This window comes from Acidovorax sp. Root70, assembly GCF_001428225.1.
GTDB lineage: Bacteria > Pseudomonadota > Gammaproteobacteria > Burkholderiales > Burkholderiaceae_C > Acidovorax.
In genome coordinates this window covers 1-57419 of record NZ_LMHQ01000013.1, presented here as the reverse complement: position 1 = coordinate 57419, position 57419 = coordinate 1, and the positions used below count along the sequence as shown (strand labels likewise).

Genomic DNA, 57419 nt, shown 5'->3' with positions numbered 1-57419 from the left:
TGTTGACGGCTGCCCCCGAGTTGCCCGCGCCATACACGCCCATGGCCGTGCCCTGGCGGTGCTTGGGGAACCAGCGCGCCACATAGGGCGTACCCACCGAGAACGAGCCCCCCGCCAGACCCACGAACAGGCCGATGGTGAGGAAGTGCCAGTATTCCGTGGCGTAGCTCATGAGCCAGATGGCGGGCACGGTGGTGGCCATGACGGCAGCCATCACGATGCGGCCGCCGAACTTATCGGTCCAGATGCCCAACGGCACCCGCACCAGCGAGCCCGTGAGCACGGGCATGGACATGAGCAACCCGAACTGCGTGGAGTTCAGGTTGAGCATTTTCTTGATGGGGATCCCGATGACGCCGAACATCATCCAGACCATGAAGCAGACGGTGAAGGCGAAGGTGCTCACGATGAGCACTGACCATGCCTGACGCGTGCGTTGCGGACTGTCGCCCGGGGGCAGAGTTGCGTTTGCCATTGCACGATTCCTCTCTTTTTGCATGACAGGAATAGTCCCTCTTTTCGGAGACCTTGCCCATCCTTCGCTAGGACATGCGCAACGCGGCAGAAGGAGTAGTCACTGGGAGATAGCCATCGTTCGAAAGAACTATGGCCTTGCAAAAAGCAGCCGCAGAGCACACCGGGGACCAGAGCCGGTTTTATATCGAATAGAAATGACAACTTCAATGCATTTCTTACCGAAGGCCGGTCTCTGGATTTCGTTCAAGGCACTGCAGACGGACCGACCTGCGCGCGCCCGAGCCATGGGAACAAGAGATCCCGCCGCAGGCACCGTGCGGGCTGCTAGCTGCGCTACTCCACGCGCTGGCGGTCCGATGCGTACACCGCCGCCTGCACGCGCGAACTCAGACCCAGCTTGCGCAGGATGTGCTGCACGTGAATCTTCACTGTGGTCTCGGCGATGTCGAGCGTGCGCGCGATCTCCTTGTTGCTCGCGCCGCGTGCAATCTCGCGCAGCACGTCTTCTTCGCGCGGCGACAGGGGGGTGAATCCGTTGGCGGCCACCCCTGGGGCGTCGGCTGGCGGGGGCGATGGAGGCGTCACCTCGGGGGCGCCCTGTGACTGGAATGCCGCCACCAGCTTGCCCATCAGCTCAGGGCTGACCACGGGCTCGCCGCGGGCAGCGCGGCGTATGGCCTGAGCCAAAAGGTCGCCATCAATGGTCTTGAGCAGGTAGCCCTGCGCGCCGTTGCGCAGGGCGGTTGCCAGGTCTTGCGCGTCCTCGCTCACCGTCAGCATGAGCACACGTGATGCGGGCGACACTTCGCGCAGACCCTGGATGGCATCCACACCCATCACGCCGGGCAGGTGGTTGTCGAGCAGGATCACCTGGGGCTGCAGTTGGGGTGCCAGCCGCAGGGCCTGCGCCGCGTCACCTGCCTCGCCCACGACAGAAAGGCCCTCGTACTGCTCGAGCAGCGCGGTCAGCCCGCGCCGGAACAGCGTGTGGTCGTCCACCACCAGCAGCGTGACTGGCGTGGCGGCCGGCGCCGACGTGGAGGTAAGGGGCGGTGAGTGGGTCGTCATGGTGTGGGGGCAGATTGTGGAGCGGCTGCGGCCTCCGGCGCTGTGGTCTTGGCAAAAGCGACTGCCTGGGCAGGCGCCACGGAGGGCAACTCAATGCACACGCGGGTACCCTGCCCCGGTGTGGACTCCACCTGCACGACGGCGCCAATGCGCTGGGCCCGCTCGCGCATGATGCCCAGGCCCACATGCAGCGAATCGGGCGGCACGGAGGTGACGTCAAAGCCGGTGCCGTTGTCCTGCACCTCGAAGCGCCAGCGCGGGTGGCGGTGCACCAGCAAATCGACCCGCGTGGAGCCCGAATGCTTGCGCACGTTCGACAGCGCCTCCTGCACCATGTGCAACACCTGGATCTGCACGTCCTGCGCCAGCGGCAAGCCGTGGCCCACCATGCCCAGCGTGGTCGCCATGCCGGTCTGGTGCTCGAACTTGGACAGCGTGGCGCGCAGCGCGGACTCGATGTCCTCGTCGCTGGTACGCGTGCGAAAGTGCACCAGCAGCTCGCGCACGTCGGAGTAGCACTCGCGAACGCCCATGTCGAGCTCTCCGATGCTGCGGTCGCGCTTGGCATCATCACCCCGGGCCACAGCGTCGCGCAGCAGCTGGGTCTGGATCTTCAGGAAGGCCAGCGACTGGGCAATCGAGTCGTGCAGCTCGCGCGCGAGCAGGCTTCGCTCTTCGGCCACAGCGGCCTCTCGCTCCAGCGCGGTGGCGCGCAGGCCCTCCATGGCGCTGGCCAGATGGCGCGTCATGGCTTCGAGCAGGTCGCGCAGTTCGTCGGTCATCTCGACCGGTGAGCGGAAGAACAGATTGACCTCGCCCAGCATGCGCAACTGCATCTTGACGGGGATAGTGACCATGGTTTCAAACCCGGCATCCCGGCAGTGCGGCAGGGCCACGTCCGTGGACGGTGTGATGGGGATCACCCGGGTGCGCGCCTGGGCTTGCGGCTGACCACACAGGCAGCTGCCCGTGTGCAGGCAATGCTCGCCCTCGGCCATGGTCGCCGGCAGGCCGTCACCCGCCAGCAGCACATAGCGCTCGTTGGCCTCATTGGACCAGCGCACGGCCACAGCGTCAGCGCCCGCCACCCGGCGGATCTGCTGGACAAAGCCCTGCGCCAGCAGCTCCAGGCTGCTGGCGGTCGAGGCCAGCGCGCTCACCTCGTACAGCGCAGCCAGGCGCTGGTTCTGCACGGCGATGCTGGCGGTCTTCTCCCGCACCTTGTGTTCCAGCTCATCGTGCGATGCCTGCATCGCGTGCGCCATGAGATTGAAGCCCGCCGAGAGCTGGCCGAACTCGTCATCGGTGTCGACGGGCAGGCGCGTACCCAGCTCGCCCTGGCGCAGGCGCACCTGGGCCTGCTGCAGGCGCGCCACGGGGTTGATGACCAGCAGATAGCTCATCACCATGAAGGTCACGGCGGCCACAATGGCCAGTGCCATCATGAACAGCTGGAACAGGTGCAGCGCGGCGGTCCAGCCTGCAATCTGGACCTCGATGGCGTCCACAAAGCCATCAACCTGTTGCACAAAGGCATCGGCCTCCACCAGGATCTGTGCACGGTCCGGGGGCAACGCGCTGACCCAACCTGCGCGAGCCTCGGTCCACCGGGCACGGATGCCGTCGAACCGCATGCGCGTCTCGTCGCTCCACGGCACGGCCAGTGGGCGCGACGGATCGCCCGTGCGCAGCAGCTCCAGGCTGGCGTCGAACTGGCGCGCCCGGTCCCGCACCGCCTCAGGTGGCTCGGTCTGCAACACCAGCACCATGCGCAGCATGTTCATGCGCAGGCGGCCCGCCTCGTTCACCGCAGCAGCGCCCCCCTCGAGTTTCCAGGTCACCCACAGCGTCAACCCAATGGACGCCAGGGCCACCAGCAGGAAGCCAGCGCCCATGGCGAGGAGCTTGGCGGAAAGCGAGGGCTTGGAGCGCATGGCGCAGTGTAGGCAAGGGGGATGGGGCAACTCTTGACTTAAGTCAAGTTTGCACCCGCTAGCATGGCCGGATGCACACGCAGAACCCCCTTCTCTCATTCGCCACCCTTGCAACGGCCTGGCGCCCCTGGGCCGCTGCCTGGGCGCTGACCAGCCTGGGGGCCCTGTCAGCCTGCGCGGGCCATCCCGCCAAGGCATCCCCGCCTCCACCCCTGACCAACCCAGCCAGTCCCGGGTCGTCCGCAGCGTCCTGGACCGAACGCCTGCAGCACCTCCTGCCCGCCGATGTGCTGTTGCTGGGCGAGCAGCACGATGCGCCCGGCCACCAGCGTTTGCAGCGCGAGGCGGTGGTCTGGCTGGCCGGGCGCGGTCAGCTTGCAGCCCTGGTGATGGAAATGGCCGAGCGGGGCCACAGCACCCGGGGCCTGCCGCGCGATGCCAGCGAGGCGCAGGCCCAAGCCGCCCTGCAGTGGGACGACGCTGCCTGGCCCTGGAAGGCCTACGGCCCGGTGGTGATGGCCGCCGTGGGCGCCGGGGTGCCCGTGCTGGGTGGCAACCTGCCCCGCGCCCGCATGCGCGCCGCCATGACCAATACCGCCTGGGACCAGCACCTGCCCGCCCCAGAGCTGGCGCAGCAGCAACAGGCCGTGCGGGACGGCCATTGCGGCCTGTTGCCCGCATCGCAAATAGCGCCCATGACACGCATCCAGATCGCCCGCGACGCCAGCATGGCCCAGACGGCCCAGGAGGCGTTGCGCTCCGGCCAGACGGTGCTGCTGGTGGCTGGCGGCGGCCACGTGCTGCGCCACCTGGGTGTGCCAACGCATTGGCCGGCAACTTTGGTGTCAAAAGTGGTGATAGCGCAGGTAGAACATGCTTCAGCCGCTATCAAATCAGGTGCAGAAGCAGATGCCGTGGTCCTGACCCCGCCGCTGCCCCCGCGCGATGCATGCACAGAGCTGCGCGAGCAATGGCGCCCTGCGCCGCCCGGTCAAAAGGTCTGAGCGCGCCTTTTCAACCCTGAGCCGCAGCGGCAGGCACCGCCTGTGCGCGCAGCAGCGCCCCAAAATCATCGGCAGGCACGGGGCGGCTGCACAGGTAGCCCTGGTAGGCGTCGCAGCCCCGGGCGCGCAGAAAGGCCAGCTGGCCCTCGGTCTCCACGCCCTCGGCCAGCACCGACAGGCCCATGCTGTGCCCCATGGCGATGATGGCGGCGCTGATGGCCATGTCGTCCTCGCTTTGCGGAATGTCGCGAATGAAACCCTGGTCGATCTTGAGCACGTCGATGGGAAACCGCTTGAGCTGTGCCAGCGACGAGTAGCCCGTGCCAAAGTCATCCACCGCGATGCGCACCCCCAGCTCCCGCAGGCGCACCAGTACCTGGCGGGCCTCTTCGGTGCGCTCGGCCAGCGCGCTTTCGGTGATCTCCAGCTCCAGCAGCGCGGCCGGGAAGCCGCTGGCCTGCAGCGCGGCCGCCGTGCAGCCGGCCAGATCGGTCAGGTGGAACTGGCGCGGCGACACGTTCAGCGCCAGCGTCAACTCGGGCAGCCCCGCATCGCGCCATTGCTGGCCCTGGCGGCAGACCTCGCGCACCACCCATTCACCCAGCGGACCGATCACGCCCGAGGTCTCGGCCACCGGGATGAAGCGAGCGGGCGAGATCAGCCCCTCTTGCGGGTCGTTCCAGCGCACCAGGGCTTCGGCGCCCTGGATGCGGCCCGTGGCAATGTCGATCTGGGGCTGGTAGTACATCTGCAGATGGCCCTGGGCCAGCGCCAGGCGCAGGCGCGACTCCAGCTCCAGCCGCTCGCGAGCCGCCTGGGTCATGGCCTCATGGAAGAAGCACCAGGCGCCCCGCCCCCGCGCCTTGGCTCCGTAGACCGCCGCGTGGGCGCCCTGCAACAGCAGCTCGGTGGTGCCTGCGTGCTCGGGGAACATGCAGATGCCCACGCTGACGCCGGCCACCACCTCCAGCCCGTCGGGTGAGCGCCAGGGCTCGGCCACGGCGCGGATCAGGTGCCGCGCCACGGCGGCGGCGCCGTCGGCATGGCGCAGGTGGCGCGCCACCACGGCCAGCTCGTCGCCCGCCATGCGCCCCAGCACATCCCCGGGCCGCAGGGCCGACTGCACCTGCCGCGCAATGTGCTTGAGCACTTCGTCGCCCGTGGCATGGCCATAGCTGTCGTTCACGTCCTTGAAACGGTCCAGGTTGAGCAGCAGCACCGCAATGTGCTCACCGCTCACCTGCGCCTCCTGCACTGCCAGCTCCAGCTGGTGCCCGAACCAGGTGCGGTTGGACAGGCCGGTGAGTGGGTCGTTGTGCGCCAGATATTCCAGTTGCCGCTGCTGGGCCTTTTCTTCGGAGATGTCGGTAAACATGCACACGTAGTGCGTAATCTCGCCCGCCGGGTCGCGCACCGCCGACAGCGACATGTGCTCCGGGAAGATCTCTCCGTTCTTGCGGCGGTTCCAGATCTCGCCCTGCCAGTACCCGGTCTCGGTCAGCGCCGCCCACATGGCTTCATAAAAGGCCTTGTCGTGGCGGCCCGACTTGAACACGCGGGGCGTCTTGCCCAGCAACTCCTCCTCGGTGTAGCCCAGCAGGCGGGTGAACGCGGCGTTGACCGACAGGATGCGGCTGTCGGCGTCGGTCACGACCACGCCTTCCATGGTGTTGTCCACCACCGTGGCTGCCAGGCGCTGGCGGGCCTCGCTGCGCTGCAGCGCAGCGCGGGCCGCCTTGATCTCGTCGAGGTCCTGCACCACACACACCAGGTGCGCAGGCTCGTCCCCCACGGCAGGCGCCAGCGTCACGGTGCACAGCACGGGGACCCGGCGGTTGTTGTCCAGGCGCAGGCAATGGCGTTCGCCCACATAGTGGTCGATCTCGCCGGCCAGCAGGCGCTCCAACTGGGACGCGGCCCAGTCGCGGTCCTGGGCAATCATCACATCGCGGAAATTGAGGCCCAGCGTCTGCGCCGGAGTGGCGCCCAGCAGGTCGCACAGGCGGGTGTTGGCCCACAGAAAGCGGCCGTCCAGCGCCACCCGCACAAACCCGGCCGGCGCATGGCGCACGATCTGCGTCAGCTCCTGCGCCATGGCCATGCGTACCTTTTCGGCCCGGCGCATGCGCCGCAGCAGCCACCAGGCCAGGCCGCTGGTCAGCGCCACATAGCCCCAGCCCTTCCAGGTCTGAAAACGGGTCAGCAGGACTGGGTCGGACACCCAGTGGGCCAGCAACGCATCACCCGCAAACACCCAGGCCACCCCCAGCACCAGGTACAGCAGCATGCCCCGCCAGGGGACCAGTGATGAGGCATAGCCCTCGTTGCCCATTGCGCTCCTTGTTGGATTCACGGTTCCACGGTTTCGCGGTCCATGGCCCTTGCTGCGACAATTGCACAGCTATGACCAACGCCTACATCCTTACCCTGTCCTGCCCCGACCGCCTGGGGCTGGTGCACGCCGTCTCGGGCTTTTTGCTGGAGCACGGCGGCAACATCGAAGAAGCAGCACAGTACAACGACCACGATACCGGCCTCTTCTTCATGCGTGTGCAGTTTGCCTGCGATCAGCATGACCATGCAACGCTCAAGACCCGCCTGGCCGCGTTTGCCGAGCCCTACAAGATGCATTGGCGCCTGCACGCCACAGCAGCGCCGATGAAAACCGTGCTCCTGGTCAGCAAGGAAGGCCATTGCCTGAACGACCTGCTGTTCCGCTGCAAGAGTGGCCTGCTGCCCATCGACATCCGCGCCATCATCAGCAACCACCGCGACTTTTACCAGCTCGCGGCCAGCTACAACGTTCCGTTCCACCACATCCCGGTGACTGCCGCCACCAAACCCCAGGCCGAAGCCAGGCAGCTGGAGATTATCGAGGCCGAAGGGGCCGAACTGGTGGTGCTGGCCCGTTACATGCAGGTCCTTTCTCTTGATCTGTGTCAAAAATTGGCCGGTCGGGCGATCAACATCCACCACAGCTTCCTGCCCAGCTTCAAGGGCGCCAAGCCTTACTACCAGGCGCATGACCGGGGCGTGAAGCTGATCGGCGCCACGGCCCACTACGTGACGGCCGACCTGGACGAAGGCCCGATCATCGAGCAGGACGTGGCCCGTGCCGACCACACCGACACGGTGGAAGACCTCACCGCCCGGGGCCGCGACACCGAAAGCCAGGTGCTGGCCCGCGCCGTGAAGTGGCACAGCGAGCACCGTGTGATCCTGAACGGCCACAAGACCGTGATCTTCAGATAAAGCCTGCCATGGCCACGGCAGCCCCGTCGTCCTTCCTCAGCAGCGCGGCGCGGCGCATCCCGCCCATCCAGTGCCTGCTGACCTTCGAGGCCTTGGCGCGCCTGCGCAGCGTGACGCAGACCGCCGACGAGCTGTGCGTGACGCCCAGCGCCGTGAGCCACCGGGTCAAGCAGCTCGAACAGATCCTGGGCGTACAGCTGTTCGGTCGGGCCGATTTTTCGCTGACCACCGAGGGCAGCGCCTATCTCGCCCATGTGCGCGAAGGCCTGGGCGCGCTGCAGCGGTTTCCGGGCGCCGTGGCAGCCCCCGGGCGGCGCAGGCTCAAGCTGGCCGTCACGCCCACGTTTGCGCGCGCCATCCTGATCCCGCGCCTGCGCCAGTTCACCGAGGCCTACCCCGAAATCGACCTGGCGCTGCAGGTGTCCATTCCGCTGCTGGACGTGGTGGCCGAGGACGCCGACCTGATGGTGCGCTTTGGCGCCGGCCACTATGCCGATGTCGAGCACGCGGAGATAGCGCGGGACGTGGTCACGCCCCTGGCCTCACCCGCCTTCGTGCGCGAGCACGGCCCGTTCGACCACCCCGAAGACCTTGAAGGCGTGCCCCTGCTGCGCAGCCCGCTGGAGCCCTGGCGCACCTGGTTTGCCGCCACCGGCCTCGACTGGGCCGAACCCAGCGAGGGCTCGCAGTTCAACGACATCGGCCTGATGTGCGACGGCGCCGCCGCCGGCATGGGCGTGGCGCTGGTGCGCCTCAAGCTCGGGGCCCCCTGGCTGGAGAACGGCACGCTGGTGCGCCTGTTTGCCACCGACACCGCCAGCCCCCACGCGCACTACCTGTGCTGGCGCACGGGCACCATGGACCGGTGGGAGTGCGCAGCGTTTGCCGAATGGCTGCGCAAAACCATGGCGTAGTAGAGGCATCCCCCTGAGTCGCCTTTGGCGCCTTCCCCCTTCTCTCGGCTGCGCCGGGAAGGGTGACGCAGCCCTCGCTGCGGGGCGGCCCTTGCTCGGCTGCCCTCGCCCGAGCCGCGCCCTCCTCCACCAAGTTCGGGCAAAAATTTGCCTCTAGTGCTTGTCCCACAAACGCTGGCAGCTATCAATTGGTGAGCAATCCGGTGTTTTTCACAATCCCCTGCAGAAAAGCTCAAGCCCGGGCACCCAGCCATCCCCTACAGTGACAGCCATGAACACTGCCGCCGCCCCCACCGCAGCCCTGTCCGAACGCGCCGCACGCCAGGCCGAAGTGGTCCAGGCCTTGAGCCGCGTGGTGCCCGAGCACGCCCTGCTCTGGCACAGCGAAGACACCACGCCGTATGAATGCGACGGCCTCACCGCCTACCGACAGCGCCCCCTGGTGGTGTGCCTGCCCGAAACCTACGACGAGGTGCAGGCCGTGCTGCAGGTGTGCCACCGGCTGCAGGTGCCGGTGGTAGCGCGCGGTGCGGGCACAGGGCTGTCGGGCGGGGCCATGCCCCATGCGCTGGGCGTGACGATGTCACTGGCCAAGTTCAACCGCATCCTCGACATCAACCTCGAAAGCCGCACGGCCGTGGTGCAGTGCGGCGTGCGCAACCTGGCCATCAGCGAGGCAGCGGCGCCCTACGGCCTGTATTACGCGCCCGACCCCAGCAGCCAGATCGCCTGCACCATCGGCGGCAACGTGGCCGAGAACTCGGGTGGCGTGCACTGCCTGAAATACGGCCTCACGGTGCACAACGTGCTCAAGGTGAAGGGCTTCACGGTGGAAGGCGATCCCGTGGAATTTGGCAGCGAGGCACTGGACGCTCCCGGCTACGACCTGCTGGCCGCCGTCATCGGCAGCGAGGGCATGCTGGCCGTGACCACCGAGGTCACCGTCAAGCTCATCCCCAAGCCCCTGCTGGCGCGCTGCATCATGGCCAGCTTTGACGACGTACGCAAGGCAGGCGATGCGGTGGCCGCCGTGATCGCCGCCGGCATCATCCCCGCCGGGCTGGAGATGATGGACAAGCCCATGACCGCCGCCGTCGAAGACTTTGTGCATGCAGGCTACGACCTGAGCGCCGAGGCCATCCTGCTGTGCGAGAGCGACGGCACCCCCGAAGAAGTGGAAGAAGAAATCGGCCGCATGAGCGAGGTGCTGCGCACTGCGGGCGCCACCGCCATCAGCGTGAGCCGCGACGAGGCCGAGCGCCTGCGCTTCTGGAGCGGCCGCAAGAACGCCTTCCCCGCCAGCGGCCGCATCAGCCCCGACTACATGTGCATGGACTCGACCATCCCGCGCAAGCGCCTGGCCGACATCCTGCTCGCCATCCAGGAGATGGAAAAGAAATACCAGCTGCGCTGCGCCAACGTGTTCCACGCGGGCGACGGCAACCTGCACCCGCTGATCCTGTTCGATGCGAACGACGCCGACCAGCTGCACCGCTGCGAGCTGTTTGGCGCCGACATCCTGGAGACCAGCGTGACCATGGGCGGCACGGTGACGGGCGAGCATGGCGTGGGCGTGGAGAAGCTCAACAGCATGTGCGTGCAGTTTTCTGCGGCAGAGAACGCGCAGATGTTCGGGCTCAAGCACGCGTTTGATCCCGCGGGGTTGCTGAACCCCGGCAAGGTGATCCCCACGCTGAACCGTTGTGCAGAGTACGGGAAGATGCTGGTGCGTGGGGGGCAGATCAAGCACCCCGACCTGCCGCGCTTCTGACCGCCATGAAGTCGCTGCAAGGACTGGCCTTTCTTCTGCTCATGCAGTCGGGGGGCGAGGCACTGTCCCACTTTTTGAAGCTCCCGGTCCCGGGGCCGGTCGTCGGCATGGTGCTGCTCTTGCTCGCGCTGCGCTGGCAGCCTGTGCAGGATGCCGTGGCACCAGCGGCGGGCTTCTTGCTCCAGCACCTGTCGCTGCTGTTTGTTCCGGTGGGCGTGGGGGTGATGACCCACCTCGCGTTGCTGAGCACCTATGGCCTGCAGCTGGTGGCGGTGATCGTGCTGTCCACCTGGATTGGCATGGCGGTGACGGCGCAGGTGTTGCGTCTTCTGCAGCCCAAGGAGGACCATGGCGAACTTCGTTGAGCTGTGGGTGTACCTGGCTTCGGCCCCGCTGTTCGGGCTGACGGCCACGCTGGCGGTGTATGTGCTGGCGCAGGCGCTGTCGGTGCGCTCCGGGCACGCACCCTGGGCCAATCCAGTGATGGTGTCGGTGGCCATTCTGGCCAGTGTGATGCTGGCCACGGGCACGGCCTACCCCACGTACTTTGCGGGCGCGCAGTTCATCCACTTCTTGCTGGGCCCTGCGGTGGTGGCGCTGGGTTGGCCCCTGTGGCAGCGCCGCGCGGCCCTGCGCTCGCGGTGGGGCCGGCTGGTGCTGGCCTCGCTGGCGGGTGGCAGCGCGGCGGCTGCCAGCGCCGTCGGCCTGGGCTGGGCACTGGGCCTGCCCGGTGATGTGCTGATGTCGCTGGCCCCCAAATCCGTCACCGCCCCGGTCGCGATGGGCATTGCCGCGCAGATTGGCGGTGTGCCCGCCCTGGCCGCCGTGTTCGCGGCACTGACGGGCATGGTGGGAGCGCTGTCTGCACGTTGGTTGTTTGGGTTGATGCGCCTGCCCACCGACGCGCAAGGCATGGCACTGCGGGGCTTTGCGCTGGGCACGGCGTCACACGGCATCGGTGCGGCGCATGCGCTGCAGGTGCATGCCGAGGCCGGGGCGTATGCAGGGTTGGCGCTGGGGCTGCAGGTGGTGCTGGCGGCGGTGCTGATGCCGCTGGTGTTCCGGTTGTTGTGAGGGGTGTGGCGGGGGCATCACCTACCGTCCCGCGCTGCGCGGCGTTCCGTGGCCCTCACCCGCCCCACAAAGCCCGCCCCATGGCCCCCACGTGCGACACGCCGAACAGCAACAGCCCGATGAGCCCGCCCACCACGGTGCCATTGATGCGGATGTACTGCAGATCCTTGCCGATGTTCAGCTCGATCAGCTGCGTCATCTCCTCAGCATCCCACCGCCGCACCGTATCCTCAATGTGCTGCGCAATGAACGCCGACACATCCGGCGCCAGCCCCTCCACCCACCGCTCCAGCCGGTCATTGAATGACTGCCTGAGCGCTGCGTCCCCCGCCAGCGACTCGCCCAGCCACAACCCCAGCTTGCCCACCTGCCGCGCCAGCACGGAGTCAGCGTCGGCCAAATCGCGCTGCAACGCACTGCGCAGGTCCAGCCACAAGGTCTGCACATAGCCGCCCACCGTGGCATCGGTCTGCAGCCAGGTGCGGATCTCCTCGCCCTTGCTCGCCCATTCCGGGTCGCTGCGCAGGCGCTCGATGAAACGCTGCACAGCGGTATCAAACTGAGCGCGCAAGGCGTGCTGCGGGTTGGCAGCCACATCGGCCATCAGGCTCTCCAGCGCGCGGGCCAGCAGGGCCGAGCCCTTGTCGCCCAGCCAGTCGCTGGGCAGCAACTTCTCGGTGCGCGGGTGGTCCTTCTTGAGCCAGGCCACGATGGACTGCGCGACCCAGGTGCGGGTCTGCTCGTTCTGCAGCAGTTCGATGAGCTTGGCCAGCACGTCGTCCAGCAGCGCCTGGTGGCGGCCGTCGTGAGTCAGGGTGTCGAGCACCGCCGCCAGCGCGCGCGACATGTCCACCTGTCCGATCAGAGCACGCGCGGCCTTCTGGATGAAGCGCTCCACCTGCGCGTCCTGCACCGTGTCCAGCGCAGCCGATGCCAGGCGCGTAGCCTGGTGCCCCAGCAGCGCGGCGTTGCCGGGCGCGGTGAGCCACTGCGCCAGCCGCTCGGCCGGGTCGTGCCTGCGGATCAGCGACACCAGCGAGGGCACGTCCAGAAACTTGTCGCGCACAAAGGTGGCGAGATTGCGGCCGATGCGCGCCTGATTGCGCGCGATGACCGCTGTGTGCGGAATGGGCAGGCCGAGCGGCCTGCGGAACAGCGCCACCACCGCAAACCAGTCGGCCAGCGCGCCCACCATGGCGGCCTCGGCCATGGCTTTCACGGCGTTGAGCCACAGGCCGCGCTCGACCACGCTGGTGGCAACGAACACGGCCGTCACCAGCAACAGCAGGCCCAGCGCTTGCCGTTTGGCACAGCGCAGGGCGAGGGTCGCGCTGTCAGCCTCTGGCTTCATCCGGGCCAGCCCACTGCCCTGGCTTGCAACCCGTCAGGCAGTCGCTGCAATCTGGTCCAGCGCCTTCGACAGATGTCCCACCGTGCGGTCCACGTTGTGCCACTTCTCCAGGCCGAACAGGCCGATGCGGAAGGTCTTGAAGTCCGGACCTTCGTCGCATTGCAGCGGCACACCGGCGGCGGTCTGCAGGCCCACTTCCATGAACTTCTTGCCGTTCTGGATGCCAGGGTCGGTGGTGTAGCTCACGACCACGCCGGGCGCCTTGAAGCCCTCGGCCGCCACGCTGGGGAAGCCGCGCGATTCGAGCAGCGCGCGCACCTTGGCGCCCAGTTCGATCTGCTCGTCGCGCACCTTGGCAAATCCATATTCACGCGTCTCGGCCATCACTTCGCGCAGGCGCACCAGCGCATCCGTGGGCATGGTGGTGTGGTACGCGTGCTGGCCCTTTTCGTAGCCCTCGGCGATCTGCATCCACTTCTTGAGGTCGCACGAAAAGCTGCTGCTCGTCGTGCCTTCGATGGCCTGGCGCGCGCGTTCGCTCAGCATCACCATGGCGCAGCAGGGCGAGCCGCTCCAGCCCTTTTGCGGGGCGCTGATGAGCACATCCACGCCCGTGGCCTGCATGTCCACCCACATGGCGCCCGACGCTACGCAGTCCAGCACAAACAGCGCACCCACCTCGTGGGCAGCGGCCGTCAGCGTGCGAAGGTAGTCATCAGACAGGATGATGCCGCTGGCCGTCTCCACATGCGGGGCGAACACCACCTTGGGCTTTTCGGCGCGGATGGTGGCTGCGACTTCGTCCGCCGGGCAGGGCGCCCAGGGGGCCTGCGGGCCGCTGCCCTGCTGGCGCGCCTTGCAGACGACCGAGCCGCCGCCCAGGCCCTTGTCGGCGTCAAAAATCTGGGTCCAGCGGTAGCTGAACCAGCCGTTGCGCACGATGAGCACTTTTTCCTTGTTGGCAAACTGGCGCGCTACGGCTTCCATGCCGAAGGTGCCGCTGCCGGGCACCAGCACGGCGGTATGGGCGTGGTAGACCTCTTTGAGCGTGCCCAGAATGTCCTGCATCACGCCGGTAAAGCGCTTGGACATGTGGTTGAGCGCGCGGTCGGTGTAGACCACCGAGAATTCGAGCAGGCCATCAGGGTCGATATCGGGCAGCAGTCCGGGCATGGTGCAAAGTCTCCATCAAACAGGGGCGCCACCCCGGTGCGGGGTGGGCTAGGCGGGCCAGCTTAGCATGCACCGCGCGGCCTGCGCATGCACTCGGAGCGGCTCACAAAACTCAGCGAAGCGGTTCTGGCTAGGCGCTGCGTCGCAGGCAGTACGAACGGTACGACCAGACGCGGCAACGAAGCCAGAAGAGTTTTGTGAGCCGCTCTTACCAGGTGTCGACGAACCGGTGCCCCAGCGGCGCCACCTGCGCCGACGCCAGCCCCCGCGCCAGCCACGCGCGCGTGTCGGCCGGGTCGATCACCGCGTCGATCTCCAGCGTAGCCGCCATGTGCATGGCCTCACCGTTGGCGTAGGACTTGGCGAGCAGCTTGGCAAACAGCGCGTCGCGCTCGGTGCCCTCGGGCAGCGCCTCCAGCTCCTTGCGAAAACCCAGCCGCACAGCGCCTTCGAGCCCCATGGCGCCGAACTCACCGGTGGGCCAGGCGACAGTGAAAACGGGCGCGTGAAAGCCCCCGGCCGTCATGCCCATGGCGCCCAAGCCGTAGCCCTTGCGCAGCACCACGCTGAAGGTGGGTACGCGCAGGCTGGCGGCGGTGACGAACAGACGGCTCACGTGGCGCACCTGGGCTGTGGCTTCCACCTCGGGGCCGACCATGAAGCCGGGCGTGTCCACCAGGCTCACGATGGGCAGGCCATGCGCGTTGCACAGTTGCATGAAGCGCGCGCCCTTGTCGGCTGCATCGGCATCGATGGCGCCGCCCAGGTGTTGCGGGTTGTTGGCCAGCAGGCCCACGGGGCGGCCTTCGATGCGCGCCAGCGCCGTGTGAATGCCTGCACCGAAGCCGGTGCGCAGCAGCAGCAAGCTGCCCTCGTCCACCAGGCCGGCCATGGCCGCGCGGGTGTCGTACACGCGCAGGCGGTTCTTGGGCACCACGGCGCGCAGCAGGCGCTGGTCGGGTGCAGACCACTGCGATGTGCGGCCCTGGAAAAACGACAGGTAGTGGCGCGCGGCCTGCACCGCCTCGGCTTCGTCATCGACCAGCACGTCGATCACGCCATTGGCGTGCTGCACGCTGCTCGGGCCGATCTGCTCGGGCTTGAACACGCCCAGGCCACCGCCTTCGATCATGGCCGGGCCGCCCATGCCGATGTTGCTGGCGCGCGTGGCGATGATCACGTCGCTGCAGCCCAGCAGGGCGGCGTTGCCCGCAAAGCAGCGCCCGGCTGCGATGCCGATGACCGGCACCTGGCCCGACAGCGCGGCGTAGCTGGCGAAGGTGTGCACATGCAGCCCCGCCACGATGGGCATGTCGGTATCGCCCGGGCGGCCGCCGCCGCCTTCGGCAAACAGCACCACGGGCAGCTTCTGCGCCAGCGCGATGCCGAGCATGCGGTCGGTCTTGGCGTGGTTGCGGGCGCCCTGGGTGCCCGCGAGCACGGTGGCGTCGTAGGACATGACCACAGCGCGGGACTTCTCGTCGCCAAACAGTGCGCCGTTGATGCCGCCAATGCCTGTGACCATGCCGTCGGCGGGCGTGTTGGCAATCAGGTCTTCCTTGCTGCGGCGGCGGGCCTGCGCGGCGATGGCCAGGGCGCCGTATTCGATAAAGCTACCGTCGTCGCACAGGTCGGCAATGTTCTCGCGCGCGGTGCGGCCGCCTTGCGCGTGGCGCTTGGCGATGGCTTCGGGGCGCGCCGCGTCGAGTGTGAAGGCGTGGCGGTCGATGACACGTTGCAGGTCGGCGCGGATGTGGTCGGGGTCGTGTGCAGCGTTGCCCTGCACTCCCACATCGGCCGCATCGTCCACGGCGTCCAGCACCAGCAGTGGCTGGCCCTGAACCACGTAGCCGCCAGCCACAGCCAGCAGTGCGCCCACGCGGCCCGCGTGTGGGGCAAGCAGCACATGCTCCATCTTCATGGCTTCGAGCACGGCCAGCTCGGCGCCTGCGGCGACCACATCACCCTCGGCCACGCTCAGCTGCACCAGGCGGGCGGGCATGGGGGCCAGCACGGCGCCTTCGGGTGCGTCAGAGGCGATCTGCGGGTCTTTTTGCCCTGTAGCGCTAGTCGGATATGCCTTAGCAGCTATGTCTTTGGTAGCAACCAGAAGCTCTGGCAGCACAGACTCCAGCCAGCGCGTGTGCACCTGTTGGCTCTCCATTTCTTGCCGCGCAGCCAGCGCCTGCAGCAGCGCCAGGTTGGTGCCCACGCCGTCGATGCGGCACTCGGCCAGTGCGCGCTGCGAGCGGCGCAGTGCATCGGCAAAACGCGGGCTGCGCGTATGCACGATGAGCTTGGCCAGCAGCGTGTCGTAGTGCGGCGATGGCGTGGCGCCTGCTGCGCCGTGCGTGTCCACGCGCACGCCAGGGCCTGCGGGCAGGTCGAAACGGCGCAGCGTGCCGCTGCCAGGGGTGGCGTTGCCCTGCGCGTCCAGCGTTTCGGCATTGATGCGCCACTGAATCGCAAAGCCCAATACGGAGGGCGGTGCAGCTGGGTCGAGACCGATGTCCTGCAGCCTGCGGCCCGCCGCCAGCGCAATCTGCGCCTGCACCAGGTCCACGCCAGTGACTTCTTCGGTGATGGTGTGTTCCACCTGCAGGCGCGGATTGCATTCGATGAACACAAACGGCAGGTCGGCGCTGGCCAGGTCCACCAAAAACTCGAAGGTGCCCAGGCCCTGGTAGTCCACGGCGTGCGCCATGGACAGCGCGGCCGTGGTGATGCGCTCGCGCAATGCGCCCGGCAGCGAGGGGCTGGGCGCTATCTCCACCACTTTCTGAAAGCGCCGCTGCAGCGTGCATTCGCGCTCGCCCAGGGCGATCACCTCGCGCCCGTCGCCCAGCACCTGCACTTCGATGTGGCGGGCGTTGCCCATCAGGCCCTCCACGTACACGCCGTCCACACCAAACGCGGCCTGCGCCTCGCTGCGGCAGCGCGCGTAGGCAGCGGGCAAGTCATCGGCCGACACCACCGCGCGCATGCCGCGCCCGCCGCCGCCGCCGATGGCCTTGATCACGATGCCGGCATGGGCGTGTTGCGCGAAGAAGGCCTGCGCCTCCTGCAGCGTCACCGCCGCCTGCGTGCCGGGCATGAGCGGCACGCCTTGCTGCTGCGCCAGTGCGCGGGCCTGCGCCTTGTCGCCGAACAGCGCCAGTTGCGCAGGCGTGGGGCCGATGAAGCGCAGCCCCGCTTCGTCGCAGGCACGGGCAAAGTCGGCCCGCTCGCTCAAGAAGCCGTAGCCCGGGTGCACGGCATCACAGCCCTGCACCTGGGCGATGGCGATGAGGCGCGCGCCGTCCAGGTAGGCGGCCGGACCGGTGGCGCCCAGCGCCACGGCCGCACTGGCCGCCTGCACATGGGGGCTGGCGGCGTCGTCGTCGGCATACACGGCCACGCTGGCAATGCCGAGGTCGTGCAGGGCGCGCACGGTACGCAGTGCGATTTCGCCCCGGTTGGCTACCAGCACTTTGGTGAACAGAACAGAAGATGGCATGGGGCAGTTGCTCTATTTTTTATAGCTACCAGCGCATATTCATCTAGCGCAGGTAGCCAATTTTTCATTCAATCAAGCAATATCACGCAGCAGGCGGCGCAGCACCTTGCCCGCGCCCGTGGCGGGCAGCGCGTCGATGAAGCGCACCTCGCGCGGGGCCTTGTAGGGCGCCATGTTGTCGCGGCACCAGGCCACCAGGGCGGCGGCATCCACGTCCTGGCCGGGCTTCTTGACGATGAAGGCGCGCACCACCTCGCCCTTTTCCGCATCGGGCACGCCGATCACAGCGGACTGGGCCACGGCAGGGTGTTTGATAAGCAGGGTCTCCACCTCTTCGGGGAACACGCTGTAGCCCGAGACCTTGATCATTTCCTTGAAGCGGCCGATGAAGGTGAGGTAGCCGTCCGCGTCGATTTGGCCCATGTCGCCGGTGTAGACCCAGCCATCCCGCAGTGTCTTGGCCGTGGCCTCGGGCTTGTTCCAGTAGCCCTTGAAGTTGCCGGGACCGTGGATGGTGATCTCGCCCACCTCACCAGCGGCCAGCGGCGCGCCGGTGTCGGGGTCCACGATGCGGATCGTGTTGCCCGGCACGGGCTTGCCCTGGGTGCCCCAGCGGATCGCGTCCACCGGCATGGCGGTGTCCACGGTGTGGGTTTCGGACAGGCCATAGGCCGCCTCGTGCGAGATGCAATGGGGCGCGAACTGCTGCCACTGCTGGGCCAACGCCTCGGTGAAGGTGATGCCAAAGCTCGTGACCGGGTTGCGACGCAGCGCACTCCAGTCCATGTCGCGTGCGCCGGGCACCTGCATCAGGGCGCCGTTCATGGGCGCAATGCTGTACCACCAGGTCACGCGGTGGCGCTCCAGCGCCTGGGCCACGCCCAGCGGGTCAAAGCGGTACAGCAGCACGGCCGTGGCGCCGGTGTAGATGGGCAGGTTCACACCCATCACCATGCCGGCGATGTGGTACAGCGGCGCCACGGCCAGCAGCGTTTCGTGCGGCGTCATGCCATTGCAGTCCGCCGATGCGGCGGTCTTGAACGTGGCGTTGCCGTAGCTCAGCATGGCGCCCTTGGGCAGGCCGGTGGTGCCCGAGGTGTAGGTCATGAGCGAGACGTCGTCCATCGCCAGCGCCACGGGCGCAGGCCGCGCGCCGGTGCGGGTGGCGGCCAGGAAGTCTTCGCAGCCCGCAGGCGCCGGGCCCATGGCGGTGCGCATGTTCAGCAGTTCGGCAGGCACATCGATGCTGGCCCCCTCGGGCAGCAACTCGGCATAGCGCACCACAAACACGTGCTGCAGCGCGGTCTTGGCGCGCACCTTGTCTACCACGGGCAGCAGCACATCGGCCGCGACGATCACGCGCGCCTGCAGGTCGGTGAGCTGGTATTCCAGCTCGTGCTCCTTGTTCAGCGGCCCACAGGGGCAGACGATGGCGCCGATCTTCTGGATACCGTAGTGCGCCATCACGTACTGGGGGCAGTTGTTCATGAACAGGGCCACGGGCTCGCCCTTGGCCACCCCCAGCGCCTGCAGGCGCGCGGCGAAGGCATCGCTGGCCGTGTCGAGCTGCGCCCAGGTGAGGGGCTGGCCGTACCAGAGGTAGGCGATGCGGTCGGGTGTTTCGCGCGCGTGGCGGCGCAGATGTTCGTGCAGCGGCAGCTGCGGTGCGGCAGAAGGCATGGCGTTGTCTCCGAGGTGTCTGGAATCGCTGGTTCTTGGGGTTTTTGCTAGGTGCTTGCACCCGCCAGCGTCTTGCCAATATATACCGCTCGGTAGAACAATGCTACCCATGGGTATAACTCCAACGTCGCGCAAAGGACACCGATGAACCAGCAGCCCCCCGTGCAGGCCAGCGGCCGCCAGAAGGCCGCCACGGCCGGGTCCGACGAAAAGCGCGAACGCATCCTGCGCGCAGCCGAGGCGCTGTTCGATGCGCAGGGCTACGCCAACACCACCATCGAGCAGATCGTGCAGCAGCTGGGCGTGACCAAGCCCTTTGTGTACTACTACTTTCGCAACAAGCAGGAGATCTTCGAGACGCTGTCCTGGGCGCCCGCCGTGGCGTGTTTCACTGCGATGGACTTTGCGGCGGACGACGACCGGCCCGCGCATGTGAAGGTGACGGAGGGCATCGAGCGGCTGATCCGCGCCACGCTGGAGCACCACCCGTCGGCCTTCTTCCCCTACCGCGAGCCGCAGGTGTACCGGCCCGAGTACCTGGCGGCGCAGAAGGACCTGGCGAACCACTTCTACGACCGGCTGTGCGCGTTGCTGGAGCAAGGCCGCGAGGACGGCATGTTCGAGTTCAACGACACCAAGATCACCGCGCTGGCCGCCTGTAGCCTGCCGGGCTTTCTCTACAACTGGTACCGCCCTGACGGCCGCCTGTCGCAAGACGAGGTGGCGCAGGAGCTGGCGCAGCTGGCCTGGCGTGTGCTGGGGCTGCGGCGCACCCGCAAGCGCAACCCCGCCTGACGCGCACCGCAGCGCCCCGACACCTAGCACAACAACCACCGGAGACAAAACCCATGAAAACAGCGTTTCTCACCCCCCTGGCCGCTGCGGCGGCGCTACTCATCGGCGCGGCCGCCAGCGCGCAGGAGACCTTCAAGGTCGCTTACATTGACCCGCTGTCCGGCCCCTTTGCCAACGTGGGCGAGCTGATGCTCACGCATACGCAGTACGCCATCGAGGACATCAATGCCAAGGGCGGCGTGCTCAAGGGCACCAAGCTGCAGTTGCTGCAGTTCGACAGCAAGCTCTCGGCGCAGGAGAGCCAGAGCGCGCTGCAGGCCGCCATCGACCAGGGCGCCAAGGCGATCGTGACGGGCGGCTCGGGCTCCTCGGTGGTCACGGCGCTGGTGCAGGCGGCGGCGCGCCACAACCAGCGCAACCCGGGCAAGGAGATCCTGGTGCTGAATCACTCCTCGATCGACCCCGAGCTGACGGGCAAGGCGTGCAATTTCTGGCACTTCCAGTTCGAGGCCAACACGGCCATGAAGATGAAGGCCATTGCCAACTACATCAAGAAGCAGCCGGACATCAAGAAGGCGTACCTGCTGAACCAGGACTACGCGCACGGCAAACAGTGGGCGCACTACGGCCGCGAGATGGTGGGCCTGGCGCGACCCGATATCCAGTTTGTGGGCGAGGCGCTGCACCCCATCGGCCGCGTGAAAGACTTCGCGCCCTACCTCGCCAAGGTCAAGAGCACGGAGGCCGACTCGGTCATCACCGGCAACTGGGGTCAGGACATGACGCTGCTGCTCAAGGCCGCGGGTGACGCGGGCTACAACCTGCGCTACTTCAACCACAGCGCGGGCTCCATCCCGGGCACGGTGCTGGCGGTGTCGCAGGCCAAGCAGGGCCAGCTGACCTGGGTGGCCGAGTGGCACCCCGGCCAGGCCGACACCCCCAAGGTGGACGCGCTGGCCAAAACCTACAAGGCCAAGACGGGCAAGGACTTTCTCGCGCCGCGCATCGAGATGACGCCCCGCTTCCTGGCGGCCGCCATCAACAAGGCCCAGTCCACCGACCCGGTGAAGGTGGCGCGCGCGCTGGAAGACCTGACGCTGGAATCGGTGGTGGGCCCCGTGCGCATGCGCGGCGAAGACCACCAGCTGCTGTTGCCGCAGGTGGTCAACACCATCGCGCCGGTGGACGGCAAGGCCGTGAAGGTGGGCTGGGAGGGCACGAACTACGGCTTCCGCACCGATGCGGCCTACACCGGCAATGAGCTGGCGCAGGGCACGGACTGCAAGATGGCGCGGCCTTGATAGCACGGCGCCACAGCGCGCCTTACCCCCACGACGGCAACCGCCCCGGGTCGCCGCTACCATGGCCGGTCATCGCATTCATTGACCCGCCCCACAAGGACCGCGCCCATGCCCGACTTTCGCAGCGACACCGTCACCCAGCCCACGCCCGCCATGCGCGAGGCCATGTTCAAGGCCCCGCTGGGCGACGATGTGTTTGCCGACGACCCTTCGGTGAATGCACTGCAGGACCATGCGGCCGAGCTGCTGGGTTTTGAGGCCGCGTTGTTCGCCCCCTCCGGCACGCAGACCAACCTGATCGCGCTGTGGGGCCACTGCCAGCGCGGCGACGAGGCCATCGTGGGCCAGAGCTGGCACACCTACCGCTGGGAGGCGGGCGGCATGGCGGTGCTGGGCTCCATCCAGCCCCAGCCGGTCGAGACCCAGCCCGACGGCACCTTGCGCCTGACCGACATCGCCGCCGCCATCAAGCCGGACGACCCGCACTTTGCGCGCACCCGCCTGGTGGTGCTGGAAAACACCACCGGTGGTCAGGTGCTGCCGCCCGCCTACATCGCCGAGGTGGCGCAACTGGCGCGCAGCCGGGGGCTGGCCATGCACCTGGACGGCGCACGCATGTTCAACGCGGCCACGGCCAATGCCGCGCGCAACGGCACCGATGTGTACGACGAGGCGCGCGCGCTGTGCAGCCACTTTGATTCCGCATCGCTGTGCCTGAGCAAGGGCCTGGGCGCGCCCGTGGGCTCGCTGGTGCTGGGCTCGCGCGACTTCATCCGGCAGGCCCGCCGCACCCGCAAGATTTTGGGCGGTGGCATGCGGCAGGCGGGTGTGCTGGCGGCCGCCGGCCACTACGCGCTGCAGCACCATGTGCGGCGTCTTGCCGAAGACCACGCCCGCCTGGACCGGCTGGCCCAAGGCCTGGCCGAAGCCAACCGCAGCCACCCCGCGCTGCAAGGCCGCATCACAGTGCTGCCATGGCAGACCAACATCCTGTTCACCGACCTGCATGCAGAGGTGGCGCCCGCATTCACCGCCTGGCTGGCGCAGCATGGCGTGCGCGTGACCAGTAGCCTGTATGGCGGCGCCATGCGGCTGCGCTGGGTGACGCACCTGGATGTGAGAGAGGCGGATGTGACGGCAGCGCTGGACTGCGTGGCGCGCTTCGCGGGCTGATGCACTCCCGGCGTCAGGCGGCGGGGTAAGTCCGCCCGCCGAAGATGCCAGTGCCCACGCGCACCAGGGTGCTGCCCGCCTGGATGGCGGCTTCCAGATCGGCCGTCATGCCCAGGGACAGGGTGTCAAACTGCCCCAGGCGGGGCTCTTCTGCGGCCGATATCTGGTCAAAAAGCCTTCTGGCGCTAGTGTGTATTGCCAGTTGCGCTTCCAATTCAGGAGCATGGTCCGGGATGCTCATGAGCCCCCGCACGGCAAGCCGTGGCAGTTTTGCGACAGCGCGCACCAGCTCCAGGGCCTCGGCCGGGGCCACGCCTGACTTGGTGGGCCCGCCGTCGATGTTGACCTGGATGCACACCTGCAGGGGCGTCAGGTGATCGGGCCGCTGGGCCGACAGGCGCTCGGCGATCTTGAGCCGATCCACCGTGTGGACCCAGTCAAAGTGCTCGGCCACCAGGCGGGTCTTGTTGCTCTGGATGGGGCCAATGCAGTGCCACTGCAGCGCCACATCAGGCAAGGCAGTGCGCACGGCGGCAATCTTGTCCACGCCCTCCTGGATGTAGTTCTCGCCAAAGGCACGCTGGCCTGCGGCCGCCGCCTCCAGCACCGCATCGGCGCCAAAGGTCTTGGAAACGGCCAGCAGGCCCACCTGGGCCGGGTCGCGCCCGGCGGCCTGGCATGCCCGGGCAATCCTGCCCATAACCTGTTGGAGGTTGTTAGCAATCGTGGTCATAATGTTTGGCAAGCGTACCAAACGATAGAGGGACTCCGTGGACATTACCCAATTGCTCGCGTTCAGCGTGAAGAACAAGGCCTCCGACCTGCACCTTTCCGCCGGTCTGCCGCCCATGATCCGGGTCCACGGCGACGTGCGGCGCATCAACGTCGATGCGCTGGACCACAAGACGGTGCACGCCATGGTGTACGACATCATGAGCGACGCGCAGCGCAAGACGTATGAAGAGTTCCTGGAGGTGGACTTTTCGTTCGAGATCGAAGGCCTGGCCCGTTTCCGCGTCAACGCCTTCAACCAGAACCGTGGCGCAGCCGCCGTGTTCCGGACGATTCCGAGCAAGATCCTGACGCTGGAGCAGCTCAACGCCCCCAAGATCTTCGGCGATCTGGCGCTCAAACCACGCGGCCTGGTGCTGGTGACCGGCCCCACGGGCTCGGGCAAGTCCACCACGCTGGCGGCCATGGTCAACTTCCTCAACGAGTCCGAATACGGCCACATCCTCACGGTGGAAGACCCGATCGAATTCGTGCACGAGTCCAAGAAGTGCCTGATCAACCAGCGTGAAGTCGGCCCGATGACGCTGTCGTTCGCGGCAGCTCTGAAGTCCGCACTGCGTGAGGACCCGGACGCCATCCTGGTGGGCGAAATGCGCGACCTGGAAACCATCCGCCTGGCCATGACGGCTGCTGAAACGGGCCACTTGGTGTTCGGCACGCTGCACACCTCCAGCGCCGCCAAGACCATTGACCGGATCATCGACGTGTTCCCGGCCGAAGAAAAGGAAATGGTGCGCGCGATGTTGTCCGAATCGCTGCAAGCCGTGATCTCGCAGACGCTGTGCAAGACCAAGGACGGATCGGGCCGCGTGGCAGCGCACGAGATCATGCTGGGCACCAGCGCCATCCGCAACCTGATCCGCGAGGCCAAGGTGGCGCAGATGTATTCCACCATCCAGACCAGCAACAGCGTGGGCATGCAGACGCTCGACCAGAACCTCACGGATCTGGTGCGCCGCAACATCATCAGCCCGGCCGAAGCACGCAGCAAGGCCAAGATCCCCGAGAACTTCCCCGGCTGAGCCCCCGACAGCACACACCCATGAACGACTTTGCGGCCCCCGCGGGCGCCGCATACCGGAGCGCGATATGAAAGGCATTTTGAGCCTTCTGAAAATGAAAGCCCGCAGCGGCAAGCCATCGGACGATCACACGGATTCCGTGCTGTTCTCCACCGCTTTTGCCGGCCAGGGTGTAGACGACTCCATGCTGGTGCCCTGGGAGGCCCGCGCCGTGGAAGTGGGCGCCAAGCGCCTGCCCACCAGCCGCGGCGGCAAGCTGCTGCAAGGCCTGTGGGCCAAAGACAAGTACATGGCGCACCTGGACAAGGACGCTGTGGAACGCATGGAGCGCTTTTTCGAGTTTGCGGCCATCCCCTCCAACCGTGACGTGATCCGCCAGGACGAGTACGGCAACTTCATGGTGGTGCTGCTCACTGGCACCATTGCCGTGGACCGCGTGCAGCCCTGGGGCGAGCAGCTGCGCCTGGCTGAGACGCGCCCCGGGGATATCCTGGGCGAGATGTCGCTGCTGGACAGCGGCATCCGCTTTTCGGCCTGCACCACGCTGACCGACTGCGAGATCGCCGTGCTGTCTGCCGAGGCCATGGACGACATGATGACCAAGGACCCGCAGCTGGCCGCCAGCCTGATTGCCCTGCTGGCGCGCAAGCTGTCGCTGCGCCTGCGCGTGGTGAGCGCGCGCCTGAGCGACAACCAGAAATGATGCACCTATCCATGACACAAGATCGTCCGGCAGACGACCACCCCCGGGAGAACTTTTGATGGAACGCGATCAGGCCAGTAAATTCATCAATGACCTGCTCAAGCTGATGGTGAGCCGCAATGGCAGCGACTTGTTCATCACGGCAGAGTTTCCGCCCGCCATCAAGGTCGATGGCAAGGTGACCAAGGTATCGCCGCAGCCACTCACGCCCAACCACACGCTCACGCTGGCGCGCGCGGTCATGAGCGACAAGCAGGTGGCCGACTTCGAGCGCACCAAGGAATGCAACTTCGCCATCTCGCCGGCTGGCATTGGGCGCTTTCGCGTCAACGCCTTCATCCAGCAGGGCAAGGTGGGCATGGTGCTGCGGACCATTCCGCTCACGCTGCCCACCATCGACGGTCTGGGCGTGCCGCAGGTGCTCAAGGAAGTGACGATGACCAAGCGCGGCCTGTGCATCCTGGTGGGTGCCACGGGTTCGGGCAAATCGACCACGCTGGCCGCCATGGTGGACTGGCGCAACGAGAACTCGTTCGGTCACATCATCACGGTGGAAGACCCGGTGGAGTTTGTGCACCCCCACAAGAACTGCGTGGTGACGCAGCGGGAAGTGGGCCTCGATACCGACAGCTGGGAAGCCGCCCTGAAGAACACGCTGCGCCAGGCCCCCGACGTGATCCTGATGGGCGAAATCCGCGACCGCGAGACCATGGAACACGCGGTGGCATTTGCCGAAACTGGACACTTGTGCCTGGCCACTCTGCACGCCAACAGCGCCAACCAGGCGCTGGACCGGATCATCAACTTCTTCCCTGAAGAGCGCCGCGCCCAGCTGCTGATGGACCTGTCGCTCAACCTGCGCGCCATGGTCTCGCAGCGCCTGATCCCCAAGCAGGACGGCAAGGGCCGTGCCGCCGCAGTGGAAGTGATGCTCAACACCCCGCTGATCTCCGACCTGATCTTCAAGGGCGAGGTCTCCGAGATCAAGGAGATCATGAAGAAGAGCCGCAACCTGGGCATGCAGACCTTCGACCAGGCGCTGTTCGATGCCTACGAGGCCAACGTCATCAGCTACGAAGACGCGCTGCGCAATGCCGACTCGCTCAATGACCTGCGCCTGCAGATCAAGCTCAACAGCCAGCGCGCCAAGTCGCCCGATCTGGCGCAGGGCACCGAGCATTTCGCGATTGTGTGACGCCAGAGCCAGCCCCACACGCCTTCGCCCAGCTTCACCCGCCCTCCTGGGCGGGTTTTCGTTTTCACCCATACTTTCAGATCATCACGCGATCACACCATGCCAAGCACCAATCCCCGCAACTACGACGCAACCCCCTCCCGCAAGGTCGCCTTTCTGGGCCTGGGCGTGATGGGCTACCCCATGGCAGGCCACCTGGCGCTGGCCGGCCATGAAGTCACGGTGTACAACCGCACCGCTACCAAATCCGTAGCATGGTGCGCAGAATATGCGGGCACCAAAGCCCCAAAACATGCAGCCACGCCCCGCGAGGCAGCCGCGGGCGCCGACATCGTGTTCTGCTGTGTGGGCAATGACGATGATCTGCGCTCGGTCACGCTGGGTGCCGATGGCGCCTTTGCGGGCATGAAGCCCGGCGCGATTTTTGTGGACCACACCACGGCATCGGCCGAAGTGGCGCGCGAGCTGTATGCCGCCGCCCAGGCACTGAGCCTGCAGTTTGTGGATGCGCCCGTGTCCGGCGGCCAGGCCGGGGCACAGAACGGCCTGCTCACGGTAATGTGCGGTGGCGACGCCGCGGCCTTCGAGGCCGCTCAGCCCGTAGCCATGGCGTTCTCGCGCGCCTTCACGCTGCTGGGCGCCAGCGGCTCGGGCCAGTTGGCCAAGATGGTCAACCAGATCTGCATTGCCGGGCTGGTGCAGGCCCTGTCGGAAGCCGTGGCGTTTGGCCAGAACGCCGGGCTGGACATGAAGCAGGTGCTGGAAGTCATTGGCAAGGGCGCCGCGCAAAGCTGGCAGATGGACAACCGTGGCAAGACCATGGTGGACGGCAAGTTCGACTTTGGCTTTGCCGTGGACTGGATGCGCAAGGACCTGGGCCTGGTGCTGGATGAGGCCAAGCGCAACGGATCGCGCGTGCCCGTGACGGCGCTGGTGGACCAGTTCTACGCCGATGTACAAAAGATGGGTGGCAACCGCTGGGATACGTCCAGCCTGATCCAACGCTTGAAATAGCCTCTTGAGCCGCGCCAGCGGTGCCACCCCCCAGGGAAGGCACAACGGCTCAACCAGCGGCTCCTCGGGAGCATTTGCGGGTGCTGCGCCAGTCCCGTGCAGCATGCACGGCGATAGCTGCACTTCAAGAAAAAGTCCCAGGCCACGCAACGCGGCCTGGGACTTGGACCCTACGGTCTGATGCTGCCGTCCTCAGCCCCCGGAAGGCTTGGTATCGGTGGTAACGGGCGCGGGCTGCGGCGCGATGCGACGCAGTTCTTCTTCCGAAACGATCTCGAACACGCGCACCACCTTGCGCACATCGCTCACGCCACGGGCGATGTCCGTGGCACGGTTGGCCTCACGCTGCGAGACACGGCCCATCAGGTAAACCGTGTTGCGCTCGGTCACCACCTTGAAGGAGTTGGCCGAGATGTCCTGCGCATCCACCAGACTCGCGCGCACCTTGCCGGTGATGAAGGTGTCCGTGGACCGCTGGCTCAGCGTGGAGGGGGGCATCACCGCCAGGTCATTGACGACCGAACGCACGTTCTCCACCTGTGACACCATCTGCTCCACCGCTTGGCGGTCCTGGGCCGTGGCAACTTCACCGGTCAACAGCGCCTGGCGGTTGTAGCTGGTCACGTTGACATGGGCCCGGTCGCCCAGCGCTTCGCGAATGCGGTTGGCAGCGCGCAGCTCAATGCCCTCATCCTCGATCTGGGTGCCTGTCGTGCGGCGGTCTACCGCCATCACGCCACCGACCACGGCGCCGCCGACGATCAGGGGCGCGCAGGCCGATAGTGCCGCCGCCAGCGTGGCGGCAGCCAGGGCAGTGCCCACCACGCGGCGGGTGCGGTTCAGGGTTGTTGGGTTCATAGTGGAATCTCCTGTTCACCAAGTAACTGTGCGTCCACGCCGTCGCTCAGGCAGTGCAGTACCAGCGTATGGACTTCGCGCACGCGTGCCGCACGGTCGTGGGGCACGCTGATCAAGACGTCGGTTTCCCGCAGCATGGCGGCGAGCTTGCCGCCGGTGCGACCTGCCAGCACCACCACGGTCATGTCGCGCTCGTGCGCGGCTTCGGCGGCAGCCAGCAGGTTAGGGTCGTTGCCATGGACGGTGAGCGCCAGCAGCACATCGCCCGCCTGGCCCAGCGCACGCACCTGGCGCGCAAACTGCTGGGCGGCATCGGTGCCGCCCACAGCCGCCGTGAGCAGCGTGCTGTCCGATGTGAGCGCCAGCGCCGCCAGCTCGGGGCGTTCGCGCTCAAAGCCGGCCACACAAAAAGCGGCGAACTGCTGCGCCTCGGCGGCTGACGGGCCGTTGCCACAGGCCAGCACCTTGCCGCCGCTCGTCACGCAGGCCAGCACGGCCTGTACGGCAGCGGCAATGGGGTGGCTCAGGGTTTGCGCGGCCTGGTACTTCAGGTCGGCGCTGTCGATGAAATGCTGTTGGATGCGTTGCTCAAGCATGAGGGCCCGATGATACCCGCCGCGTGTTACAGCTTTTGTAGCAAACGGTAGCCACCTGCATTGCGCTGGCGGCCAGTGGGTCGCCCGCCGCTACTGCGCATCGAACGCCGCCTTGAGCCACTGCACCCCCTCCTCCACCAGCACCACGTCAAAACGGCAGGGCGGTGGCGACGGCAAGCGCATCAGGTAGTGCCGCGCGGCAAAGATGATGCGCTGCTGCTTGGTCGCGCTGATGCTGGCCCCGGCGCCGCCAAAGCCGCCATGCGTGCGGCTGCGCACCTCCACAAACACCAGGGTGCCGTCCCGGTCGCGCATCACCAGATCAATCTCACCCCCGCCGCGCCCGGGCGTCCGATAATTGCGCACCGCCAGCTGCAGGCCGGCCGCCTGCAGATGGGTCAATGCCTGATCCTCGGCAGCGTTACCTCGATCACGCGTGGTGACTTTTTTGGCAGCGCCTGGGGCGGCAACGTCGGGTGGTCTTTTTCCAAGGAAATTCATTGAGCGCATCTTTCGCTTCAGCCCAGAGCGCGGCGCACGACGCCGCCGCTGCGCAGCATTATCCGCAGGGCGCGCTGTACGTGGTGGCCACGCCCATCGGCAACCTGGCCGACATCACCCTGCGGGCCCTGCACGTGCTGCAACTGGCCGACACGGTGGCCTGCGAAGACACGCGCCATACGCAGTCCATGCTGCGTGCCTACGGCATCGACAAGGGCGCCAGCCAGTTGCTGGCCGTGCACCAGCACAACGAGGCCGAAGCCGCGCAGAACGTGGTGCACCGGCTGCAGCAAGGCCAGCGCGTGGCCTATGTGAGCGACGCAGGCACCCCCGGCGTGAGCGACCCTGGCGCACGTCTGGTAGCGGCAGTACAGGCCGCAGGCCTGCGCGCCGTGCCACTGCCGGGCGCCAGCAGCATCACCACCGCACTGAGCGTGGCCGGCGCCGTGGCCCACAGCACCGAGCATGGCGGCTTTGTGTTTGCAGGCTTCCTGCCCGTCAAGAACGCGGAACGTGCCAACGTGATTGCCCAGCAGCTGGCCCACGAGCCCCGGTGCGTGGTGCTGCTCGAAGCCCCCCATCGCATTGGCGAACTGGCCCAGGCCCTGGCCGTGCTGGGCGAGCGCCCCGTCACCCTGGCGCGCGAGCTGACCAAACAGTTTGAAGAAGTCACCACCCAGCCCGCACAGGCGCTGACCGCGTGGCTGGATGGGTCCCCCCAGCGCTCGCGCGGCGAGTTTGTGGTGCTGCTGCACCCGGTGCCGGTGGTCAGCGACGCGGGCGACAGCCACCGCGTGCTGCGCCTGTTGCTGGCCGAGCTGCCCCTGAAGACCGCCGTGCGCCTGGCTGCCGAGATCACGGGCGCATCGCGCAACCTGCTGTACGACACCGCGCTGGAGTGGAAGCGCGAAGACGGGGCGCAGGACTGACGCCAGATGCTTCTAAGCAGCGTTTTGAGCGTTTTCGGGCGGTAGCGCTAGTGCAACATGCTCTGTCAGCTATTTAATTGATAGCGATCTGGGGTGCATCACTACCGCGAAACCGCCAGGCCCGCAGCCACCCCGCCAAACAGATCGCCCTCCACCTGCGGGGTTGCCGGGAAGGCCGTGCGCAGCGCCTGCCGCAAGGGCCGCAATGCCGACGAGCCCCCGGTCAGGTAGATCGCATCCACCCCCCCATCGCCCAAGCCCGCCAGCTGCAGGCAATCGCGTGCGCAGGCCACCACCTGTTCCAGCGGCTGCGCCAAGGACTGCGCCAATCCGGGCGGCGTAACCGCTGCGCTGAGCCCGGCCTCGACCCAATCCAGCGGCATGGGCGCCTCGGCATCGGCCAGCGAAGCCGCGATCTTGGCCTGCTCCACCGTGTTGGCCAGGCGGTGGCCCAGCCGCTCGTTCAGCACCCGCATCAGCCGGGCGTGCAACGCGGCATCGGCATAGTCGGTGCGCAAGTTCTGCGCGTCGCGCAGCGCGCGCGGCGAATACAGCCACTGGATCAGGTGCCAGGTCGAGAGGTCAAAAAACACGCGGCTGGGCACCTCGCGCCCCGTCGGGCCGATGTGGCGAAAGCCCAGCAGCGGCATGAGCAGGTCCAGGCTCAGGCGCCGGTCAAAGTCCGTGCCGCCGATGTGCACGCCGGTGGTGGCCAGCACATCGCTGCTACGGTCGGCCCGGGCCATGCGCTCGGGGCCCAGGCGCACCACGGTGAAGTCCGAGGTGCCGCCGCCAATGTCCACCACCAGCACCAGCGACTCCCGGTCGATGCGCTGCTCATAGTCCAGCGCGGCCGCAATGGGCTCGAACTGAAAGCTCACGTTCTCGAACCCTGCAGACAGCGCGGCCTGGCGCAGCGCGTCTTCGGCCTGCTGATCGCGCGCGGCATCGCCGTCCACAAAATGCACCGGCCGCCCCATCACCACCCGCGCGGGCATACCACCCAGCTCGTCACGGGCCTTTTGCGCCAGCATCCGCAAGAAGAGGCCGATGATGTCCTGGTAGCTGACCAGCTGGTTATGCACTGCGGTTTTGTCCTGCAGGAGCGCACTGCCCAGCAGGCTTTTGAGCGAGCGCATCAGCCGCCCCTCGGTACCCGCCAGGTACTGCGCCACCGCATCGCGCCCAAAGTGCGTGCGCTGGTCTTCCGCATTGAAGAACAGTGCCGTGGGCAACGTGGGGGCATCCCCCTCCAGTGCCACCATTCGCGACAGGCCCGCACCCCGCCGCACCGCCATCGCGGAATTGGAAGTGCCAAAGTCGATACCAAGGGTGGTGTCCTGCAGAAGGAGCATGGGAGATGTGGGGAGAGACAACAAGGAATGCGGCGCGGTGCCGACGGCAGCCCGCACCAAGGCAACGGCAGGACCGCGGCATACGGCACCAGCCGTGCGGGCGTGACCCGCGTTGGCAGCGTGCAATTGAAAAAGCCCTTGATTCTTACAAATCAAGGGCTTTTATTTGGTGGCTGGGGCGGAATCGAACCACCGACACAAGGATTTTCAATCTCTCAAAAAATCCTTGTGGATCAACGGCCAACAAGAAAAAGCCCTCTACAAAGGGGAGCGGGATTGTGCCACGGGAAGGCGCGTGTATCCTAGGTAGACATTACTTTTGTAGACACTCCCTTGGCCTCCGAAAAGCTCCCCCCAGTCCCATCGCCAAACGCCTTTGCCTCGGAATTGATTGGCGCCCGAGCAGAGCGCGGACTCACCCAAGGTCAACTCGCTACCAAGAGCGGCCTATCTCTGTCGGCAATCAAGGCCTACGAAGCTGGCAGGAACATGCCTGGTGCGCGGGAGCTGCGAGAGCTATGCCAGGCCTTGCAGATATCACCGAACAAGCTACTTTTCGGCTCTGAGGCTCCGTTTAAGGCTCAGAGCATCGCCGATCTTTTGGTCGATGGAGAGGCCGAAGATGATCATGTTGCGCGTGGAAGAGCAACCTTCCTACTGGGCCTTTTAGCCGCTGACGAGCGCAATGCAATCGTGACGCTCCTACGTTCTTTGGCATTGGCTCGCCATGGTGAAGCGAAGGTACGAGAAGTGCTGCTCAGTGCCGACATGGTTGTAGGCATGGGGCGTGAGATGGGCCGCTTAACAAGGGATGCGGTGGTCAGCAAAGAGCCTTTCAGCGATGAACAGATTGCCGCGTCCGCCGAGCGTCTAGACAAATTTCTGGACAGCCAGGGTCACACTCCCGCACCCAAAAAGTTACCAAAAAATTAGTTTGACATTTAGAGTAACCATGACATAAAGTTACGAATACGGCATTTCGTCGTATTCGTAACTTATGGATGGACTCATGATCGACTTTTCTGAACTGGCGCTTTCCCCCAACGAGTCTCGCGCCGCTCGTAATTTCCTCGGTCTCAGCCAGGCGCAGGCGGCCGAGAAATCCAACCTCCCCGCCCACAAGATCAAGCGTTTCGAGTCGGGCAACTACGTGCCGGACGCACAGTTCCTTCAAGACCTGCGCGAGTTCTATGAGAGCGAGGGTTACAACTTCCACGATGAGGATGCACCAGGCGCCAAGGCCAAGGCGCGCGGCGATGTGTTCCCCGCTGGCGTTGTGGGTGGAACCGACGGCGGCACCGATGAAACCGATGGTTTCCCCCTGGAAAACCAAGGAAAACTGCCACGCCCGCAGAGCGTGCAACTGCAGTTCATGCGCATCACCCCGAGCCTGGAGAGCGCCCAGGTGGACCGGGTTTTCGACTGCATCGAGGACAACGAGGAAGCCATCCGGACGGGCATGGCCCTGCCAATCCGCAACGGTTTTTTGTCCGAAAGCCCATCGGCGGCAACCCAGGCCCAGGCCATTGCACTGCTGCGCCGCCTGGCCGAAAACGGCCTGCTCTACGCCCGCTTGATGGGCCGTGAGCTAGTGGGCATGCCGCCCGCCGATGGTCCAGCGGAATCGGGCGACTTTCTGCTTGGGGCCAGCAGCAAGGCCAAGGCGGCGACGGTGGGCGACCTGCTGGCGCTGGCGATGGCAGACCTGCAGCGCGCCGTGGTGGACGGCGACACAGAGGCTCAGGCGCGCCGCAAGGGCCGCGCCGAGCCGGTGGAGGTGCTTCAAGCGTTGGTCGGCTGAGGCGCGGCGGCAATGCGCCACCTCATTGATCAACAGGGGGCCTGTGTGCCCCCCTGCCCTCCCCAGACGTGGCGCCACAAGGCGCCGACCGGGGCACCCGCTTGCACGCCAGTGCATGCGGGGGAGGAGGGAACCACGTCCATCAGGGCGCTCGCGCCCAGCACTGCCAGCGCCACCGCGTGCGCCTGCCAGTTCCCCGCTCGCTTCACCCCCATGGAAGCCTGACATGCCGTTGCTCACCCTTTCCCAAGAACAGCTCTACGAGCTGAACGATGCCGCCAATGAGGTTCTGGAACGCATGCTGCGCGACGGCCAGGACGCCGCCGAAATCAAGCTGGGCGCGCTGCCCAATCTTTGGGCTGCATTGAAGGCCGTTCGCCTCGCCCTGCTGGGCACCCTGGACACGCCAGGCATGAATGAGCTGGAGCCCCGCGTTTTGGCGGCCATCGCCAGCCCCAAACGAAAGGCCTGAGGCATGAGCACGACCGCCGCGCCCCCTTCGCCTTTCATCGCCACGGCCACCCTTCCCAACGGCGTTTGCAAGCGCTTCCGCTTGCTGCAGTGCTTCGATGGCTATGTGGCCGTCTGGCGCGCTGCCGGTTTTCTCCTGACATGGCAAGACCCCCGCACGGTTTTCATCACGCGCGGCGGGCTGGACGCTGGGCCACAGCGCCCCGCAGCAGACCCGGCCCAACTCACCCCATCAACACCTCACACAGAGGCTCTGAATCATGGTCAAACTCGATTTGGGCGTTGCCAAGCTCGATTGGTACGTGCTCTCCAACCCTTCGGCCAACACCGGCCCTTTCTCGTTCTCCATCGACCACGAGGGCATCTTCCTGTTCATCAAGCCCGTGCAGCTCGCGCTGCTGTGGCCTTGGGTGAAGGTATGAGCCAGAAGCCCGCACAGCCCGCCTTCGCCTGGTGGACCACCCCCACCACTCGCGCATTGCATCGTTCGCCCACACAACCCGCCACGGGTCTGCATCGCCGTCCCTTTTCTGGCGCAAAGACCGCTCTTCAACACCCCACGGAGGCTACCCGTGCAACAGCACAAATTTTCCCCTTCACGGGCAGTAACACCCCGTATGAGTCTCATGAGTGAGACAGCAGCCAGCGAAGCGCAGCAGCTCATGGGACTCGATACGGTACGGATCAAAAGCCCTTACATGGCCCGCAACATCGTGGACAAAGTCAAAGCCCAGGGGCAGAGCTACTGCCAGGTGCTCAACGAAACCGGGGAGCTGCTGTGGGAAGTCACCCGCACCAACCTCAAGGGCTCCTACGACTCACGGATCATGGTCAAACCCATGTACGAGGACTGCCAGAAGTCCAAGAGCGGCAAGCCCGAATGGCACCCTAGCCCGCCCTATCTGATCGTGGAGTGCTCAGTCCCCAAGGCCATGAACGGCCAGAACGTCTATGGGGTGATCGAGGACATGCAAACTGCCTGCGAGAACGTGCGCACGCTACTGCAGCAGCTCATGGGCATTGAACTGCCCCACACCGGCAATTGGACCGTGCAGCGTGTGGACTGGGCCGAGTCCTTCCAGTTGCCCTACCAGGCGGTGCAGGAGTTCTTCGAGGGTATCTACCACGTGGCCTTCCCGCGCCGGAAGATGCAGAAATACGGCAACGAGTCGATCTTCGTTCCGGGCACCACCACAACGATCAAGCTGTACCACAAGGGGCCCGAGTTCCAGAAAAACGACCGCAAGCGCCTGGCCTGGGTGCTGCGCAACTTCTTTCAGGAGAACAAGCCGCGCGACGCTGCGCCAGATTGGGCCCAACGGCAGGCCTATCGGAAGGTGGCGGCAATCCAGCGCCTGGCAAACAACCGCCTGCGCGCAGAGGTGGAAGTGCATGCCGAAAAGCTGGACTACGACTTCGGCCACAAGCCCAAGGTGCGCGAGGTCACCACCGAGTACCTGCAGGCCGTGTTCGACAAGGAGATCGGCCGCTTGCTGCGTGAGGGCAAGGACGGCGTGCAGATCGTGCGCACTAGCTTGGCCGTGCGCGACCGCCTAGAGGCCAGCTACTCACTCGCCCTGGCGGGCAACCTCCACGGCTTCTGGCTGGGCCTTGCCACACACGGTGAGGAAGACATGAAGACCAGGAGCACGCGCCCCACCTTCTACCGCCGTCGCAAGCAGCTTGAGGATGTGGGCGTGTCCTGGCTCGCCACCGATACACAACTCATTGAGCGTCAGGGGCAAATGCTGCCCGCTGATTTCTCCCCCGTTCGTGCAAACGCCAGGCGCTGTACCAGCCTGGTGCGCGAAAGACCCGCCTTCGACTACCGAAGCGGACTACTCCAACTGGCCGCGTAAGGCCATCTTCCCGAAGGAAATCATCATGAGCGAAACCGTTCTCGTATTGCGTGCCGACCGGTACGAATTCACCAGTGAAAAAACCGGCGAAATCATCAAGGGCGCCAACGTTTATTTCATCAGCGACACCCAGGTCGAGACACCCAACGCGGTAGGTGACAAGCCGATGAAGGTTGCCATCAGCGACGAGGTGTTCAACGACATCAAGCACTACGGCGCCCCGGCCATCTACGACATCACGACCAAGACCAGGCCGGGAAAAGATGGCACAGCCACTGTGACGCTGGTGAAAGCCAAGTTCCAGCAGCCATTCAAGCTGCCCGAGTCGGAATAAAAAAAGCGCTCACGTGCAGCAACACATGAGCGCCCACCGAACCACAAAACCCTATCCGTGATCGGCCCTGGCAGCTTACTCCATGTATGCCACCAGAGGCCATGAATCGAGGCTTCTATGCTTTTTCACGCCCCCAGAAATATCTACGGTATCGATTGCTTCCGCATGTTCATGGACGAGGTTGGCGGGGGTGTCGAAGGGGTGAGCAAATACCTTGGCGTCCATGAAAACACTGTTCGCAGCTGGCTGCGCGAAGCCACACCCGTACCTCGGGCTGCGGTGCTGGCTTTGTTCTGGGAGTCGAAGTGGGGCCGCTCGCAAATCTTCACGGACCAGGTGAACGAAATCCGCCTGCTGTATCGGCAGGTCTGCATTCTGCAGGACCAGTACCAGAAGGCCAAAGACATCATCACGGGGCTGCGTGCCATGCATGCGGGCTCAGCCAATGAACCTCTTTTTGAAGAACTGCCCGACCTCGGTTATCAGCAGCCCCCAACCTTCGCTGCAGATGCCACACTGCCATTGCCTCTCGAAGCACCTGCGCCCATACAGGATGTGCCTCCCGCCCCTGTTTCCTCACGCGCCGCACAGGCCATGCAGGCATTGGAACGCACGCGCGCTGCTGCTGGCCGCTGAGGAGGCACCGTGGACTCGCCGCTCTTTCTCACCGCCGATGAACTCAGCACGCTCACCGGGTTCAAGACACCAAAAAGGCAAGTGGAGTGGCTGCGCACCAAGGGCTGGCGTTTCGAGATCAACGGCAATCGTCAGGCCATCGTGGCCCGCAAATACGCGGAAAAGATGCTGGGTTGCGGAGCGCCTGAGGAACAGAGCTACCAGCCCAATTTCCGGGCGCTGCAGGGGGCGTGATGGGGCGTCGTAGGCAAGCCAATTTCGATGATCCCCCGCGCTTTCACCGCAAGGGCAACGTCTGGTATCACGTGAGTGGCACCCTGCCCCGTGTGTGGACCAAGCTCTCCAACGACCGCGCCGAAGCCCTGCGCCTGTGGGCACAGCGTGAAGGGGTGCGCGAGGACGAATCCACCCGGCTTTTCTCGGTAGTGGCCAGGCGCTACGTGCGGGAGGTGTTCCCCACCAAGAGCGTGCAGACCCGGCGCGACAACGACAAGGAACTCGCCAACCTGCTGCGCGTGTTCGGTCACATGCCCATCGAGGCCATCGCCCCCATGCACATCCGCCAGTACATGGACCTGCGCGGCCAGGTGGCAAAGGTGCGCGCCAACCGCGAAAAGGCCCTTTTCTCGCACATCTTCAACAAGGCCAGGGAATGGGGTTTCACCACCGCACAGAACCCCTGCCAGGGCGTGAAGGGCTTCAAGGAAACAGGCCGCTCGCGCTATGTCACCGATGAGGAATTCGACCGCGTGCGGGCCAACGCGCATTGCACGGTGGTGGATGCCATGGACATTGCCTTGCTGACCGGCCAGCGGCCCGCCGATGTGCTCAAGATCAAGCGCACCGACATTCGGGATGGGGCCTTATGGATCGTGCAGAACAAGACAGGGGCACGCCTGGGCATCGAGCTAACGGGAGAGCTGGCCGCCGTGATCGAACGGATCAACCAGCGGCCCCGCAAGGCCATCAGCGCGTTTCTGATTCAGGACGAGAACGGCCAGCCGCTAAGCCAGGGGGCGCTGCGCTCACGCTTTGACAAGGCACGCACGCTGGCGAAGGTAGATTTTCAGTTTCGGGACATTCGGGCGAAGGCTGCGACGGACACAGGGGATCTCGCGCACTCGCAAAAGCTGCTGGCGCACAAAAATCGGGAGATGACAGAGCACTATGTGAAAAGTCGAGTGGGAGAGCGCGTAAGACCCCTCCGGTAGCTACCCCCTTGGTTGGATACGTGCAGATCACGCTCAGGGGAACTTCGTTTAATTCGATTGATTCGAATAATGCGAATATGCATAAAATGACTCAAAGTCTTTTCTGAGCACCCCAAGGAGAACCAAATGAAAGCGCCAGACCTGCTTGAACCAGTAGTGAGCGAAGAGGAGGCGGAAATGGCCAAGGTGGCCTATCGCTGCCTCACTACAGCTCTGGATCACTCGAATGCGCCACGCATCGTGCTGGTCGATGAGGGCGGCAAAGAGACAGACGCACCGGCGCTGGTGCTTCCTCCACAGGCCCTGCGATTTTTCGCCGAAGTTCTGAAGAGAATGGCCCAGCAGCAGCCCATCGTCCTCATGCCTCAAAGGCACGAGCTGACAACCCAAGAGGCAGCAGCCTTCCTCAACGTCTCGCGCCCCTTCGTCATCAAGGAGATTGAGGCCGGTCGATTGAAGTGCCACAAGGTCAATCGGCATCGGCGCATTGAGTACGCTGAACTACAGCGTTACAAGGCTGAGCAACGGACGAACACCGCTGCCGCTCTTCAAGAGCTGACAGACCTATCAGAGGACCTAGGAATGGAATTTTGAATGGCAGGCTCAGCACGTTACACGGCGATCTTGGATGCCAACACGCTGTATCCGACTCTCGTTCGTGATCTCTTGCTCAGCCTGGCTGCAGCGGGCCTGTATCACGCACGATGGACAGATGCGATCCACGAAGAATGGACGCGCAACCTGGCCCAAGACAAACCGGAGTACGCAAGCAAATTGCCAGCCATAGTGGCCGCGATGAACCGAGCGATTCCAGATTGTTTGGTCCAGAACTATCAGCCCCTCGTGGGCTGCATCACATTGCCCGACCCCAAGGATCAGCATGTCCTGGCTGCAGCGATCGCGGGCCATGCTGATGCCATCGTCACGTTCAACACCAAGGACTTTCCTCTATCAGTCCTGGCCCCTCACGGCATTGAAGTTCAGCACCCGGACGACTTCGTGATGAACCAACTCCAGCTCCAGGAATTGAGCGCCCTCGAAGCCATCAAGATGATGCGTGCGCGCTGGAAGAACCCTCCGCGCTCCGCCAACGAACTGATCGAGGCGCTGGAAAAAAGGATGATGCCGCTGTCTGCGGCACACCTGCGCGAGGCACAGGGCCTGATCTAGCGCCCCAACTCGATTGCAGCTTTTGTAGAAGTTCGCGCGCAAATGTAGAAACGCCCCAGAACCCTTTCGGGCGCTGGGGCGCATAAACACTGGTGGCCTGGGGCGGAATCGAACCACCGACACAAGGATTTTCAATCCTCTGCTCTACCGACTGAGCTACCGGGCCTGAGCCTCAAATTATAGCCAGAAAAATCAGCGCTTCCGGCCAAAGGCACAAATTAATTGTTCAGCCGCGCTTGCCGCGCCCCAGGTCCACGCCCAGCTGACGCAGCTTGCGGTACAGGTGGGTACGTTCCAGGCCGGTCTTTTCGGCCACGCGGGTCATGGAGCCGCCTTCGCGGGCCAGGTGGAACTCAAAGTAAGCCTTCTCAAAACCGTCGCGCGCTTCGCGCAAGGGGCGGTCCAGGTCGAAGCCCTGGTGGGCGTGCGGGCCGGGGTCCACCCCGGCCATCACCGCCGAAACGGCAGGCAGCTGCGAGAAGGTCGGGTCGGCCGGCGCGCTAGCGGGCGCGGCCACGGCAGCCACGGGCGCAGCCTGGTGGGCGGCGTTGCGGGCAAGACCCTGCTCCACGGCCTTGAGCAGCTTTTGCAGGGTGATGGGCTTTTCGAGGAACGAGAAGGCGCCGATGCGCGTGGCCTCTACCGCCGTGTCGATGGTGGCGTGGCCACTCATCATGATGACCGGCATGGTCAGCACGCCGGCGGTGGCCCATTCCTTGAGCAAAGAGACGCCATCGGTATCGGGCATCCAGATGTCCAGCAGCACCAGGTCATAGGCGTTGCCCGCCCGGGCCGCTCGGGCCTGGGTGGCGTTTTCTGCGAGGTCTACGCTGTGACCTTCATCGTTCAGGATTTCCGACAGCAGGTCACGAATGCCGAGCTCATCATCGACCACCAGAATGTTTGCCATGTGTGTTGAAGCGCCTTGGGGGTACTGCGGGGCGGTGTTGTTATGACGCCACCGCTGGTTCAGGGGCGAATGATAACGACACTTGGGCGCCGCGGACCACGCCGTCTTCGGTACGGTTGGACAGTTCGATGCGCGCGCCGTGCTCATCTGCGATCTTTTTGACCACGGCCAAACCCAGGCCGGTGCCTCGCGGTTTGGTGGTGACATAGGGCTCGAAAGCGCGCTGCAGGATGTGCGACGGAAAGCCCCCGCCACTGTCCGATACCGTGAGCCGGACGCGGCGTGACGATTCGCTCCAGCGGGTGCTGATGCGCACCGGCGGCACCGGCTCGGAAGCCCCGGCACGGGCCTGCTCGGTGGAGTCCTGGGCGTTCTGCAGCAGGTTGTGCACGACCTGCCGCAACTGCTGCGCATCGCCCGCAATCCAGGGGCAACGCGGGTCCAGCTCGGCTTCTACAGGCACGGTGGCGTTTTCTGCACCATATAAATGGAGCACGTCGGCGACCAGTGCGTTGAGGTCCAGCGCATGCAGTTCTGCGGCGGGCAGGCGGGCGTAATCGCGGAACTCGTTGACCAGCCGCTTCATTGCATCGACCTGATCGACGATGGTCTTGACGGACTTGGCGAGGATGGCTTGCTCCGCGTCTGGCAGCTTGCCCGAAAGCTTCATTTCAAGCCGCTCGGCGGAGAGCTGGATAGGGGTCAGCGGGTTCTTGATTTCGTGCGCCAACCGGCGCGCCACCTCGCCCCAGGCCTGCGCGCGCTGGGCGGAAACGATCTCCGAAATGTCGTCAAAAACCAACAGCCGGGTGGCATCGGGCAGCTCGGCCCCCCGCGCGACCAGGCTGGTAGCGTGCTGTCCGGCGCCGCCGGAGGAGGCATGCAGCTCAAACGGCTGCTGCCAATGGTCCAGGCCATGGCGTTCATGGTCCCCCAGAAACGCATCGAAGTGGCCTTGGACGGACGCGGCAAACTCGGCAAGCCCAGGCACTTCGGACAATGGCCGCCCTTCGTACGCAGCCATGGGGGCACGCAGGATGCGGGTGGCGCCCGGATTGGACGAGCGGATCAGTCCCTGCGCGTCCAGCACGATGACGCCCGCCGTGAGGTTGTCCAGGATGGTCTGCAGGTTGGCGCGCGAGGCATCGACCTCGCCCATGCTCTGCTCCACCGCCTGGCGCGCGTCTGCCAGTTGCTGCGTCATCAGTGCAAACGAGCGCGTGAGGCCGCCCAGCTCGTCCTTGCTCTGCAGCGCGGCCTTGGGGCTCAGGTTGCCAGCCGCCACCTCGCGCACCCCTTCGGCGAGCACCAACAAAGGCCGCGCCAGCTGGTTGCCCAGCAGCACCGCCAGCAGCACCGCGCCGAACACCGCTAGGAACAGGCTCAGCGTGAGCGTGCCCACATACATGCGCCGCAGCCCGCCCCGGGCGAGCGCACGCTCCTGGTATTCGCGGTTGGCTTCCTGCACGGCGATGGCATTGGCCACCAGAGCCGGCGGCAGGGGCAAGGTGGCCTGCAGATAGCGCGGCTCCATCAAAAGGCCCACGCTGGGGCTGCTGACCAGCGCTAGCACCTTGACCCGCGCGTTCTGCGCGGATGCCGGGTCGACAATGTCGTCCAGCCCTTCAATCTGCGCCGTGGCGCGCTGCTGGCGCGCGGTGCGCAGCGAGGCGGCGCCCGGCCGCTCCGGGTTGAGGCTGAACCGCGACTGCCCCGCGCTGGCCACCGCCTGGCCGGACGCGTTCCAGAGCACCACGTCGGTCGCGCCCAGCTGGTCGCGAATGCGCTCCAGCACCAGGCCCGCAGCGGCATCGGGCACCTGAGCCACCTGGGTGCTGGCATTGCGGGTTTTGGCCGCCATGTCCGTGGCCAGCGAATCGAGCGACACACGGGCCAGGTTGACACCCGCGGACAGCGCCCCCTCCACCTTCACGTCGAACCAGCTTTCGATGGAGCGCGTGACGAACTGGTAAGACACCACATAGATCAGCAGCCCCGGCATCAGCCCCACCAGCGCAAAAATGGCTGCCAGCTTGACGAGCAGGCGGCTGCCAAAGCGCCCCTTGCGCAAGCGCAAGCCCAGGCGCACCGCCACCCAGCCCAGCACCAGCAGCAGCAGCAACGCCACAAACACGTTGACGCCAAACAGCCAGGCGTAGTTGCGCTCGTACAGCACGCGATTGTTGGTGGCCAGCGTCAGCAAGAACAGCAGCACCAAGCCGATGGCCGACATGATGGCCGCGCCGACGCCCACGGCCCAGCGCACTGCGCGGGACTGGCGGGCCGTGGCGTGGGTCGATGCCGAAACGCCGGTGGATGGGGGGGAAGTGCTCACTTGGCGGGTTCTGCGCCCAAGCGCTGGCTGCGGGAGACCAGCAGATTCCAGCCCGACCGGCCGACTGCGCCGATCTGGAAGGGTCGCGGCAGTTGGGACATGTCCAGGCGGAAGCGGAAGTTCACCGTATGCACAGCATCAGACTCGATCACATCGCGTTCAGCGATCTTCCAGCGTGAAAACCGCTGAATAGCCGAAAGGGCATCGGCATAGTTGTCAAAGTTTTGACCCAGCACGACCCCCAGGCCGCTGTTGGTAAAGGGTGTCGAAGAGATGTTCAGGCGCCACCGGCGGGTGAGCGGCTGGTAGCTCAGGCGGAAGTATCTTGTGGTCTCGGCCACCTGCCGGTCCGACCAGTACCAGCGGTCACGCAGTACCTGAGCATCGGCCACGAAGAACATGGGAATGCCTTTTTGCAGGGCGTCCTCGGCCAGATCGGGGAGTTCAAACTGCAGGGTGGCACTCAGATACAGGCCGTCATCACCGCGGTCCAGCCGCAGGTCGCCAACTTCGGTGGAAGCGGCTTGCGCGGCCGAGGCCTGTGGCGCCAGGCAGAACATGCCCACCCAAAGGAGCCACATGCACACACACACGAGCAACCAATGGGCCCTACCGGGCTCATTGCGCCGATTTTTGCAACAGTGCGTAAAAAAAGCCGTCGTGGTCACCGCTCAGATTGTCCGGGACAGCCCCGCCCTTGTCCGTGTTGCCGGGAATTAAATGGCCCGGCGAAGGCAGCAATTGCGCATCGGTGTTGTGTGCAAGAAACGTTTGCACCTGGGCATCGCCCTCGGCCCGGAAGACGGAGCAAGTGCAATACAGCAGGCGCCCGCCGGGACGCAACAGCGGCCACAGGGCCTTGAGCAGGGCAGCCTGCAGGGCAGCCAGCTGGGCGATGTCGGACTCCCGGCGCAGCCAGCGCACGTCCGGGTGGCGCCGCACGATGCCGGACGCTGTGCACGGTGCGTCGAGCAGGATGGCGTCGAACAACGCACCGCCACACTGCGACTGCCACCAGTCTTGCGGGCGCGCGGCATCGGCCACCAAAACCTGGGCCGTCAGCCCCAGCCGCTGCAAGGTTTCACCAATACGCGCGCTACGCGTGGCATCGATCTCCAGTGCCGTGACCTGCAGGGGAGACTGCGGCCCTGCCATCTCCAGCAGGTGCGCCGTCTTGCCGCCGGGGGCGGCACAGGCGTCGAGCACTCGCAGGGGCTGGCTCAGGTCCAGCCCTTGGAGCAGCAAAGGAGCTGCCTGTTGGGCGGCGGCGTCTTGCACCGACACCCAGCCCTCAGCAAAGTGTGGCAGCGACTGCACGGGCACCGCCTGGCGTAGGGCGACGCCGTGCTGGCCCACCGCGATTGCTCCCAAAACAATAGCATTCAAGGCAGACAGATACTGCACTACCGTGCACTTTTGTTCATTAACCCGCAACACCATGGGTGCGTGGGCATTGTTGGCCTGCAGGATCTGCTCCCAATGCTGGGGGTGGTCCTTGCGCAGGCGCTGCACCCACCATGCCGGGTGATTCCAGCGCGCCACGGGGTCGTTGTCGGTGGCAGCCACCAGGGCGTCGCGCTCGCGCAGAAAGCGGCGCAGGCAGCCGTTGATGAACGAAGCCTGCGCGCGTGTGCCCGGGTGGTGCTTGGCTGCCTCCACCGCCTGGTTCACCAGAGTGAAGGGCTCATAGGGCGAGGCCTGCGGGTCCCAGCAAAGCGCCAGTGCACTGCACAGCAGGGCATCGGCGGCGGGTGCGGGAGCGCGGGCGGCCAGCTGTCGGCGCAGGGCCTCGGCCCGCCCAGCCTGGCGCAGTACCTGAAACAGCAGGGCCTGCACGCCAGGGCGCAAGGCCGTGTCCACCGCCGCCAGCGCTGCCGTGCCCGATTGCCCACCCCGGATCGCCTGCAAGGCGCCCGCCACCGCCGTCAGCAAGCGCCAAAGGGGAACGGGCGTGGCACCCGACGAGGGCGCTGCACCCGGCGGAACCGCAGCAAAACCCGCTCGCAGAGACGGGCCGGAGCCTGCGCGCACAGGGCGTGGCGCATTGCCACCCGCATGGCGGGAGCGATTGTGGGGAGGTGAAGTCATCGTGATACTGAAAACGGGTTACAGCGCACGCGCCGCCTTGAAGCCGAACACCCAAGCCAGCAGGCGGGCCGGGAACTGGGCAATGGCAGCGTTGTACTGCACCACGGCCTCATTGAACACGCGAATCGCCTGCTCGTTCTGGACGGCATGCTCCTCCCAGCGAACCTGCCACACGGACAGCACCACAGGCGCAGTCGTCGGGGCTACGTCGGTATCGTCCCCCAAAGCCAGCGGCGCTGGCTGCGCAGGGTCGGCCAGCAGCTTCTGCAAGGCCGTGGCCCAAGTCGCACGGAGCACCTCACGGGCAGCCGCCAACGCGGCCACCGCATCGCCCTGCAATGGGCGGGCGCGTGCCACAGCCAGCGATGCACTGAGTTGCGTCACGGCACCCTGCAGCGCGGCCAGCTCTTGCGCACCCCCATCGGCCAGCAGGCTGCCGCGCTGTACCGTCTGCGCCGCCCCGAACTCGCCGAGCAAGGCCACCAGCCGCACCATGTGCGCGTCAAAACTGCCGAACGACTGAACAACGGCCGAGCGCAGGCGCATCAGACGGTTGTAGGCCCCCAGGGCCCAGAACAGAAAGACGGCAAAAGCAATCCAGAAAAGGGGCGATGACCACAACATGCGCAGTTGCCAAAGCAGGTGCGGCTACACCCGTTTCGGCCCGAAAAGCAGAAGATTGAAACAAACGACGGGCAGTGAAAAGACACACGCCCATCAAAAACGCCCCCGGCCTGCCTGGGACAGGACGGGGGCGCTGTGGCGACCGCAGCAGGGCCTGAGCAGGCCTTGCTGTTTTCTATCAGTCTGCCGCTGCGTCGGTGGCAGTGACGCTGCCACTGTCCACATCCGAGGCGTCCGACTGGGCTGCCATTTCGGCGGCTTCGGCTTCGGCGATGGCGCGGCGCTCGGCGTCGTCCATGGCGTCCTTGGCCTTGCGTGCTTGGTGGTAGGCCAGACCCGTACCGGCGGGGATCAAGCGGCCCACGATCACGTTTTCCTTCAGGCCACGCAACTCGTCGCGCTTGCCCATGATGGCAGCCTCGGTGAGCACGCGGGTCGTTTCCTGGAAGGAAGCGGCCGAGATGAACGAGTCGGTGGACAACGATGCCTTCGTGATACCCAGCAGCAGGTTGCTGTAGGTCGCGGGGATCTTGCCCTCGGCCTGCAGAGCCTCGTTGGTGTTGAGGATCTCGGAGCGCTCGACTTGCTCGCCGGCAATGTAGTTCGACTCGCCAACGTTCTCGACCACGACGCGGCGCAGCATCTGGCGAACGATCACCTCGATGTGCTTGTCGTTGATCTTCACGCCTTGCAAGCGGTACACGTCCTGCACTTCATCAACGATGTAGCGCGACAGCTCCTCGATACCCAGCAAACGCAGGATGTCTTGTGGGTCGGCCGGGCCGTCCACAATCGATTCGCCCTTGTTCACCACCTGGCCTTCGTGCACCAGGATGTTCTTTTCCTTGGGCACGAGCTCTTCGAACACGCGACCTTCTGGGTCGGTGATCTGCAGGCGCACCTTGCCCTTGGTTTCCTTGCCGAACGAGACGGTACCGGTCATCTCGGCCAGCGTGCCCTTGTCCTTGGGCGTACGGGCTTCAAACAGCTCGGCAACGCGGGGCAGACCGCCGGTAATGTCGCGGGTCTTCTGGCCTTCGACCGGAATACGCGCCAGCACTTCGCCAGGGCCCACGTCCTGGCCGTCACGCACCTGGATCAGGGCGCCGACCTGGAAGCCGATGGTCACCGAGTGGTCAGTGCCAGGGATCTTCACTTCGTTGCCCTGGGCGTCGATCAGCTTCACCTGAGGACGAACGACCTTGGCGGCACCGCGGCGCTTCGGATCGATCACCACCAGCGTGGACAGGCCGGTCACTTCATCGACCTGCTTGGCCACCGTCAGGCCTTCTTCGACGTTTTCGAACTTGGTCTGACCGGCGAACTCGGTGATGATGGGTCGGGTCAGCGGATCCCAGTTGGCCAGGATCGTGCCGGCCTTGATCTGCTGGTCGGCCTTCACCGTCAGCGTCGCGCCGTAAGGCACCTTGTGGCGCTCGCGCTCGCGGCCATGCTCGTCCTGGATGATGATTTCACCCGAACGCGCAATCACCACCAGCTCGCCCTTGGTGTTGCTCACGTAGCGCATCGTGGCGTTGAAGCCGATCACGCCGTTGGACTTGGCTTCCACGCTCGAAGCGATGGCAGCACGCGAAGCGGCACCACCGATGTGGAACGTACGCATGGTCAGCTGCGTGCCGGGTTCGCCGATGGACTGGGCGGCGATCACACCCACGGCTTCGCCGAGGTTGATCAGGCCACCGCGGCCCAAGTCGCGGCCGTAGCACTTGGCGCACAGGCCGTAGCGGGTTTCGCAGGTCAGGGCCGTGCGCACCTTCACTTCGTCCACGCCGGCAGCTTCCAGCTCTTCGATCAGGTCTTCGTCCAGCATCACGCCGGCTTCGACCAGCACCGCGCGGTTTTCGGGGTGCAGCACGTCTTCAGCCGCCGTACGGCCCAGGATACGTTCGCGCAGCGACTCGATCACTTCACCGCCTTCGACGATGGCGCGCATCAGCGAACCATTGGAAGTGCCGCAATCCTCTTCGGTCACGACCAAGTCCTGCGTCACGTCGACCAGACGGCGGGTCAGGTAACCGGAGTTAGCGGTCTTCAGCGCCGTGTCGGCCAGACCCTTACGGGCACCGTGGGTGGAGATGAAGTACTCCAGCACGTTCAGACCTTCGCGGAAGTTCGCGGTAATGGGTGTCTCGATGATCGAGCCGTCTGGCTTGGCCATCAGACCCCGCATACCGGCCACCTGACGGATCTGGGCAGCAGAGCCGCGGGCACCGGAGTCGGCCATCATGTAGATGGAGTTGAAGGACTCCTGGTCCACTTCCTTGCCGTGGCGGTCCATGACCTTCTGCTTGGACAGCTGGGCCATCATCACCTTGGACACTTCGTCGCCGGCCTTGCCCCAGATATCCACCACCTTGTTGTAGCGCTCGCCAGACGTCACCAGACCGGACACATATTGCTGTTCGATCTCTTTGACTTCCTTCTCGGAGCGCTCAATGATGCCGGCCTTTTGCGGCGGCACCAGCATGTCGTCGATGGCGATCGAGATACCGGCGCGCGTGGCCAAACGGAAGCCGTTTTGCAGCAGCTTGTCGGCAAACACCACCGTCTCCTTCAGACCGCATTTGCGGAAGGACACGTTGATCAGGCGCGAGATTTCCTTCTTCTTGAGCGCCTTGTTCATGTTGGAAAACGGCAGGCCCTTTGGCAGGATCTCGGACAACAATGCACGGCCCACAGTGGTTTCCACCAGCGAGGTCGAAGGCACGAATTCGCCCGTTTCCTTGTTCTTGGTCCACTCGGTCATGCGCACCGTGATCTTGGCAGCCAGTTCGACCTGGCCAGCGTCCAAGGCACGCTGCACTTCACCGGTGTCAGCAAACACCAGGCCTTCACCCTTGCCGTTGATGCGGTCACGGGTGGCGTAGTACAGGCCCAGCACCACGTCCTGCGAAGGAACGATGGAGGGTTCGCCCGACGCGGGGAACAGCACGTTGTTGGAGGCCAGCATCAGCGTGCGGGCTTCCATCTGCGCTTCCACCGACAGCGGTACGTGGACAGCCATCTGGTCACCGTCGAAGTCGGCGTTGAAGGCCGCGCAAACGAGCGGGTGCAGCTGGATGGCCTTACCTTCGATCAGGATGGGCTCGAACGCCTGGATACCCAAACGGTGCAGCGTAGGCGCACGGTTCAGCATCACGGGGTGTTCCTTGATGACCTCTTCCAGGATGTCCCACACCACGGGGGTGCCGGATTCGACTTCCTTCTTGGCAGCCTTGATCGTCGTCGCGATGCCCATGGCTTCGAGGCGCGAGAAAATGAAGGGCTTGAACAGCTCCAGGGCCATCAGCTTGGGCAGACCGCACTGGTGCAGCTTGAGCGTTGGGCCCACGGTGATCACGGAACGACCGGAGTAGTCCACGCGCTTGCCCAGCAAGTTCTGGCGGAAACGGCCCGACTTGCCCTTGATCATGTCGGCCAGGGACTTCAGAGCGCGCTTGTTGGCGCCCGTCATGGCCTTGCCACGGCGGCCGTTGTCCAGCAACGAGTCCACGGCTTCCTGCAGCATCCGCTTTTCGTTGCGGGCGATGATTTCAGGGGCCTTCAGCTCCAGCAGACGGCGCAGACGGCTGTTGCGGTTGATGACGCGGCGGTACAGGTCGTTCAGGTCGGACGTGGCGAAACGGCCGCCGTCCAGCGGCACCAGCGGACGCAGGTCCGGGGGCAGCACGGGCAGTACTTCCAGCACCATCCACTCGGGCTTGATGCCCGACTTCTTGAACGCTTCGAGCACCTTCAGGCGCTTGGCGTTCTTCTTGACCTTGACTTCGGAGCCGGTCAAGTCACCGCGCAGGCGCTCGATCGACAGGTCGATGTCGATGGATTCGAGCAGGTCCTTGATGCCTTCAGCGCCCATCTTGGCGATGAATTCGTCGCCGTATTCCTTGCGCTTGGCGTCGTAGTCGTCCTCGGACATGATGCTGAACTTCTTCAGCGGGGTCATGCCAGGGTCGGTCACCACGTAGGCTTCAAAGTACAGCACGCGTTCGATGTCGCGCAGCGTCATGTCCAGCACCAGGCCCAGACGCGAAGGCAGGGACTTCAGGAACCAGATGTGGGCGCAAGGCGCGGCCAGGTCGATGTGGCCCATGCGCTCGCGGCGCACCTTGGTCTGCGTGACTTCAACGCCGCACTTTTCGCAGATCACGCCACGGTGCTTGAGGCGCTTGTACTTGCCGCACAGGCATTCGTAGTCCTTGATGGGACCAAAAATCTTGGCGCAGAACAGGCCGTCGCGCTCGGGCTTGAACGTGCGGTAGTTGATGGTTTCAGGCTTCTTCACTTCACCGAAAGACCACGAACGGATCTTTTCGGGCGAAGCCATGCCGATGCGGATGGCGTCGAAGTGCTCATCCGGCGTGAATTGCTTGAACAGGTCGAGTAGCGATTTCATAGTGACTCTTTCCTTTTCTGCTTAGGAGCGTTCCAGCTCGATGTCCAGGCCCAGCGAACGGATTTCCTTGACCAGCACGTTGAACGATTCCGGCATGCCGGCTTCGATGGCGTGTTCGCCCTTGACGATGGACTCGTACACCTTGGTACGGCCCACCACGTCGTCGGACTTCACGGTCAGCATTTCCTGCAGCACGTAGGCGGCGCCGTAAGCTTCCAGCGCCCACACTTCCATTTCCCCGAAACGCTGGCCACCGAACTGCGCCTTACCACCCAGCGGCTGCTGCGTGACGAGCGAGTAAGGACCGGTCGAGCGCGCGTGCATCTTGTCGTCCACCAAGTGGTGCAGCTTCAGGTAGTGCATGTAGCCGATGGTGGTCGGGCGCTCGAAGCGCTCGCCCGTGCGGCCATCAAACAGGTAAGCCTGCGTGCGGGTCGGTGTCAGGCCCTTGCGCTCAGCGATGTCGTCCGGGTAGGCGATCTTGAGCATGTCCTTGATTTCTTCTTCCGAAGCACCGTCGAACACGGGGGTGGCGTAAGGCACGCCGCTCGTCAGGTTCTCCGCCATGGCCATCAGGTCGTCGTCGCTCAGTTGCGACAGATCTTCCTTGCGGCCACGCGAGTTGTACACCTCTTCGAGGAAGGTACGCAGCTCGGACGCCTTGGCCTGCTCTTGCAGCATGTTGCCAATGCGCTGACCAATGCCCTTGCCGGCCCAGCCCAGGTGGACTTCCAGCACCTGACCAATGTTCATCCGCGAGGGCACGCCCAGCGGGTTCAGAACGATGTCGGCAGGGGTACCGTCGGCCATGTAAGGCATGTCTTCGACCGGAACGATCTTGGACACCACACCCTTGTTACCGTGGCGGCCGGCCATCTTGTCGCCAGGCTGCAGGCGGCGCTTGACGGCCAAGTACACCTTGACCATCTTGAGCACGCCAGCTGGCAGCTCGTCGCCCTGCGTGAGCTTCTTGCGCTTTTCTTCAAAAGCCAGATCGAAGCTGTGGCGGGTTTGCTCCAGCGCGTTCTTGATGGATTCGAGCTGGGTAGCGACTTCGTCTTCCGCAGGGCGGATGTCGAACCAGTGGAACTTCTCGACGGAAGCCAGATAGGCCTTGTCGATCTTGGTGCCCTTGGCCAGCTTCTGCGGGCCGCCATTGGCCACGCGGCCGGTCAACAGCTTCTCGATACGGTCGAAAGCGTCGGCTTCCACGATGCGCAGCTGGTCGTTCAGGTCCAGGCGGAAGCGCTTGAGTTCATCGTCGATGATCTGCTGGGCGCGCTTGTCGCGCTGGATGCCTTCGCGGGTGAACACCTGCACGTCGATCACGGTGCCCGACGAGCCTTGGTCCACACGCAGCGAGGTGTCCTTCACGTCGGAAGCCTTCTCACCGAAGATGGCGCGCAGCAGCTTCTCTTCAGGCGTGAGTGTGGTTTCGCCCTTGGGCGTGACCTTGCCGACCAGCGTGTCGCCAGGCTGCACTTCGGCGCCGACGTAGATGATGCCGGACTCGTCCAGGCGGTTCAGCTGCTGTTCCGACAGGTTCGGAATGTCGCGTGTGATTTCTTCGGCACCCAGTTTGGTGTCGCGGGCCATCACAACCAACTCTTCGATGTGGATCGAGGTGTAGCGGTCTTCGGACACCACGCGTTCGGAGATCAAGATCGAGTCTTCGAAGTTGTAGCCGTTCCAGGGCATGAACGCGATCAGCATGTTCTGGCCGATGGCGATTTCGCCAAAGTCCGTCGATGCGCCGTCAGCCACCACGTCGCCCTTCACCAGCTTGTCGCCCTTCTGGACGATGGGACGTTGATGGATGTTGGTGTTCTGATTGGAACGTTGGTACTTGATGAGGTTGTAGATGTCCACACCCACTTCACCGGCCACAGCTTCGTCATCGTTCACGCGCACCACGATGCGGGTGGCGTCAACGTAGTCCACGATGCCGCCGCGGGTTGCGGTGACCACGGTGCCCGAGTCCACAGCCGCCACGCGCTCGATGCCCGTGCCAACCAATGGCTTTTCAGGACGCAGCACAGGCACAGCCTGGCGCGACATGTTGGCGCCCATCAACGCGCGGTTCGCATCGTCGTGCTCCAGGAACGGCACCAGCGAGGCCGCCACCGACACGATCTGTGCCGGCGACACATCCATGTACTGCACGCGGTCTGCACCACACAGGATGGATTCACCCTTTTCACGGGCAGAAACCAAGTCCCCTGTCAGGCGACCGTCCTTGTCGAGCTGCGCATTGGCCTGCGCAATCACGTACTTGCCTTCTTCGATGGCCGAGAGGTAGTCGATGTCGTTGGTCACCTTGCCATCGACCACGCGGCGGTACGGCGTTTCGATGAAACCGTACTCGTTCAGACGGGCATACAGGGCCAGCGAGTTGATCAGACCAATGTTCGGGCCTTCAGGCGTTTCGATAGGGCAGACGCGACCGTAGTGGGTCACGTGCACGTCACGCACTTCAAAGCCTGCGCGTTCGCGGGTCAGACCACCAGGGCCGAGGGCAGACACACGGCGCTTGTGCGTGATTTCCGCCAGCGGGTTGGTCTGGTCCATGAACTGCGACAGCTGCGAGGCACCGAAGAATTCCTTCAGGGCAGCCGAGATCGGCTTGCTGTTGATCAGGTCGTGGGGCATCAGGGGCTCTTGCTCAGCCTGGCCCAGACGCTCCTTCACGGCCTTTTCGATACGTGCCAGACCGGTGCGGTACTGGTTTTCGGCCAGCTCGCCCACGCAGCGCACGCGACGGTTACCCAGGTGGTCGATGTCATCGACCTCGCCATTGCCGTTGCGCAGATCCACCAGGATCTTGACCACGGCCAGGATGTCTTCATTGGACAGCACCATGGGACCGGTGGATTCGTCGCGGCCGATCTTGGCGTTGAACTTCATGCGGCCCACGCGCGACAGGTCGTACGTGTCGGGGTTGTAGAACAGGCGCTGGAACAGGGCCTGTACAGCGTCTTCGGTTGGCGGCTCGCCGGGGCGCATCATGCGGTAGATGGCCACGCGGGCGGCGAATTCGTCCACCGTTTCGTCGATACGCAGGGTTTGCGAGATGTACGCGCCCTGGTCGAGTTCGTTCGTGTAGATGACCTGCAGGTCTTGCACGGCGGCAGAACGCAGCTTCTTGAGCAGCGCTTCAGTCAGCTCTTCATTGGCCTTGGCAATGATTTCACCGGTATCGGCGTCCACAATGTTGCGAGCCACCACGCGGCCGATCAGGAAGTCTTCGGGCACGCTGATGTGCGTGGTACCGGACTGTTCCAGTTCGCGGGTGTGGCGGGCCGTGACGCGCTTGTCCTTGGCCACGACGACCTTGCCAGACTTGTCGGTGATGTCGAAACGGGCCACTTCACCGCGCAGACGCTCGGAAACAAATTCCATCTGCGCACCGCTGTCCATCAGGCGGAAATTGTCGTTGACGAAGAAGTTCGCCAAGATGGACTCTGGGTTCAGGCCGATGGCCTTGAGCAGGATCGTGACCGGCATCTTGCGGCGACGGTCCACGCGGAAGTACAGGATGTCCTTGGGATCGAATTCGAAGTCGAGCCAAGAGCCACGGTAGGGAATGATACGTGCCGAGAACAGCAGCTTGCCCGAGCTATGGGTCTTGCCCTTGTCGTGTTCAAAGAACACGCCGGGAGAACGGTGCAGCTGCGAGACGATCACACGCTCGGTGCCATTGATGATGAACGAGCCCTTGTCGGTCATCAGGGGCACCTCGCCCATGTAGACCTCTTGCTCCTTCACCTCCTTGACCACCTTGGACTGCGACGTGGAAGACTCGCGGTCATAGATGATCAGCTGCACCTTGGCGCGCACGGCCGAGGCGAACGTCAGACCGCGGGTCTGGCACTCACGCACGTCAAAAGCCGGTTTGGCTAGGTTGTACTCGATGAACTTCATCTCCACAAAACCGTTGTGGGAGACGATGGGGAAGGCAGCGTCGAATGCAGCCTGAAGGCCTTCGATGGTTCTTTTCTGGGGCGCTGTATCTGCCTGCAGGAAAGCGGTGTATGCGTCCTTCTGCATCTGCAGCAGATAAGGAACTTCGAGCACGCTATCGCGGGTGCCGAAACTTTTGCGAATTCGCTTGCGTTCGGTGTAGGAATAGGCCATGAGATCTCCGGGCAAAGACATGAGTCCTGGGTCTTCGACGACTGACCCGCAAGGAGCATGGTCCTTTACGGGCTTGGCGGTTGGCCACTACCAACCATGGCGGACGGTGATGCGTTGCACATCACCCGAACCAAGGCGTCTTCTGCTGTCGGGATTGACAGAAGACACTCGCAAGCCCCACCAGGGGACGGAGCTTGCGGGTGCGCTCTGAAAGCACCAAAGGCTGGAGGCCCTTTGAGGAGCACTCCAGCCCTTGAGCAAGACCGAATTACTTGAGTTCGGCCTTGGCGCCGGCTTCCACCAGCTTCTTGACGGCTGCTTCGGCGTCGGCCTTGGCAATGCCTTCCTTGACGTTCTTGGGAGCGCCGTCCACCAGGTCCTTGGCTTCCTTGAGGCCCAGGCCGGTGATTTCGCGCACTGCCTTGATGACGGACACCTTGTTGGCGCCGGCTTCGGTCAGCACCACGTTGAATTCCGTCTTTTCTTCAGCAGCAGCTGCACCGCCGCCGCCGCCGCCGGCAGCTGGAGCGGCCATAGCGGCAGCGCTCACGCCAAACTTCTCTTCAATGGCCTTCACCAGGTCATTGAGTTCCAGAACCGTCATGCTGTCCAGAGCGGTCAAAAATGCGTCTTTATCGAATGCCATTTTTATTTCCTAACAATTTTGTTGGTTATCTATCGGGCAATCAAGCCGCGACAGGTTCGGCGGCCGGTGCGGCTGCGCCTTCGCCTTTTTTCGCCGCCAGCGCGCCCAGCACAACGGCCGTACGCGACATGGGGGACATAAGCAAGCCACAAATCTGTGCCAACAGAACTTCCTTGGAAGGAATGTTGGCCAGTTGCTTAACGCCGTTGACATCCAGGGCTTTGCCACCGAAAGCGCCACCGCGAATCACCAGCTTGTCGTTGGTTTTCGCGAAATCGGCCACCACCTTGGCGGCGGCCACAGCGTCTTCGGAGAAGCCATAGATCAGCGGACCAGTCATCTGGTCAGCCACCACGTCAAACGCGCTACCTGCCACAGCACGGCGAGCCAGGGTGTTCTTCAGAACACTCAGGGTCACGCCCTTGCTGCGAGCATCCACACGCAGTTTGGTCATGTCGGCGACCGTGATGCCACGGTATTCCGCGATCACAAGCGTTTGAGCTTTAGCGGCGAGGCTGGTCACTTCACTGATGACCGCTTCTTTCTCACTGCGATTAAGACTCAAGGTCTACTCCTTAAATTGCGCATTCGGGTTCGCACCCTCCTGCGCGCTCTTGTTGCAGCGACCAACTGTTTCGGAACGAATTCCATCTGCAGCGGGATCGCCATCTGCGTTGGCCCCGGGAGGGGATTAAGTGCGGCGAACCGCACACCAACGGTCTTGGATGGCCCGGGGACGGATGTTGTACCGCCTCCAGCCCACCACATCGGGCCCTTTGACAGACCCGAAGATTTTTATCGCAATTACGCTGCGATGGATTGGGTATCCACGCGGACGCCGACGCCCATCGTGGAAGACACAGCGACCTTGCGCAGATACAGGCCCTTGCTCGAAGCAGGCTTGGCCTTGTTCAGGGCATCAATCAGTGCTGCCAGATTGCCTTGGAGCTTTTCGTTGTCAAACGAGCGGCGACCAATGGTGCTGTGGACGATGCCGGCCTTGTCTACGCGGAACTGCACTTGACCAGCCTTGGCGTTCTTCACTGCCGTGGCCACATCAGGAGTCACCGTGCCCACCTTGGGGTTAGGCATCAGGCCACGGGGGCCCAGGATCTGACCCAGGGTACCGACGACGCGCATTGCGTCGGGGGCAGCAATCACCACGTCGAAGGGCATGTCGCCAGCCTTCACCATGGCAGCCAGGTCGTCCATGCCAACGATGTCAGCACCAGCGGCCTTGGCTTCTTCTGCCTTGGCGCCTTGCGCAAACACAGCCACTCGGGTTGTCTTGCCAGTGCCATTGGGCAGCACCACGGCGCCGCGCACCACTTGGTCCGACTTCTTGGCATCAATGCCCAGCTGCACTGCCACGTCGATGGATTCATCGAACTTGGCCGTTGCGGCTTCTTTCACCAGCGCCACTGCGTCTGCGAAGGCGTACAGCTTGGTGCTGTCAACCTTACCCTGCAGGGCCTTTTGCTTTTTCGTCAACTTGGCCATTTACAAACCCTCCACCGTCACGCCCATCGAGCGTGCGGAACCAGCCAGCGTACGGACAGCGGCGTCAACGTTCGCGGCGTTCATGTCCTTCATCTTGGTCTTTGCGATCTCTTCGAGCTGCTCGCGCGTGATCTTGCCAACCTTGATCTTCAGGGCATTGGAAGAACCCTTTTCGAGCTTGATGGCCTTCTTGATCAAAGTCGTCGCGGGCGGCGTCTTGATGATGAAGGTAAAGCTCTTGTCTGCGAACGCCGTGATGACCACGGGCAGTGGCAGGCCTGGCTCCACACCTTGGGTCTGCGCATTGAATGCCTTGCAGAACTCCATGATGTTGAGGCCACGCTGACCCAGTGCTGGGCCGATGGGTGGGGATGGATTGGCTTTACCAGCTGGAACTTGCAGCTTGATAAAACCGACGATTTTTTTCGCCATGCTTTACTCCTGACGGGTCATAACGCTTGTGTTGCATCCTGCAACCACCAGCTCCCCGGGGTTAACGACTCACTGTGACGATGTCCGCACCGAGTCGAAAAGTGCGGCATCCAAAAAATTTACCCCGACCATTGAAGCTGGCCAGGATTGCATCAGCAGACCTACGTTTTTTCGACCTGCCCGAACTCCAGTTCCACTGGGGTCGAGCGACCGAAGATCATCACGGAGACGCGTACGCGGCTCTTTTCGTAGTTGACTTCTTCGACAGAACCATTGAAGTCGGTGAAAGGACCTTCCTTGACGCGGACCAACTCACCCACCATGAACTCGATCTTGTGGCGAGGCTTGTCTGTACCTTCCTGCATCTGGCTGACGATCTTTTGCACTTCGTCTTCCGAGATGGGCGCGGGGCGGTTCTTGGCACCACCGACAAAACCAGTCACTTTGTTGGTGTGCTTCACCAAGTGCCAGGTATCGTCGTCCATCACCATTTCAACGAACACATAACCAGGGAACAAACGACGTTCCGTCGTCTTGCGCTGGCCGTTCTTCATTTCGACGACCTCTTCGGTAGGCACCAGAATGCGACCGAACTTGTCTTGCATGCCCGAACGACCGATGCGCTCCTGGATGTTGCGCTCGACCGCCTTTTCCATGCCCGAATAGGCATGGACAATGTACCAGCGCAGATCCGGATTGGCCGAGGCAGAAGCGCCTGCAGGAGCCTGTGCTCCCGTAATTTCCGCAGCGGTCGTCATGACTTTCTCCAACCCAAAATCAAGTCGTACAAAACCCACTCCAGCGTCTTGTCAGTGAACCACAGGAAAAGCGCCATGATCACCACGAAGGCGAACACATACGCTGTCATCTGCAAGGTCTCTTTGCGCGTGGGCCAGACCACCTTTTTGACTTCGCGCCATGCATCTTTGGCAAACGCGACGAACTGGCGCCCAGACTCGGACACAAGAAACACTGCCGCTGCCGCTACCAGCCCGACAATCAGTGCCGCCCATTGCACGACAGCACCCTGCTTGCTCAACAAATAAAAGCCCGCAACGGATGCAATGACCAAAGCCACCACAGCTGCGAGCTTGGCCTTGTCTGCGCCGGTATTGACAGTTTCAACCTGTGAAGTGGCCATCTTTGAGTATTTCCTGCTTCCGAGTCACGGCATCACTTAAGACACCGAAGCCCGCCAGGGTCTGGCGGGCTTGTTGGGGGCCACATTCAAGTGGCAGGGGCAGTAGGAATCGAACCTACAACCTTCGGTTTTGGAGACCGACGCTCTGCCAATTGAGCTATACCCCTGTATACCTTGCTTGATTAAGCAATGATCTTGGCCACGACGCCAGCGCCCACGGTACGGCCGCCTTCGCGGATAGCGAAGCGCAGACCTTCTTCCATGGCGATGGGGTTGATCAGCTTC

At 64.6% G+C, this 57419-nt stretch carries 51 protein-coding genes, 2 tRNA genes and 1 pseudogene (1 of these 54 running past the window's edge); 25 read left to right on the top strand and 29 right to left on the bottom strand.

Annotated elements, in window-relative coordinates:
• From ASD94_RS09615 to ASD94_RS09605, 3 genes are all read right to left on the bottom strand, one after another.
• Positions 1-475, bottom strand: the beginning of a protein-coding gene (locus tag ASD94_RS09615) for a nitrate/nitrite transporter (RefSeq protein ID WP_056641957.1). The gene continues 818 nt to the left of window position 1, outside the view; 475 of the gene's 1293 nt are visible here — the first part of the coding sequence; its start codon is at positions 473-475; its stop codon lies beyond the left edge, outside the window.
• A 335-nt stretch (positions 476-810) separates the two neighbouring features.
• The gene (locus tag ASD94_RS09610) at positions 811-1545 is read right to left on the bottom strand and encodes a response regulator (RefSeq protein ID WP_056641956.1); all 735 of its coding nucleotides are present in this window, start codon (positions 1543-1545) and stop codon (positions 811-813) included.
• The gene (locus tag ASD94_RS09605) at positions 1542-3479 is read right to left on the bottom strand and encodes a type IV pili methyl-accepting chemotaxis transducer N-terminal domain-containing protein (RefSeq protein ID WP_056641953.1); all 1938 of its coding nucleotides are present in this window, start codon (positions 3477-3479) and stop codon (positions 1542-1544) included. Before ASD94_RS09605 ends, ASD94_RS09610 begins: the two co-directional genes overlap by 4 nt.
• 71 nt (positions 3480-3550) lie before the next feature.
• Between ASD94_RS09605 and ASD94_RS09600 the strand changes: the two genes are divergently transcribed.
• Positions 3551-4483, top strand: coding sequence for a ChaN family lipoprotein (locus ASD94_RS09600; RefSeq protein ID WP_056641950.1), 933 nt, complete (start codon positions 3551-3553; stop codon positions 4481-4483).
• 10 nt (positions 4484-4493) lie between these two features.
• On the opposite strand, the gene ASD94_RS09595 is transcribed toward ASD94_RS09600, so the two are convergent.
• Positions 4494-6815, bottom strand: coding sequence for a bifunctional diguanylate cyclase/phosphodiesterase (locus ASD94_RS09595; protein ID WP_056641946.1), 2322 nt, complete (start codon positions 6813-6815; stop codon positions 4494-4496).
• Positions 6816-6886: 71 nt separating this feature from the next.
• Here ASD94_RS09595 and purU point away from each other — a divergent pair, with 71 nt between their 5' ends.
• The 5 genes from purU to ASD94_RS09570 all read left to right on the top strand — a co-directional run bounded on the left by purU (position 6887) and on the right by ASD94_RS09570 (position 11494).
• On the top strand, positions 6887-7735 hold the full coding sequence (gene purU / locus ASD94_RS09590; RefSeq protein WP_056641942.1) for a formyltetrahydrofolate deformylase: 849 nt from the start codon (positions 6887-6889) through the stop codon (positions 7733-7735).
• Between the two features lie 8 nt (positions 7736-7743).
• The gene (locus ASD94_RS09585) at positions 7744-8649 is read left to right on the top strand and encodes a LysR substrate-binding domain-containing protein (protein WP_056641939.1); all 906 of its coding nucleotides are present in this window, start codon (positions 7744-7746) and stop codon (positions 8647-8649) included.
• A 271-nt stretch (positions 8650-8920) separates the two neighbouring features.
• On the top strand, positions 8921-10420 hold the full coding sequence (locus ASD94_RS09580; RefSeq protein WP_056641934.1) for an FAD-linked oxidase C-terminal domain-containing protein: 1500 nt from the start codon (positions 8921-8923) through the stop codon (positions 10418-10420).
• Positions 10421-10425: 5 nt separating this feature from the next.
• A complete protein-coding gene (locus tag ASD94_RS09575; protein WP_056641932.1) occupies positions 10426-10785 on the top strand; it encodes a CidA/LrgA family protein in 360 nt (119 codons plus the stop codon).
• Positions 10769-11494, top strand: coding sequence for an LrgB family protein (locus ASD94_RS09570; RefSeq protein WP_056641929.1), 726 nt, complete (start codon positions 10769-10771; stop codon positions 11492-11494). Before ASD94_RS09575 ends, ASD94_RS09570 begins: the two co-directional genes overlap by 17 nt.
• Positions 11495-11549: 55 nt before the next feature.
• On the opposite strand, the gene ASD94_RS09565 is transcribed toward ASD94_RS09570, so the two are convergent.
• The 4 genes from ASD94_RS09565 to ASD94_RS09550 all read right to left on the bottom strand — a co-directional run bounded on the left by ASD94_RS09565 (position 11550) and on the right by ASD94_RS09550 (position 19194).
• Positions 11550-12845 carry a DUF445 domain-containing protein gene (locus ASD94_RS09565; protein ID WP_056641926.1) on the bottom strand — a complete coding sequence of 432 codons (1296 nt, stop codon included), beginning with the start codon at positions 12843-12845 and terminating at the stop codon, positions 11550-11552.
• A gap of 33 nt (positions 12846-12878) precedes the next feature.
• Positions 12879-14018, bottom strand: a complete 1140-nt coding sequence (locus ASD94_RS09560) for an aminotransferase class V-fold PLP-dependent enzyme (RefSeq protein WP_056641923.1) — start codon at positions 14016-14018, stop codon at positions 12879-12881.
• 208 nt (positions 14019-14226) lie between these two features.
• On the bottom strand, positions 14227-17514 hold the full coding sequence (locus ASD94_RS09555) for a carboxyl transferase domain-containing protein (RefSeq protein WP_369818054.1): 3288 nt from the start codon (positions 17512-17514) through the stop codon (positions 14227-14229).
• Positions 17515-17586: 72 nt separating this feature from the next.
• On the bottom strand, positions 17587-19194 hold the full coding sequence (locus ASD94_RS09550) for an AMP-binding protein (protein ID WP_056641920.1): 1608 nt from the start codon (positions 19192-19194) through the stop codon (positions 17587-17589).
• 144 nt (positions 19195-19338) lie between these two features.
• Between ASD94_RS09550 and ASD94_RS09545 the strand changes: the two genes are divergently transcribed.
• The 3 genes from ASD94_RS09545 to ltaE all read left to right on the top strand — a co-directional run bounded on the left by ASD94_RS09545 (position 19339) and on the right by ltaE (position 22463).
• Positions 19339-19989 carry a TetR/AcrR family transcriptional regulator gene (locus ASD94_RS09545; protein ID WP_056641917.1) on the top strand — a complete coding sequence of 217 codons (651 nt, stop codon included), beginning with the start codon at positions 19339-19341 and terminating at the stop codon, positions 19987-19989.
• Positions 19990-20042: 53 nt separating this feature from the next.
• Complete coding sequence (locus tag ASD94_RS09540) at positions 20043-21290, top strand: branched-chain amino acid ABC transporter substrate-binding protein (RefSeq protein WP_056641911.1); 1248 nt, start codon at positions 20043-20045, stop codon at positions 21288-21290.
• Positions 21291-21398: 108 nt separating this feature from the next.
• Positions 21399-22463: a low-specificity L-threonine aldolase gene (ltaE, locus tag ASD94_RS09535; RefSeq protein ID WP_056641908.1), complete on the top strand. Its 1065-nt coding sequence runs from the start codon at positions 21399-21401 to the stop codon at positions 22461-22463.
• A gap of 13 nt (positions 22464-22476) precedes the next feature.
• On the opposite strand, the gene ASD94_RS09530 is transcribed toward ltaE, so the two are convergent.
• Positions 22477-23196 (bottom strand): YggS family pyridoxal phosphate-dependent enzyme, encoded by a 720-nt coding sequence (locus tag ASD94_RS09530; RefSeq protein WP_056641900.1) that lies wholly within the window; start codon positions 23194-23196, stop codon positions 22477-22479.
• A gap of 37 nt (positions 23197-23233) precedes the next feature.
• Between ASD94_RS09530 and ASD94_RS09525 the strand changes: the two genes are divergently transcribed.
• The 4 genes from ASD94_RS09525 to ASD94_RS09510 all read left to right on the top strand — a co-directional run bounded on the left by ASD94_RS09525 (position 23234) and on the right by ASD94_RS09510 (position 27189).
• Positions 23234-24277: a type IV pilus twitching motility protein PilT gene (locus ASD94_RS09525; RefSeq protein ID WP_056641897.1), complete on the top strand. Its 1044-nt coding sequence runs from the start codon at positions 23234-23236 to the stop codon at positions 24275-24277.
• 67 nt (positions 24278-24344) lie between these two features.
• Positions 24345-24980, top strand: a complete 636-nt coding sequence (locus ASD94_RS09520; RefSeq protein WP_056641894.1) for a cyclic nucleotide-binding domain-containing protein — start codon at positions 24345-24347, stop codon at positions 24978-24980.
• Between the two features lie 58 nt (positions 24981-25038).
• Positions 25039-26175, top strand: a complete 1137-nt coding sequence (locus ASD94_RS09515; RefSeq protein WP_056641891.1) for a PilT/PilU family type 4a pilus ATPase — start codon at positions 25039-25041, stop codon at positions 26173-26175.
• Positions 26176-26274: 99 nt separating this feature from the next.
• Positions 26275-27189 carry an NAD(P)-dependent oxidoreductase gene (locus ASD94_RS09510; RefSeq protein ID WP_056641888.1) on the top strand — a complete coding sequence of 305 codons (915 nt, stop codon included), beginning with the start codon at positions 26275-26277 and terminating at the stop codon, positions 27187-27189.
• Positions 27190-27381: 192 nt separating this feature from the next.
• Here the strand turns inward: ASD94_RS09510 and ASD94_RS09505 are convergent, their stop codons facing one another.
• The 3 genes from ASD94_RS09505 to ASD94_RS09495 all read right to left on the bottom strand — a co-directional run bounded on the left by ASD94_RS09505 (position 27382) and on the right by ASD94_RS09495 (position 29144).
• Positions 27382-28047 (bottom strand): BON domain-containing protein, encoded by a 666-nt coding sequence (locus tag ASD94_RS09505; protein ID WP_056641885.1) that lies wholly within the window; start codon positions 28045-28047, stop codon positions 27382-27384.
• Positions 28044-28643, bottom strand: a complete 600-nt coding sequence (locus ASD94_RS09500) for an SIS domain-containing protein (RefSeq protein WP_056641881.1) — start codon at positions 28641-28643, stop codon at positions 28044-28046. The genes ASD94_RS09505 and ASD94_RS09500 overlap by 4 nt, the downstream gene beginning before the upstream one ends.
• A gap of 90 nt (positions 28644-28733) precedes the next feature.
• Positions 28734-29144, bottom strand: coding sequence for a YraN family protein (locus ASD94_RS09495; protein ID WP_056641878.1), 411 nt, complete (start codon positions 29142-29144; stop codon positions 28734-28736).
• Between ASD94_RS09495 and rsmI the strand changes: the two genes are divergently transcribed.
• Positions 29144-30073: a 16S rRNA (cytidine(1402)-2'-O)-methyltransferase gene (gene rsmI, locus ASD94_RS09490; protein WP_056641875.1), complete on the top strand. Its 930-nt coding sequence runs from the start codon at positions 29144-29146 to the stop codon at positions 30071-30073. The two genes, ASD94_RS09495 and rsmI, sit on opposite strands and share 1 nt — an antisense overlap.
• A 101-nt stretch (positions 30074-30174) precedes the next feature.
• Here the strand turns inward: rsmI and ASD94_RS09485 are convergent, their stop codons facing one another.
• Positions 30175-31428 carry an Hsp70 family protein gene (locus tag ASD94_RS09485; protein ID WP_056641872.1) on the bottom strand — a complete coding sequence of 418 codons (1254 nt, stop codon included), beginning with the start codon at positions 31426-31428 and terminating at the stop codon, positions 30175-30177.
• A 333-nt stretch (positions 31429-31761) separates the two neighbouring features.
• Here ASD94_RS09485 and ASD94_RS09480 point away from each other — a divergent pair, with 333 nt between their 5' ends.
• The 11 genes from ASD94_RS09480 to ASD94_RS09435 all read left to right on the top strand — a co-directional run bounded on the left by ASD94_RS09480 (position 31762) and on the right by ASD94_RS09435 (position 38910).
• Positions 31762-32361 carry a helix-turn-helix domain-containing protein gene (locus ASD94_RS09480; protein ID WP_200954216.1) on the top strand — a complete coding sequence of 200 codons (600 nt, stop codon included), beginning with the start codon at positions 31762-31764 and terminating at the stop codon, positions 32359-32361.
• Positions 32362-32437: 76 nt separating this feature from the next.
• The gene (locus ASD94_RS09475; RefSeq protein WP_056641866.1) at positions 32438-33229 is read left to right on the top strand and encodes a helix-turn-helix transcriptional regulator; all 792 of its coding nucleotides are present in this window, start codon (positions 32438-32440) and stop codon (positions 33227-33229) included.
• Between the two features lie 226 nt (positions 33230-33455).
• Positions 33456-33701 (top strand): hypothetical protein, encoded by a 246-nt coding sequence (locus ASD94_RS09470; RefSeq protein WP_056641863.1) that lies wholly within the window; start codon positions 33456-33458, stop codon positions 33699-33701.
• A gap of 259 nt (positions 33702-33960) precedes the next feature.
• A complete protein-coding gene (locus ASD94_RS23535) occupies positions 33961-34122 on the top strand; it encodes a hypothetical protein (protein ID WP_156391387.1) in 162 nt (53 codons plus the stop codon).
• A 204-nt stretch (positions 34123-34326) separates the two neighbouring features.
• Positions 34327-35559: a phage/plasmid replication protein, II/X family gene (locus ASD94_RS09465; RefSeq protein WP_056641860.1), complete on the top strand. Its 1233-nt coding sequence runs from the start codon at positions 34327-34329 to the stop codon at positions 35557-35559.
• 25 nt (positions 35560-35584) lie between these two features.
• Positions 35585-35893 (top strand): hypothetical protein, encoded by a 309-nt coding sequence (locus ASD94_RS09460; RefSeq protein WP_056165032.1) that lies wholly within the window; start codon positions 35585-35587, stop codon positions 35891-35893.
• A gap of 117 nt (positions 35894-36010) precedes the next feature.
• Positions 36011-36529, top strand: coding sequence for a hypothetical protein (locus tag ASD94_RS09455; protein WP_156391386.1), 519 nt, complete (start codon positions 36011-36013; stop codon positions 36527-36529).
• A gap of 9 nt (positions 36530-36538) precedes the next feature.
• Positions 36539-36763, top strand: a complete 225-nt coding sequence (locus ASD94_RS09450) for a DUF4224 domain-containing protein (RefSeq protein ID WP_056641853.1) — start codon at positions 36539-36541, stop codon at positions 36761-36763.
• A 71-nt stretch (positions 36764-36834) separates the two neighbouring features.
• Positions 36835-37740 carry a tyrosine-type recombinase/integrase gene (locus tag ASD94_RS24010; RefSeq protein WP_235510615.1) on the top strand — a complete coding sequence of 302 codons (906 nt, stop codon included), beginning with the start codon at positions 36835-36837 and terminating at the stop codon, positions 37738-37740.
• A gap of 126 nt (positions 37741-37866) precedes the next feature.
• Positions 37867-38334, top strand: a complete 468-nt coding sequence (locus tag ASD94_RS09440; protein WP_056641851.1) for a helix-turn-helix domain-containing protein — start codon at positions 37867-37869, stop codon at positions 38332-38334.
• Entirely contained in the window at positions 38335-38910 is a 576-nt protein-coding gene (locus ASD94_RS09435) for a PIN domain-containing protein (protein ID WP_056641848.1), read from the top strand.
• Positions 38911-39000: 90 nt separating this feature from the next.
• Here ASD94_RS09435 and ASD94_RS09430 read toward each other — a convergent pair.
• The 16 genes and pseudogenes from ASD94_RS09430 to ASD94_RS23145 all read right to left on the bottom strand — a co-directional run.
• Positions 39001-39076, bottom strand: a tRNA-Phe gene (locus ASD94_RS09430).
• Between the two features lie 60 nt (positions 39077-39136).
• Complete coding sequence (locus tag ASD94_RS09425; protein WP_056641843.1) at positions 39137-39820, bottom strand: response regulator; 684 nt, start codon at positions 39818-39820, stop codon at positions 39137-39139.
• 40 nt (positions 39821-39860) lie between these two features.
• Positions 39861-42155 (bottom strand): ATP-binding protein, encoded by a 2295-nt coding sequence (locus tag ASD94_RS09420; protein ID WP_056641838.1) that lies wholly within the window; start codon positions 42153-42155, stop codon positions 39861-39863.
• Positions 42152-42736, bottom strand: a complete 585-nt coding sequence (locus ASD94_RS09415) for a DUF4390 domain-containing protein (RefSeq protein WP_056642011.1) — start codon at positions 42734-42736, stop codon at positions 42152-42154. The genes ASD94_RS09420 and ASD94_RS09415 overlap by 4 nt, the downstream gene beginning before the upstream one ends.
• 37 nt (positions 42737-42773) lie before the next feature.
• Positions 42774-44243, bottom strand: coding sequence for a 16S rRNA (cytosine(967)-C(5))-methyltransferase RsmB (rsmB, locus tag ASD94_RS09410; protein WP_233247249.1), 1470 nt, complete (start codon positions 44241-44243; stop codon positions 42774-42776).
• An 18-nt stretch (positions 44244-44261) separates the two neighbouring features.
• A complete protein-coding gene (locus ASD94_RS09405; RefSeq protein ID WP_082576816.1) occupies positions 44262-44867 on the bottom strand; it encodes a LemA family protein in 606 nt (201 codons plus the stop codon).
• 178 nt (positions 44868-45045) lie between these two features.
• Positions 45046-49281 (bottom strand): DNA-directed RNA polymerase subunit beta', encoded by a 4236-nt coding sequence (rpoC, locus tag ASD94_RS09400; RefSeq protein WP_056641833.1) that lies wholly within the window; start codon positions 49279-49281, stop codon positions 45046-45048.
• 21 nt (positions 49282-49302) lie between these two features.
• Positions 49303-53415, bottom strand: a complete 4113-nt coding sequence (rpoB, locus tag ASD94_RS09395; RefSeq protein ID WP_056641830.1) for a DNA-directed RNA polymerase subunit beta — start codon at positions 53413-53415, stop codon at positions 49303-49305.
• 268 nt (positions 53416-53683) lie between these two features.
• The gene (rplL, locus tag ASD94_RS09390; RefSeq protein WP_056641827.1) at positions 53684-54061 is read right to left on the bottom strand and encodes a 50S ribosomal protein L7/L12; all 378 of its coding nucleotides are present in this window, start codon (positions 54059-54061) and stop codon (positions 53684-53686) included.
• Between the two features lie 40 nt (positions 54062-54101).
• Complete coding sequence (gene rplJ / locus ASD94_RS09385) at positions 54102-54626, bottom strand: 50S ribosomal protein L10 (protein ID WP_007850048.1); 525 nt, start codon at positions 54624-54626, stop codon at positions 54102-54104.
• Between the two features lie 239 nt (positions 54627-54865).
• The gene (gene rplA, locus ASD94_RS09380; RefSeq protein WP_056059944.1) at positions 54866-55561 is read right to left on the bottom strand and encodes a 50S ribosomal protein L1; all 696 of its coding nucleotides are present in this window, start codon (positions 55559-55561) and stop codon (positions 54866-54868) included.
• A complete protein-coding gene (gene rplK, locus ASD94_RS09375; protein ID WP_056641824.1) occupies positions 55562-55993 on the bottom strand; it encodes a 50S ribosomal protein L11 in 432 nt (143 codons plus the stop codon).
• Positions 55994-56154: 161 nt separating this feature from the next.
• Positions 56155-56751, bottom strand: coding sequence for a transcription termination/antitermination protein NusG (gene nusG / locus ASD94_RS09370; protein ID WP_015012231.1), 597 nt, complete (start codon positions 56749-56751; stop codon positions 56155-56157).
• Positions 56748-57134, bottom strand: a complete 387-nt coding sequence (gene secE, locus ASD94_RS09365) for a preprotein translocase subunit SecE (RefSeq protein ID WP_056641821.1) — start codon at positions 57132-57134, stop codon at positions 56748-56750. The genes nusG and secE overlap by 4 nt, the downstream gene beginning before the upstream one ends.
• 91 nt (positions 57135-57225) lie before the next feature.
• Positions 57226-57301 (bottom strand) — tRNA-Trp (locus tag ASD94_RS09360).
• Between the two features lie 15 nt (positions 57302-57316).
• Positions 57317-57419 (bottom strand): annotated as a pseudogene (locus ASD94_RS23145) (elongation factor Tu); the annotation flags it as partial.

Coding starts and splice junctions, on each gene's coding strand:
- ASD94_RS09600 (WP_056641950.1), top strand. CDS start 3,551: ATGCACACGCAGAACCCCCTTCTCTCATTCGCCACCCTTGCAACGGCC.
- ASD94_RS09475 (WP_056641866.1), top strand. CDS start 32,438: ATGATCGACTTTTCTGAACTGGCGCTTTCCCCCAACGAGTCTCGCGCC.
- purU (WP_056641942.1), top strand. CDS start 6,887: ATGACCAACGCCTACATCCTTACCCTGTCCTGCCCCGACCGCCTGGGG.
- nusG (WP_015012231.1), bottom strand. CDS start 56,751: ATGACGACCGCTGCGGAAATTACGGGAGCACAGGCTCCTGCAGGCGCT.
- ASD94_RS09575 (WP_056641932.1), top strand. CDS start 10,426: ATGAAGTCGCTGCAAGGACTGGCCTTTCTTCTGCTCATGCAGTCGGGG.
- ASD94_RS09405 (WP_082576816.1), bottom strand. CDS start 44,867: ATGTTGTGGTCATCGCCCCTTTTCTGGATTGCTTTTGCCGTCTTTCTG.
- ASD94_RS09415 (WP_056642011.1), bottom strand. CDS start 42,736: ATGTGGCTCCTTTGGGTGGGCATGTTCTGCCTGGCGCCACAGGCCTCG.
- ASD94_RS09455 (WP_156391386.1), top strand. CDS start 36,011: ATGCTTTTTCACGCCCCCAGAAATATCTACGGTATCGATTGCTTCCGC.
- ASD94_RS09565 (WP_056641926.1), bottom strand. CDS start 12,845: ATGAAGCCAGAGGCTGACAGCGCGACCCTCGCCCTGCGCTGTGCCAAA.
- ASD94_RS09605 (WP_056641953.1), bottom strand. CDS start 3,479: ATGCGCTCCAAGCCCTCGCTTTCCGCCAAGCTCCTCGCCATGGGCGCT.
- ASD94_RS09550 (WP_056641920.1), bottom strand. CDS start 19,194: ATGCCTTCTGCCGCACCGCAGCTGCCGCTGCACGAACATCTGCGCCGC.
- ASD94_RS09435 (WP_056641848.1), top strand. CDS start 38,335: ATGGCAGGCTCAGCACGTTACACGGCGATCTTGGATGCCAACACGCTG.
- ASD94_RS09485 (WP_056641872.1), bottom strand. CDS start 31,428: ATGCTCCTTCTGCAGGACACCACCCTTGGTATCGACTTTGGCACTTCC.
- ASD94_RS09510 (WP_056641888.1), top strand. CDS start 26,275: ATGCCAAGCACCAATCCCCGCAACTACGACGCAACCCCCTCCCGCAAG.
- ASD94_RS09530 (WP_056641900.1), bottom strand. CDS start 23,196: ATGACCACGATTGCTAACAACCTCCAACAGGTTATGGGCAGGATTGCC.
- ASD94_RS09580 (WP_056641934.1), top strand. CDS start 8,921: ATGAACACTGCCGCCGCCCCCACCGCAGCCCTGTCCGAACGCGCCGCA.
- rplA (WP_056059944.1), bottom strand. CDS start 55,561: ATGGCCAAGTTGACGAAAAAGCAAAAGGCCCTGCAGGGTAAGGTTGAC.
- ASD94_RS09555 (WP_369818054.1), bottom strand. CDS start 17,514: ATGCCATCTTCTGTTCTGTTCACCAAAGTGCTGGTAGCCAACCGGGGC.
- rplL (WP_056641827.1), bottom strand. CDS start 54,061: ATGGCATTCGATAAAGACGCATTTTTGACCGCTCTGGACAGCATGACG.
- ASD94_RS09460 (WP_056165032.1), top strand. CDS start 35,585: ATGAGCGAAACCGTTCTCGTATTGCGTGCCGACCGGTACGAATTCACC.
- ASD94_RS09595 (WP_056641946.1), bottom strand. CDS start 6,815: ATGGGCAACGAGGGCTATGCCTCATCACTGGTCCCCTGGCGGGGCATG.
- ASD94_RS09500 (WP_056641881.1), bottom strand. CDS start 28,643: ATGCTTGAGCAACGCATCCAACAGCATTTCATCGACAGCGCCGACCTG.
- rsmB (WP_233247249.1), bottom strand. CDS start 44,243: ATGACTTCACCTCCCCACAATCGCTCCCGCCATGCGGGTGGCAATGCG.
- rpoC (WP_056641833.1), bottom strand. CDS start 49,281: ATGAAATCGCTACTCGACCTGTTCAAGCAATTCACGCCGGATGAGCAC.
- ASD94_RS09610 (WP_056641956.1), bottom strand. CDS start 1,545: ATGACGACCCACTCACCGCCCCTTACCTCCACGTCGGCGCCGGCCGCC.
- ASD94_RS09540 (WP_056641911.1), top strand. CDS start 20,043: ATGAAAACAGCGTTTCTCACCCCCCTGGCCGCTGCGGCGGCGCTACTC.
- ASD94_RS09470 (WP_056641863.1), top strand. CDS start 33,456: ATGCCGTTGCTCACCCTTTCCCAAGAACAGCTCTACGAGCTGAACGAT.
- ASD94_RS09520 (WP_056641894.1), top strand. CDS start 24,345: ATGAAAGGCATTTTGAGCCTTCTGAAAATGAAAGCCCGCAGCGGCAAG.
- ASD94_RS09440 (WP_056641851.1), top strand. CDS start 37,867: ATGAAAGCGCCAGACCTGCTTGAACCAGTAGTGAGCGAAGAGGAGGCG.
- ltaE (WP_056641908.1), top strand. CDS start 21,399: ATGCCCGACTTTCGCAGCGACACCGTCACCCAGCCCACGCCCGCCATG.
- ASD94_RS09495 (WP_056641878.1), bottom strand. CDS start 29,144: ATGAATTTCCTTGGAAAAAGACCACCCGACGTTGCCGCCCCAGGCGCT.
- secE (WP_056641821.1), bottom strand. CDS start 57,134: ATGGCCACTTCACAGGTTGAAACTGTCAATACCGGCGCAGACAAGGCC.
- ASD94_RS09545 (WP_056641917.1), top strand. CDS start 19,339: ATGAACCAGCAGCCCCCCGTGCAGGCCAGCGGCCGCCAGAAGGCCGCC.
- rpoB (WP_056641830.1), bottom strand. CDS start 53,415: ATGGCCTATTCCTACACCGAACGCAAGCGAATTCGCAAAAGTTTCGGC.
- ASD94_RS09515 (WP_056641891.1), top strand. CDS start 25,039: ATGGAACGCGATCAGGCCAGTAAATTCATCAATGACCTGCTCAAGCTG.
- ASD94_RS09425 (WP_056641843.1), bottom strand. CDS start 39,820: ATGGCAAACATTCTGGTGGTCGATGATGAGCTCGGCATTCGTGACCTG.
- ASD94_RS09585 (WP_056641939.1), top strand. CDS start 7,744: ATGGCCACGGCAGCCCCGTCGTCCTTCCTCAGCAGCGCGGCGCGGCGC.
- ASD94_RS09570 (WP_056641929.1), top strand. CDS start 10,769: ATGGCGAACTTCGTTGAGCTGTGGGTGTACCTGGCTTCGGCCCCGCTG.
- ASD94_RS23535 (WP_156391387.1), top strand. CDS start 33,961: ATGGTCAAACTCGATTTGGGCGTTGCCAAGCTCGATTGGTACGTGCTC.
- ASD94_RS09465 (WP_056641860.1), top strand. CDS start 34,327: ATGAGTGAGACAGCAGCCAGCGAAGCGCAGCAGCTCATGGGACTCGAT.
- rplK (WP_056641824.1), bottom strand. CDS start 55,993: ATGGCGAAAAAAATCGTCGGTTTTATCAAGCTGCAAGTTCCAGCTGGT.
- ASD94_RS09505 (WP_056641885.1), bottom strand. CDS start 28,047: ATGAACCCAACAACCCTGAACCGCACCCGCCGCGTGGTGGGCACTGCC.
- ASD94_RS09560 (WP_056641923.1), bottom strand. CDS start 14,018: ATGCCCGGACTGCTGCCCGATATCGACCCTGATGGCCTGCTCGAATTC.